This is a genomic window from Streptomyces fuscigenes (assembly GCF_021556455.1).
Lineage (GTDB): Bacteria > Actinomycetota > Actinomycetes > Streptomycetales > Streptomycetaceae > Streptomyces > Streptomyces fuscigenes.
In genome coordinates this window covers 1-43,028 of the sequence record NZ_JAKGCV010000010.1, presented here as the reverse complement: position 1 = coordinate 43,028, position 43,028 = coordinate 1, and the positions used below count along the sequence as shown (strand labels likewise).

42 protein-coding genes and 2 tRNA genes are annotated in these 43,028 nt (G+C 72.7%); 41 read left to right on the top strand and 3 right to left on the bottom strand.

What is annotated here, in order from left to right:
* The 29 genes from L1885_RS02835 to L1885_RS02695 all read left to right on the top strand — a co-directional run.
* Nucleotides 1-1,350, top strand: a 1,350-nt coding sequence (locus L1885_RS02835) for a major capsid protein (protein ID WP_235795341.1), incomplete at its 5' end; no start/stop codon positions are given.
* Between the two features lie 77 nt (nucleotides 1,351-1,427).
* Nucleotides 1,428-2,267 carry a cupin gene (locus tag L1885_RS02830; RefSeq protein ID WP_235795340.1) on the top strand — a complete coding sequence of 280 codons (840 nt, stop codon included), beginning with the start codon at nucleotides 1,428-1,430 and terminating at the stop codon, nucleotides 2,265-2,267.
* A complete protein-coding gene (locus tag L1885_RS02825) occupies nucleotides 2,264-3,010 on the top strand; it encodes a C2H2-type zinc finger protein (RefSeq protein ID WP_235795339.1) in 747 nt (248 codons plus the stop codon). The genes L1885_RS02830 and L1885_RS02825 overlap by 4 nt, the downstream gene beginning before the upstream one ends.
* 115 nt (nucleotides 3,011-3,125) lie before the next feature.
* Nucleotides 3,126-3,566, top strand: coding sequence for a hypothetical protein (locus L1885_RS02820; protein ID WP_235795338.1), 441 nt, complete (start codon nucleotides 3,126-3,128; stop codon nucleotides 3,564-3,566).
* 125 nt (nucleotides 3,567-3,691) lie between these two features.
* Nucleotides 3,692-4,426, top strand: a complete 735-nt coding sequence (locus tag L1885_RS02815) for a hypothetical protein (protein WP_235795337.1) — start codon at nucleotides 3,692-3,694, stop codon at nucleotides 4,424-4,426.
* Between the two features lie 17 nt (nucleotides 4,427-4,443).
* The gene (locus L1885_RS02810) at nucleotides 4,444-4,890 is read left to right on the top strand and encodes a hypothetical protein (protein ID WP_235795336.1); all 447 of its coding nucleotides are present in this window, start codon (nucleotides 4,444-4,446) and stop codon (nucleotides 4,888-4,890) included.
* Nucleotides 4,891-5,008: 118 nt separating this feature from the next.
* A complete protein-coding gene (locus L1885_RS02805; protein WP_235795335.1) occupies nucleotides 5,009-10,744 on the top strand; it encodes a hypothetical protein in 5,736 nt (1,911 codons plus the stop codon).
* A 70-nt stretch (nucleotides 10,745-10,814) separates the two neighbouring features.
* A complete protein-coding gene (locus L1885_RS02800; RefSeq protein WP_235795334.1) occupies nucleotides 10,815-11,282 on the top strand; it encodes a hypothetical protein in 468 nt (155 codons plus the stop codon).
* Nucleotides 11,283-11,284: 2 nt separating this feature from the next.
* A complete protein-coding gene (locus L1885_RS02795; RefSeq protein ID WP_235795333.1) occupies nucleotides 11,285-11,599 on the top strand; it encodes a hypothetical protein in 315 nt (104 codons plus the stop codon).
* Between the two features lie 122 nt (nucleotides 11,600-11,721).
* Complete coding sequence (locus L1885_RS02790) at nucleotides 11,722-12,423, top strand: hypothetical protein (protein ID WP_235795332.1); 702 nt, start codon at nucleotides 11,722-11,724, stop codon at nucleotides 12,421-12,423.
* Nucleotides 12,423-13,133, top strand: coding sequence for a hypothetical protein (locus L1885_RS02785; protein WP_235795331.1), 711 nt, complete (start codon nucleotides 12,423-12,425; stop codon nucleotides 13,131-13,133). Before L1885_RS02790 ends, L1885_RS02785 begins: the two co-directional genes overlap by 1 nt.
* Nucleotides 13,130-13,948 carry a hypothetical protein gene (locus tag L1885_RS02780; protein WP_235795330.1) on the top strand — a complete coding sequence of 273 codons (819 nt, stop codon included), beginning with the start codon at nucleotides 13,130-13,132 and terminating at the stop codon, nucleotides 13,946-13,948. Before L1885_RS02785 ends, L1885_RS02780 begins: the two co-directional genes overlap by 4 nt.
* Before the next feature lie 10 nt (nucleotides 13,949-13,958).
* On the top strand, nucleotides 13,959-14,564 hold the full coding sequence (locus tag L1885_RS02775; protein ID WP_235795329.1) for a hypothetical protein: 606 nt from the start codon (nucleotides 13,959-13,961) through the stop codon (nucleotides 14,562-14,564).
* Complete coding sequence (locus L1885_RS02770) at nucleotides 14,561-14,938, top strand: hypothetical protein (RefSeq protein ID WP_235795328.1); 378 nt, start codon at nucleotides 14,561-14,563, stop codon at nucleotides 14,936-14,938. Before L1885_RS02775 ends, L1885_RS02770 begins: the two co-directional genes overlap by 4 nt.
* 225 nt (nucleotides 14,939-15,163) lie before the next feature.
* Nucleotides 15,164-15,694, top strand: a complete 531-nt coding sequence (locus tag L1885_RS02765; RefSeq protein WP_235795327.1) for a hypothetical protein — start codon at nucleotides 15,164-15,166, stop codon at nucleotides 15,692-15,694.
* A gap of 26 nt (nucleotides 15,695-15,720) precedes the next feature.
* Entirely contained in the window at nucleotides 15,721-15,984 is a 264-nt protein-coding gene (locus L1885_RS02760; protein WP_235795326.1) for a hypothetical protein, read from the top strand.
* Nucleotides 15,985-16,095: 111 nt separating this feature from the next.
* On the top strand, nucleotides 16,096-20,493 hold the full coding sequence (locus L1885_RS02755) for a hypothetical protein (protein WP_235795325.1): 4,398 nt from the start codon (nucleotides 16,096-16,098) through the stop codon (nucleotides 20,491-20,493).
* Nucleotides 20,493-21,809 (top strand): hypothetical protein, encoded by a 1,317-nt coding sequence (locus L1885_RS02750; protein WP_235795324.1) that lies wholly within the window; start codon nucleotides 20,493-20,495, stop codon nucleotides 21,807-21,809. The genes L1885_RS02755 and L1885_RS02750 overlap by 1 nt, the downstream gene beginning before the upstream one ends.
* A 1-nt stretch (nucleotide 21,810) precedes the next feature.
* Nucleotides 21,811-22,857: a hypothetical protein gene (locus tag L1885_RS02745; protein WP_235795323.1), complete on the top strand. Its 1,047-nt coding sequence runs from the start codon at nucleotides 21,811-21,813 to the stop codon at nucleotides 22,855-22,857.
* Between the two features lies 1 nt (nucleotide 22,858).
* The gene (locus L1885_RS02740; RefSeq protein WP_235795322.1) at nucleotides 22,859-23,320 is read left to right on the top strand and encodes a hypothetical protein; all 462 of its coding nucleotides are present in this window, start codon (nucleotides 22,859-22,861) and stop codon (nucleotides 23,318-23,320) included.
* An 84-nt stretch (nucleotides 23,321-23,404) separates the two neighbouring features.
* On the top strand, nucleotides 23,405-24,112 hold the full coding sequence (locus tag L1885_RS02735) for a glycine-rich domain-containing protein (RefSeq protein ID WP_235795321.1): 708 nt from the start codon (nucleotides 23,405-23,407) through the stop codon (nucleotides 24,110-24,112).
* Between the two features lie 92 nt (nucleotides 24,113-24,204).
* Nucleotides 24,205-25,038 carry a hypothetical protein gene (locus L1885_RS02730; protein ID WP_235795320.1) on the top strand — a complete coding sequence of 278 codons (834 nt, stop codon included), beginning with the start codon at nucleotides 24,205-24,207 and terminating at the stop codon, nucleotides 25,036-25,038.
* An 8-nt stretch (nucleotides 25,039-25,046) separates the two neighbouring features.
* Nucleotides 25,047-25,397: a hypothetical protein gene (locus tag L1885_RS02725; RefSeq protein ID WP_235795319.1), complete on the top strand. Its 351-nt coding sequence runs from the start codon at nucleotides 25,047-25,049 to the stop codon at nucleotides 25,395-25,397.
* Nucleotides 25,398-25,480: 83 nt separating this feature from the next.
* Complete coding sequence (locus tag L1885_RS02720; protein ID WP_235795318.1) at nucleotides 25,481-27,253, top strand: hypothetical protein; 1,773 nt, start codon at nucleotides 25,481-25,483, stop codon at nucleotides 27,251-27,253.
* Nucleotides 27,254-27,265: 12 nt separating this feature from the next.
* The gene (locus L1885_RS02715) at nucleotides 27,266-27,436 is read left to right on the top strand and encodes a hypothetical protein (RefSeq protein WP_235795317.1); all 171 of its coding nucleotides are present in this window, start codon (nucleotides 27,266-27,268) and stop codon (nucleotides 27,434-27,436) included.
* Nucleotides 27,433-28,362 (top strand): peptidoglycan-binding protein, encoded by a 930-nt coding sequence (locus tag L1885_RS29075; RefSeq protein ID WP_235795316.1) that lies wholly within the window; start codon nucleotides 27,433-27,435, stop codon nucleotides 28,360-28,362. Before L1885_RS02715 ends, L1885_RS29075 begins: the two co-directional genes overlap by 4 nt.
* Nucleotides 28,363-28,373: 11 nt before the next feature.
* Nucleotides 28,374-28,637: a hypothetical protein gene (locus tag L1885_RS02705; protein ID WP_235795315.1), complete on the top strand. Its 264-nt coding sequence runs from the start codon at nucleotides 28,374-28,376 to the stop codon at nucleotides 28,635-28,637.
* A gap of 5 nt (nucleotides 28,638-28,642) precedes the next feature.
* Entirely contained in the window at nucleotides 28,643-29,173 is a 531-nt protein-coding gene (locus L1885_RS02700) for a hypothetical protein (protein WP_235795314.1), read from the top strand.
* Between the two features lie 367 nt (nucleotides 29,174-29,540).
* Entirely contained in the window at nucleotides 29,541-30,053 is a 513-nt protein-coding gene (locus L1885_RS02695; RefSeq protein ID WP_235795313.1) for a DUF402 domain-containing protein, read from the top strand.
* 184 nt (nucleotides 30,054-30,237) lie between these two features.
* Here the strand turns inward: L1885_RS02695 and L1885_RS02690 are convergent, their stop codons facing one another.
* Nucleotides 30,238-30,795 (bottom strand): GNAT family N-acetyltransferase, encoded by a 558-nt coding sequence (locus tag L1885_RS02690; protein WP_235795312.1) that lies wholly within the window; start codon nucleotides 30,793-30,795, stop codon nucleotides 30,238-30,240.
* Nucleotides 30,792-32,072 carry an NsdA family TPR-like regulatory protein gene (locus L1885_RS02685; protein ID WP_235795311.1) on the bottom strand — a complete coding sequence of 427 codons (1,281 nt, stop codon included), beginning with the start codon at nucleotides 32,070-32,072 and terminating at the stop codon, nucleotides 30,792-30,794. Before L1885_RS02685 ends, L1885_RS02690 begins: the two co-directional genes overlap by 4 nt.
* 280 nt (nucleotides 32,073-32,352) lie before the next feature.
* On the opposite strand from L1885_RS02685, the gene L1885_RS02680 reads away from it, so the two are divergent.
* The 3 genes from L1885_RS02680 (at nucleotide 32,353) to L1885_RS02670 (ending at nucleotide 34,105) form a co-directional block, all read left to right on the top strand.
* On the top strand, nucleotides 32,353-32,859 hold the full coding sequence (locus L1885_RS02680) for a hypothetical protein (protein WP_235795310.1): 507 nt from the start codon (nucleotides 32,353-32,355) through the stop codon (nucleotides 32,857-32,859).
* Between the two features lie 215 nt (nucleotides 32,860-33,074).
* The gene (locus L1885_RS02675) at nucleotides 33,075-33,764 is read left to right on the top strand and encodes a hypothetical protein (protein ID WP_235795309.1); all 690 of its coding nucleotides are present in this window, start codon (nucleotides 33,075-33,077) and stop codon (nucleotides 33,762-33,764) included.
* Between the two features lie 38 nt (nucleotides 33,765-33,802).
* Nucleotides 33,803-34,105 (top strand): hypothetical protein, encoded by a 303-nt coding sequence (locus L1885_RS02670; protein ID WP_235795308.1) that lies wholly within the window; start codon nucleotides 33,803-33,805, stop codon nucleotides 34,103-34,105.
* Between the two features lie 158 nt (nucleotides 34,106-34,263).
* On the opposite strand, the gene L1885_RS02665 is transcribed toward L1885_RS02670, so the two are convergent.
* Nucleotides 34,264-34,533 (bottom strand): MerR family transcriptional regulator, encoded by a 270-nt coding sequence (locus L1885_RS02665; protein WP_235795307.1) that lies wholly within the window; start codon nucleotides 34,531-34,533, stop codon nucleotides 34,264-34,266.
* 92 nt (nucleotides 34,534-34,625) lie between these two features.
* Here L1885_RS02665 and L1885_RS02660 point away from each other — a divergent pair, with 92 nt between their 5' ends.
* From L1885_RS02660 to L1885_RS02620, 9 genes are all read left to right on the top strand, one after another.
* Complete coding sequence (locus tag L1885_RS02660; RefSeq protein ID WP_235795306.1) at nucleotides 34,626-35,216, top strand: helix-turn-helix domain-containing protein; 591 nt, start codon at nucleotides 34,626-34,628, stop codon at nucleotides 35,214-35,216.
* Between the two features lie 12 nt (nucleotides 35,217-35,228).
* Nucleotides 35,229-36,761: a site-specific integrase gene (locus tag L1885_RS02655; RefSeq protein WP_235795305.1), complete on the top strand. Its 1,533-nt coding sequence runs from the start codon at nucleotides 35,229-35,231 to the stop codon at nucleotides 36,759-36,761.
* 309 nt (nucleotides 36,762-37,070) lie between these two features.
* A tRNA-Lys gene (locus L1885_RS02650) sits at nucleotides 37,071-37,143 on the top strand.
* Nucleotides 37,144-37,635: 492 nt separating this feature from the next.
* Nucleotides 37,636-38,640: a metal ABC transporter solute-binding protein, Zn/Mn family gene (locus tag L1885_RS02645; RefSeq protein WP_235795304.1), complete on the top strand. Its 1,005-nt coding sequence runs from the start codon at nucleotides 37,636-37,638 to the stop codon at nucleotides 38,638-38,640.
* Nucleotides 38,637-39,638 (top strand): metal ABC transporter ATP-binding protein, encoded by a 1,002-nt coding sequence (locus L1885_RS02640; protein WP_235795303.1) that lies wholly within the window; start codon nucleotides 38,637-38,639, stop codon nucleotides 39,636-39,638. The genes L1885_RS02645 and L1885_RS02640 overlap by 4 nt, the downstream gene beginning before the upstream one ends.
* Nucleotides 39,625-40,569: a metal ABC transporter permease gene (locus L1885_RS02635; protein WP_235795302.1), complete on the top strand. Its 945-nt coding sequence runs from the start codon at nucleotides 39,625-39,627 to the stop codon at nucleotides 40,567-40,569. Before L1885_RS02640 ends, L1885_RS02635 begins: the two co-directional genes overlap by 14 nt.
* Nucleotides 40,566-41,513 carry a metal ABC transporter permease gene (locus L1885_RS02630; protein ID WP_235795301.1) on the top strand — a complete coding sequence of 316 codons (948 nt, stop codon included), beginning with the start codon at nucleotides 40,566-40,568 and terminating at the stop codon, nucleotides 41,511-41,513. The genes L1885_RS02635 and L1885_RS02630 overlap by 4 nt, the downstream gene beginning before the upstream one ends.
* A 134-nt stretch (nucleotides 41,514-41,647) precedes the next feature.
* Nucleotides 41,648-42,508: a Sco1979 family transcriptional regulator gene (locus L1885_RS02625; protein ID WP_235795300.1), complete on the top strand. Its 861-nt coding sequence runs from the start codon at nucleotides 41,648-41,650 to the stop codon at nucleotides 42,506-42,508.
* Nucleotides 42,509-42,813: 305 nt separating this feature from the next.
* Nucleotides 42,814-42,887 (top strand) — tRNA-Lys (locus L1885_RS02620).
* Nucleotides 42,888-43,028 lie beyond the last annotated feature (141 nt).

Below are 43,028 nucleotides of genomic sequence, written 5' to 3'. Positions count from 1 at the left end.
GCCCCGGCGGCGCCTGCCGCGCCGGCGGCTCCGGCGCCCACGGCGACCGCCGCAGCGATCACCCGCCCCGCGCTGAACCTGAGTGCCGTGCGCCGAGGGCAGCCGCGCGTCCTCCCGGAGCCCCCGGCGCCGACCACCCGCATCACCGCGGCCGTGGACGTCCCCGGCTACACCCCGGGCACGGCGCTGGACTTCAACGACATCACGGCCGGGATCATCTCCCGCGCCAACGCTTTGAAGACGGCGGGCGGGGGCGTGGGCCAGGTCATCTCCTACCGGCACCCGTACCCGCAGGAGCTCATCGTCACGGACTCCTCCTCCGCCCCGGAGGGCACCACGGTGTCCCTCCAGGCGTCGAGTCAGCGGCGCCTCCCGGAGGGGGAGCTCGTCGCGTCGGGTGGCTGGTGCGCGCCGTCGGAGACGATCTACGAGCTCACGGACACCGCGTGCCCGGACCTCCTCTGGGACGCCCCGGAGATCCAGCTCGCCCGTGGCGGCCTGCGTTACTACAAGCCGCTCAGCCTGGACGTGGCCGCGATGACGTGGGTCCACACGGAGGCCGACGACATCAACGGCTCCGAGAAGCCGTGCTTCCGCATCCCGTGCCCGGACCCCGTGGAGGTCCGCTGCGACGCCATCGGCGTGTGCCTGGAGGCGGGCATCCTGACGCAGCGCCACTTCCCGGAGCTCGTCTCCTGGTACCTCCGCAACGCGATGGTGGCGCACGAGATCCGCGTCAAGCAGTACCTCTTCCAGCAGGCCCTGAACGCGGCGACCCCGGTCACCATGGACCCGACGTTCGGTGCGCTCTCCGCGACGTTCGCCGCGGTTGCCCTCCAGGCCGCCGACATGATCGAGCGTCACAGCCTCTGCGAGACCACCGCCCTGGAGGTGGTGTTCCCGTACTGGTCGCGTCAGCTCTTCCTCGCGGACCTCGCCCGCCAGAACGGCTCCAACATCTGTGACCTGGACCCGAACTGCATTCAGAGCACGTTCGCGAAGCTCGGCGTTCGCGTCCAGTTCGCCCGCGGCCTCAACCCGGCCGTGCCCAACGAGATCGGCGGCACGGTCCCGGCCACCGCGTTCCCGGGCGCCGTGAAGTTCCTGATGTACCCCTCCGGCTCCCTGGTCATCGGCCGGGGCGAGGAGGTCAACCTCGGCGTGGTCCACGACTCCACGAAGTTCCGCTTCAACGACTACACGGCGCTCTTCGCGGAGGAGTGCACCGCCCTGGTGGACCGCTCCGTGGACACCCGCCTGGTCACCGTCCCCGTCTGCCCGGACGGCTCGACCGGCGCGCAGCTGGAGATGGTCTGCACCGCCGGCGAGTCCGGCGGGGACGCGAGCTGACACACCCCCGGCCCGTGGCGGGCCCTGGTACCTGAGCCTGGGCCCGCCACGCCCCCACCCGCCCACGGAGGTGTGGCATGCCCGCAGGGATGCGGAAACTCGTCCAGCCGATCCCCGGCACCCCGCTGCCCCACGGCATCCTGAACACCTGCGCCACCGTGGAGGACGTCCAGGACGTCCACGAGCTCATGGGCGTGGAGTGGATGGCCCTCGGCTGCTGCCCCGTCCAGGAGTGGCAAGACCCGTGCCTCACGGACGAGTCCGCGGGGGAGGAGTCCCCCGGGGAGCGGCCGGAAAAGCAGTTCTGCCGGCCGAGCGTGGAGCACGCCTCCCCCATCACCCTCTATGCCGGCGCGGAGTGCTCCTCCATCGGCTGGTCCTACGAGGAGGCCGTGGCGCACGCCACGGCCACGATGGAGCTCGGGGAGCAGCACGGGTTGGAGGCCGCGTTCTGGTCCCGGCTCACCGCGGACGCCGTGGACCTCACCCCGCCCGCCGGGCCGGTGTCCGTCGCGCAGGGCGTGGCCGCGCTGGAGGGCGCCCTCGCCGAGGGGTACGGCGGCGTGGGCGTCCTCCACGTCCCGGCCGGCCTGGCCGCGCTCCTGGGCTGCTGCCGCATCCTCACCGAGGACCCCAGCACCGGCGCGCTCCTCACCCTGGCCGGGAACTGCGCGATCATCGGCGCCGGCTACTCGACGCTCAACACGGGGCCGGGCGGCATCCCCGCGGACCCCGGCACGGCGTGGATGTACGTCACCGGCCCCGTGCACATCCGGCGCGGCCCGATGGACGTCATCCCGGACCGCTCCGCGTCCCTGAACATCCGCACCAACGACCGGCGCGTACTCGTGGAGCGGACGTACGTCGTCGGCACCACGTGCACCGTGGCCGCGATCAACGTGGAGGCCTGCGCGTGATCGACATCATCCGTGTCCAGCCGGCGCGTGCACTGCGCCGGGACTTCGCCCGGTGGGCGGTCGCGCAGGAGCCGAAGGTCCGCACCGTGTCCGAGTCGGCGTTCGGCGTCCCGCCGCGCCTCTTCACGGACATGCCCGAGGCCCTGCTCCGCGGCTCCCTGGTCGACGGCCGCGCCTACGTGGCGGTTGAGGACGAGCCGGCCGCCCCGCACGACGCTCCGGAGCTCCTGGGCGTCGACCGGCCCGACGCGCCCCGGCTCCTGGAGTGCGGGCTCTGCTACGAGGAGAACGGGCAGGAGGTCCACCCGCATCCCGAGTGCCCCCGCCGGACCCTGGAGGCGACGCCCGGCGACGTCCTCCCGGCGGTCCCGGCGTCCGCGTACGGGCCCGGCGCGGTGCCGCTGGAGCCTCCCGTCTTCGCGCCGCTGGACGACGCCCCGCCGGAGCGCGAGGACTTCGTCATGGTCGGAGAGGACGGCCCGGAGACCGTTGTCCCCCTCGGGGACACCAGCGGGGACACGGGTGGCCCCCGGCTCCCGGACGAGGAGACCGCCGCCGGGGCGGCGCCCCCGGTGACCAGCGGGGACATCCCCGGGGACGAGGGGGACACCGGCGGGGACACGGCGGGGGACAGCGACTCAATCGACCCGGCCTCCCGGCATGCGTGCCCGGAGTGTCCCCGCTCCTTCGGATCCGGCCGAGGCCTGGACGTCCACCTCCGGCGCGCCCACCGGGAGGCATGACGTGCCCGTGCAACCGCTCCCGTGTACCGCGGGAGGAGGCAGCACCCCCGGAGGGGAGGCGTGCTGCTCACCCTCCACCACGTCCACCCCGGTATGCCTCGCGGACGGCACCCCCGTGCTCCTCCTCGTCGCCACCCCGTGCGCCTGCGACGGAGCCCCGCCCGGCGAACCCGGCGTCGTCGGCTGGCTCAACCCGACCACCGGAACGTTCACGCCCGGCCCGCTCCCCGCCGGCGCCGGACCGTGCCCGGACACCGCCGACTGCCCGCCGGTCCCCATGTGCCCCCAGCTCCTCGGCCTCACCGGCCCGGAGACCTGGAGCGTCCCGGACCGCACGGAGTCCGTGTCCGTGACCGTGGCGTGCGGCCCGGTCACCGTCACCGACTGCGCGGGCAACGCCACGGCCATCAACGAATGCGGGGTCGGATTCTCCTGGTCCGCTCCCGGCACGCCGTGCGCGCCCGGCGTGCTCTGCGGCTCCCTCGCGGTCGACGTGCCGGAGGGCTCAGCCGCGTACGTCCAGTGGTCCGCCCCGTGCGGAGGTGAGGAATCGTGACCGGCCCCTCCAGCCAGCGCGGTCCGGTACGAGCCCACGACCCCCTGACGGCCCACCAGGCCGCCCACTGGCGTGCCCGGCCCGGCACACGCTCGCACACCCCTTGAAGACGAGGAGACACCCCCATGGCCGGTAAGAGCTGCTGCGGCGGCGGTGGCGCATCCACCGTGACGGTGCAGATGCCCGCAGACAACGAGGTCGCCGTCCTCTGCGACGCGGCGCCGGACGGCACCAGCATTCCGTTCCTGCGCCGATACAGCGTGGCTGCTGACGGCACAGTCACGACGACGGACACCGCCCTGGACGGCACCACCGCCTACGCGACGGCCGGCACGGTCACCACGTGCGGACCGGGAGGCTCTGAGGAGTCCCCCGGCGCCACGCCGTCCGGCAAGACCGTCATCGAGCGGTGTGGCTGCGACGACACAGACGGCGACGGCACCGGGGACGTTCAGTACACGGAGCTTTGGGCGGTCGACCCGGACGGCGTGGACGCCCCGGCGCTCCTGGGCGCCTACCAGGACGGGGACCTGACGCAGCCCTACACGCCGGTCGCTCCCGTTGAGTGCACCAGCGACGGCGACGTGAGCACGCCGACCACCCCGGTCACCATCCACACGGGCGGCGCGAACCTCGACGCCTCGGCGTCAGCGACGCTTCCGGCGGGCCTCCAGTCCCTGACCGTGATCACGCTCACCGGGAACACCGTCGTGACCACGGACGCGGGGCCGGTCACCATCCCGGCCGGGGCCTCGCTCACCTGGTCCGTTACCCGCGGCCAGGACCAGGCCCTCACCGTCACGTCCGTCACCACGGGGCCGGCCGCCACCGCCCTCGTGGCCTGGACCTACGCCGCCTGAGACTCGGGGAGAGAGACATGAGCGGAACCAGCGGCGCCTACACCGTCCCCCGGACGTACGACAGCGGGACGTTGGCGGATGAGTTCAACCTGCTGCCGATCGCGGCCAACACCTGGAGCGGCGTGGGTCTCAACATCACGTTGCCCGGCGCGGGCGTATACCGCGTGGAGGCCGAGGTCCGCGCCTCGGTCGCCGGCGGCGGCTTCGTGTCCGCGCGCCTGTTCAACACCACGGACTCGGTGATCATCGCCCAGACGAACCGGCTCGTGAACCAGCTGAGCGGCGCCACTGCGAACCAGGGCCAGAACACCACCGCACCCGCCACGGCGCGCGTCGCCGTGGACGGGCCGACCGTAATTCGGCTGGAAGCCATGCGCGGGGACCAGGCCGGCGTACAGACCGGCGCCAGCATCGTCAGCAACCCCGGCGGCCAGACCTGGCTCAGCTACGAGCGCATCGCCTGACCGGTCCCCCCGCCCCCTCACGTCCAACCCGCCAACACCGCTGTACCGCAAGGAGATTGACGTGCCAGTCGGAGGAAACTTCAGCTGTGGGTGTGGCGGCGGTGCGGACTGCCCGTCCTTGACCACGCCCATCGCGACCACGGGACTCTGTCTCCCGGACGGGACCCCACTGGCGGTCATCCTCGAACGGGACTGCTCCGGGAACACCCAGCAGACCGGATGGATGAACCTCTCCACCGGGGCGTTCACCACCGGCGTGCCTCCGGCCGGCGCCGCCGCGTGCGGCGACTCCCGCTCCATCCAGGTGTCCGGCGTGTTCTGCGACGTCACCCCGGACGGCACGGTCCACGGCCTGGTCCTCGTGGAGTACCACTACGACGACGCAGGGGCCATCGACTCCGTCCGCCTGGTCGACGCGGCCACCGGCGCCACCTACGCCCTCACCGGCGCGCTCACCGTCTGCCAGGCCGGGGACGACGAGTCCCCCGGAGAGCCGGCACCGGCGCGCCAGATCGTGGAGCGCTGCGGCTGCGATGACACCACCGGGGACGGCGTCGGAGACGTCCAGTACGTGGAGCTCTGGTCCGTCGACACCAGCGGCGCCACCGCCCCCCTCCTCGTGGGCACCTACCGTGACGGCGACTTCGACCAGCCGTACATCCCGGCCGCGCCCGTCGACTGCACCCCCACCTCCGGGGATGAGTCCCCCGGCGAGCCGGAGCGGGTGTGCGCGCCCCAGATCGTGGAGCGCTGCGGCTGTGACGACCCGGACGGGGACGGCCTCGGGGAGGTCCCGTACACGGAGCTCTGGGCCATCGACCCGTGCATTCCGGGCGCTGCTCCGGTCCTCCTCGGCACGTGGGCGGAGGGTGACTTCGACCAGCCGTACACGCCCGTGGCCCCGGCGGCCGTGTGCGCGGGGGAGCTCTCCGACGAGTCGCCCGGCGAGCCCGCCCACGCGCTCGAGGTGGCGCCCGTCCCGCTATGTGTGATCGATGACGCCAGCGGCCACACGCTCCAGAACGTGTTGGCGGAGGTGGTGTACGACCAGGCCACCGGTGAGCGCGCCGGCGTGCGCTACGTGGACGCCGTGGACGGGTCACCGGTCGCGGTGCCGGGCGGCGCGCACCTGGCCGTGTGCCCGCCGCCGGACTCGTGCCGGGACTGTTCCACGGTCGTGCTGTGCGACACCGACGTGAACCCGCCGGCCACGATCACCGGTACCGCGGCGTCGGGCCGGTTGGCGAACGGCGTGAGCTGGGCCGTCACCGCTCCTTCCGCGTTCGCGCCGACCCGCCAGTCCGGCGGTGACGCGTGGTGGGGTCTGGCGCTGTTCCCGAACCCGTCGGTGCCGCTGACGACCTACACCTTCGACCAGCCCGTCACGGCGGAGTTCAGTGTCGGGCTCAGCTACTCCACCGACACGACCCCAGGGCAGAACACGGTCCAGCTTCCCGCCGGGGCGGTGCCGCTCCAGCTCCCGGCCGGATACACCTACGACCGGGCCACGTCGGTGCTGTCGGTGGACTCCACGGTCACGGGCTGCCCGCCGGTCACCGCGCCCACCCGCGAGAGCACCGCCCGGTTCCGCGTGAGCGGGGTGTCCAGCTTCGGTCTGAAGTACTTGGGCACCAAGGTCCTCATGACCGCCTGCAAGGTCTTCGGGAGCTGGATCTTCGGCGCGGTCGACGTCACGCTCGGCGGGCCGTTCCTGCGCACCGTGTGCCGCGACTGCGACGGCGCGGTGATCTCGACGGCGGACACGCTGCTGAACGGCTCGGGCCCGTACACGCCGGTCGGGCTGGTCGAGGTGTGCCAGCCTGCCGCGCCCGAACCCTCAGGAACGGGCTCGACGGTCGAACTGTGCGACACCGCCACGGACGGCACGGTCACCCCGTTCCTGAGGCACGTCACGTACACCGCTGACGGCGCGCCCGACACGGTCACCGACACCGGCATGGACGGAACCAGCACGTACGTCCCGTCCGGCGACGTCGGCACGTGCACCGGGGCGCCGTGCGCCGCGTCCACGACGGTCGAGCTGTGCGACTCCGCTCCGGTCGACTCCGGCGCTTTGGTGGCGCGGGCAGCGACGGACCCCACGCCGTACTTCCAGACCGGTGACGGCGTGAACAAGCTGGTCGTCCTCGCGGACCCGGCGCCGTTTTGGGCGGGCGGGTCGCTGACCGTGGACGGCCCGGCCGGCGGCGAGACGACGGCGGACCCGACGCACCGCTACACCGCGGCGGTCCTGTCGCTTCCTGCGGACGCGGAACCGCCGTGCGGCCAGTGGCCCGACACGCTGACGCTGACCGTGGGCGTCACGCTCACGAACAACGGCCCTGCGGCCGGGAACGGTGTCGACGGGCGCCTGGCTCTGTGGAACGGCACTACGAGTTTGGCGACGGCACAGAGCACCGAGACCCCGGTCGGCACGACCAAGACCCTCGCCGTGTCCGCGCCCGTGTCCCGGGATGACCTGGTGGCCGGGCTCGTCGCGGTCGAAATGGATCTGGAGACCAAGCACACCGGGCTCAAGGCGTGGCTCGCGTCCGACCTGACGATCTCCCTCGAAGGCGACACAGACGGGTGCGGCACCCGCTTCCTGCGGACGATCCGCCGGGACTGCGCCACGGGCGAGCTGGTGGACGTGCTGGACACCGACTACGACGGCCAGCCCTACACGCCGACCGAACCGGTCGGCCCGTGCCCGGCCACGGCGGCCGCGGGCGACATGCCCGGCTGCGCGGCCACGGTCGAAGTGGTGCGGCTGTGCGACATGAACCCGGACGTTCCGGCGGACGACGACGGCAAGCGGTGCGCGACGCCGTTCCTGCGGTCCATCGTGTTCGACTGCACGGGCGCGGTCGTGTCGACGCGGGACACCACCATGGACGGCGTCACCCCGTACACGGCCGTCACCCCGGTCGACTGCGCCGGCGGGGTCCCGGCGCTGACTGAGGTGCCGTGGAACGTCACGTCGATCGTCCCGGACCCGGACAACCCGACCAAGGGCCTGATCTACAGCCTGTCGCCGAACGACGACCCGACGATCACCGGCACGGTCAAGGTCGCGGTCACGAACCCGCTGAACGCGACGTGCCCGAACACCCCGCCGAACTACTCCGTCAGCAACGCGTCGAACTACCTCTTCACCCCGGACGACGTGCTCAAGGAGCACGCGACCTACCTGCGGATCGACCTGCTCGACTTCGATGCGTTCGAGCCGGTCGTGAACCTTTCGCCGCGCCCGGACCGGCTCGGCGGCACCGCGTACTTCTCCGGGTCGACGATCCTGCCGACCGCGTCCAACGGCACCGGGGAGATGTACTACGACGGGCCGCCGGACCAGATCGCCTACCGGGTGAACAACACCGGCGGAGGGGTCTCGTGCTCGACGCTCAGTTTCGCCGCGGTGTCCCTCAAGCCCGAAGGGTGCTGCGGGTGCGCCGGCGGCGACGCGGGCAGCGGCGAGGGCGGGCCGACCGTGCAGCAGCTGTGCGTCGCGCCGACCTCGGACCCGACTGCGCTCCAGGAGTGGACGCGGATCATCCAGCCCGACGGCACCACGATCTACTACCTCGACCCGACCGGCACCCGCTACGACAACACCCTCCCGGCCGGCTTCACGATCGTGCCGTGCGACTCGGCCACGCCGTGCCGGGACGCGGCCACGTTCCTGCTGTGCGACGTCGACCCGGATTGCACGTCCGGCGGGACCGCGACCGCGACCGACACGGACGTGCTGCCGTACAACAACTGGGGCAACGGGCCGACGCCGCCGAACTGGTGCTTCAACACCACCGCGGGCCAAGGCGCGCCGCTGTGGGCCGGCGGGTCGCTGGTCCTGGGGCCGGACCCGGCCTGTGACCACGGGTCGAACTCTCACCGGGCGGTCGCGGCCACGCTCGCGGCAGGGGCGGCCGGCGCGACCGGCACCGTGAATTTGACGGCGTCGGTGCACGTCCACCTGGACGGGCCCGTGGCCGGGGTGAACGGAGACGGCCGGCTCGGGCTATGGGACGCCACGACGGGCACCCGCCTCGCGTACGTGTCGGTGGTGTCGTCCGCGCCGGTCGGCTACGACAAGATCCTGACGGTCACGGCGCCGGTCGACGCCGCGGCGCTCGCGGCAGGCCAGATCGTCGTGTCGCTGGACTTGGAGACGTACCACGGCGGTAGCAAGTCGTGGACGGTCGACAGCTTCGAGTGGTCGGCGGACGTCCCGGCGTCGCAGTGCGGCCAGCAGTTCCTTCGGAAGATCACCACGGACTGCACCACCGGCGCGGTGACGTCGGTCGTGGACACGCTGCTCGACGGGACGCCGTACACGGCCGCTGGGGACGTCGGCGAGTGCCAGACCGTCACCACTGACCCGGGCACGCCCGCGGCGCCGTGTGGGCCCGTCCAGGCGCTTGAGCTGTGCGACGTGACGCCGGACGGGGTGGTGCCGTTCGTGCGGCACCTGGCGTACGACTGTGACGGCCTGGTGGCCATGGTCACCGATACCGGGCTCGACGGGTCGACGCCGTACACGACCGCCGGGAACGTCGTGTCGTGCGAGTTGGCTGCGGCAGACGCGGAAGGCTCGTCGGGGACGCCGGAGGTGTGCACGTACACGCTGCCGGACACGCCGACCGGCTTCGACATGGCGAACGCCTCCTACCCGGGTTGCTGGGTCGGTGACGCGCTGAACCCGAGCTACGCGTACGGGGACCGGGTCACGTCGTGGGAAGGGACGTACCACACCGACGCGTCGACCGTGTCGAACCTGTCGTTCGACAGCCCGACGCTGGGCGGTCTCCTCGACTTCGGGGCGTTCACGCCGACCGTGCCGGGCGACCCCACGATGTCCGCGCACGGGTACGTCGGCACGGCGACGATCAACGGCATCGACATCACGCTCACCGACACGGGCGGCATCGGACTGTCGCACCAGGCGGGCAACACCCTCGCGGTCCGGCTGCACCAGAACACCGGGTTCCGGCTGGAGTTCTCCGAGCCGGTCGAGCTGACGCTCACGACGGACCACTTCGCCGACCCGGCGTCCGACAAGGAACGGCTGTGCGCGGTCACCGCGGTCACCGTGCCGTGGGACGCGACCAAGCAGCCGGACGGCACGGTGGTCGACACGGCGACGGGCCAGCCCGTCCCGGACGACGCGACCGTGACGTGCATCCCGGGCACCCCGGGCGACACCCAGTGCTGCCCGACGGGCGAGACGCTGGCGCTGTGCGACATCGCGGCGGACGGGACGACCGTCCCGTTCCTGCGGCGGCTGACGTACACCCCGGGCACGCTCGCGCCCACCGTGGCAGACACCGCGCTGGACGGCATCACCGCGTACGTGGTGACCGGGACGGTCGGCGTGTGCGACGGGCCCGGTGAGCCGGACTGCGTGCGGATCGTGCTCTCCGCGTGCCGGTGCGATGACACGGACGGGGACGGCGTCGCGGACGCCGGGTACGTGGAGCTCCTGGCGGTGGACTGCGAGGGCGTCCTCACCGCCGTGGGCACCTACACGGAGGACCTGGCGGCCCCGTACACGCCCGTGGCGCCGGTCGCGTGCGACACGGTCGGCGCGGAGCCGGTGGTCTCCGTCCAGGCGCACCGCATTGAGCTCGCCGCCGGGGAGTCGTGGGACGCCTCCACGGTGGCCGGCCTCCGCTCCGTCACGCTCTCCGCGCACACCGGGGACGGACTGGTCACCACGGCGGACGGTGCCTCCACCCTCTTCGAAGGAGAGTCGGTGTCCTGGTCCGTCACCAAGGAGGCGGACGCCGCGCTCACCGGGCCGCTCACCGTGGACGCGGTGGACGGCGTGATCACCGTGGCGTGGACCCGCACCGGCTGACCGCCCCGCGGATGCCGGGCCCGCCACCACGGCGGGCCCGGCCCCCCTTTTTTTGAGCTGAGGAGTCCTCATGTCCGGTACCACCGCGTCCGTGGCCGTCCCGTCGACAGACGCGGAGTACGAGGTCCTATGCGATGACGCAGGGCAGTTCCTTCGCCGCTACGCCTCCGGCCGGAGCGGCGCGCCGGCCGTCACGGACACCGCCCTGGACGGCGTCACGCCGTACACGCCGACCGGCGCCGTGGTGCGGTGCGGCGCCCCCGTCTCCAGTCCGGAGATCGCCTCCACGGTTCAGCGGCAGACCGGAGCCGGCACGCTCACCATCCCGGCCGGGGCCCGGTCCGTGACCGTGGCCGTCTACGCGGGGGAGCCGACCCTCACCATCGGCGCGGGGACGCCGGTCGCGCTCCTGCCGGGGACGTCGCTCTCCTGGGGCGTTCACCGCGGCGGGGACCTCGCGGAGACCCTGGCCGACGCCTTCACGTTCACCGCCGCGGACGGCGACGACCTGATCGTCTCCAGCACCCGGGAGGCGTAGCCGTGACGGCGGGGACCAGCGGCGCCTACACCCCGCCCGTCCGGGGGGTCGTGGAGCGCGCGACCGGCGTCACGGACGGCTCGGGGAACGTGACGTTCACCTGGCCGCCCGGTCGGTTCACCGCCCCGCCGGTGGTCACCGTAGGGCTCCAGGGCACTGCCGGCTTCCGGTCGTACGCCATCACGGCGAACACCACGGCGGCCACCACGGTGAACGTCCAGGCCTCGGCCGGTATCACCCTCCTCGGGCTCGGGGTCCTGGCCGTGGGCGCGGCGGCCCCGGGCGTCACCGTCCATGCCCACGCAACAGCCGCTTGACGCCGGGGCCGCCCGGCTAGACTCCTGGTAGCTGCTGGTTCTGGGCCGGGCTGAGACGCACAGCGTCCCCCCTTGCTGCTGGTTATGGGCCGAGCCGTCCAACTCCCTGTTGGAGGGCCACCATGGCAGCTCCCCTCATTTCCAACGCGGCCACCGTCCGGCTCACGCGCGTGGACGGCTGCGGCCGCCCCGTCTGCGGCGACGATGCCTCCTACGTCACCGACTGCTTCGCCTCCGTGGAGATGGAGGCCAACACCGACGACGGCACGGACGTCACGTTCACCGCCGCCAACGGGCGCCAGTGCGGGTTCAAGAAGGGCTGCCCGACGCTCAACGGGTACGACCTCACGTTCACGTTCTTCCAGGCCTCGCCCGAGATGATCGAGATCATGACCGGGAGCCCGGTCTACTTCGGCTACGACAACAAGCCGATCGGCTTCGACTCCTGCTCCATCCCGTGCAACACCGGCTTCGCGCTGGAGGTCTGGACGGACGTCCTCGGGGACGACGTGTGTGACGACCCGAACGCGCAGGGCGCGTGGGTGTACTTCCTCCTGCCGTGGGTCACCGGCGGCCTCCTGGGAGACCTGGAGCTCGCCAACGAGGCCGTCAACCTGGAGCTCACCGGCTCCACGAAGGCGGGCGGAAAGTGGGGCGTCGGCCCCTACGACGTCCAGGCCGTGGACGCCGCCGGCACGCCGGGACAGATGCTCACCCCGCTCGGTTCCACCTGCCACCGCCGGACGTTCATCACCTCCATCGCTCCGCCGGAGCCGGACACCACGTACATCCCGGTGGCCGGCGAGTTCTGCATGGCCTCCTGATGTCCGAGGTCGACATCGTCTGTCCGGTGCGGGAGGGGACCGCCAACGAGGCGTTGCGCTACGCGCTGCGCTCCTGGGCGGCGAACCTCCCGCACCGGCGGGTGTGGCTGGTGGGGTATCGGCCGCCGTGGGCCGGCGGTACGGAGTTCATCCCGACGCACCAGGCCGGGCAGACGAAGTACCGGAACACCACGGCGGCCATGCGCGCGGTGTGCGAGCACCCCGACGTGTCGGACACCTTCCTCTGGGCGAACGATGACTTCTTCGTCATGCGGCCGGTGGAGGGCGGCATGCCGGTGTATCACCGGGGGCCGGTGCGGGAGGTGGAGGCGTACTACGCCACCCGCGGCAACGGCGCATATCTCCGTGGGCTCCGCGAGACGCGGGACCTCCTGGTGGAGCTCGGCCACAAAGAACCCCTCTCCTACGAGCTCCACGTGCCGCTCCCCGTGACGAAACGGGGGATGCTCGCCGTCCTGGAGATCGGCCGGCACCTCGACGTGCTCCACAAGCGCACCGCGTACGGGATGCTCGCCGGGATCGGCGGGACGCGCATGCGGGACGTCAAGATCCTCCACCGCCGCCCCGTGCCCACCAGCGGGACGTTCCTGTCCACGATGCCGGATAGCTTCCGCAACGGGCACGTGGGCCAGTTCATCCGCAGCTCCTTCCGGCAGCCCGGGCCGTACGAGACCAGGAGGCGGGCGTGAGCCTCCAGGTGGGCCCGTGCGAGCCCTGGCCGGTAGAGCTCTGCTGCGAGACGGGGGAGCAGGACCCGGCGGACGTGGAGCGCTGGACGCGCGTGGCGTCCACGATCCTCTGGCACATGTCCGGCATGCGGTACGGGCCGTGCCCGGTGACCGTACGGCCCTGCTCCCGCGCGTGCCTGGACACCGCCGGGCCGATCTCCTTCCAGGCCGTCACGGGCGCGCCCACGGGCGGCTGGGTGCCGTACATCGACGCCGGCGGGGTGTGGCGCAACGCCTCGCTGTGCGGGTGCCGGCGGAGCTCCTGCTCCTGCTCCGAGCTCTCCGAGCTGCATCTCCCCGGCCCGGTGTACGACGTCCAGGAGGTCAACGAGAGTGGCCACGTCCTGGCGCCGGGCCTGGAGTACCGGGTGGACGCGCCGGGCCGCCTGGTGCGGCTGGGCGGGGAGCAGTGGCCGCGGTGCCAGGAGATGTCCGAGCCGGCTGGTGCGCCCGGCACGCTGACCGTGACCTACCGGTGGGGCCTGGACCTCGACGCCGCCGCCATCGCCGCAGTCTCCGAGCTCGCCTGTCACTTCCTCAAGGGCTGCTCCGGCGGCGGCTCCTGCGGCTGCCGGGCGAACCGCAACGTGACCAGGGTCCAGCGCCAGGGCGTGGAGATGGAGCGCCAGGACGTGACGCTCCTCTACGCCGCCGGCCTCACCGGCCTGCCCGTCGTGGACACCTGGCTCATGGCCGTGAACCCGCACCGGCTCCGTTCCTCATCCCGCGTGTACTCGCCGGACCTCCCGCGACCGCGGGTCACTACATGGCCGTAGGAGGCCTCCCATGCCGCTCACGCCGTACTCCGTCCACGACCTGGCGGAGGCCGTCCTCGGGTGCGTGTGTGCCGCGCTGGACGCCGCCGAGGCGGAAGGCGTGGAGGGCGCCCTCGGGTGCCCGTGCCGCGCGTGCGTGATCCCGGGCGCCGTCGCGTGGGACGGCTGCGACGCCGCCGAGGGATGCGGCCAGGGCGGCGGGCCGCCCGGTCAGCTCACCGTGTCCGTGGCGCGGATCTACCCGGCCGGGGACCGCTTCCCGCTCGCGGACTCCACCGTCCAGGGCCTCCGCGGCTGCACGCCGCCCCCGCTCACCGCGGCGGAGCTCATCATCACCCTCCTGCGGTGCGCGCCCGTGGTGGATGAGGGCGGCTGCCCGCCCACGTGCGAGGAGCTGAACGAGGCGGCCCGGGCCGTGCACGTGGATGCGGCCACGGTGTACTCCGCCCTGTGGTGCTGCCTGCCCGGCATCGGCCCGAACCCGCGCCGGCCACGCCGGTTCGTGATGGGGCAACAGACCGTGATCGGGCCGCAAGGCGGTTGCGTGGGGGTGGAGCAGCGCGTCACGGTGGCGTTGCCGGGCTGCGGGCGCTGCCCCGGGGAGGGTCTGCCGTGAGCGTTCAGGTGAGGGTGGACCCCGGCGTGATCTCGCGCCTCCTCCGGCTCCGCAACGGCCCCGTGGAGCGGCGCCTCCGCGAGCGCACGCGGAAGGTCGCGGACATTGCGGCCCGGGAGGCGCCGGGCACCATGGGCTCCTACGTGGAGTGGGACGTGGAGGCCGGGCCGCGCGGCCTCCAGAGCGTCATCACGTGCAACCACCCGGCCGTGCGGTTCGTCCTCGACGGCACCCGCCCGCACATCATCCGGCCGCGCCGCGCGTCCGCCCTCCGGTTCGAGGTAGGCGGCGAGGTCGTGTTCTCCCGGCTGGTGCGCCACCCGGGCACCCGGGCGAACAACTTCATGGCCCGGGCGCTCCGCCTCGGCCGGTAGTTGACCCCCGGCGGGTGGCGTGTCAGCCTGCCGGGAGCTGATCAGTGCAGCGGCGGAGGCCGCTCCCCTTCACCCCGGGGTTACCCTCGGGGGCCCCTCATGCCGGGAGGGCGGGGAGCGGCCTCCGTGCCGTCCCGGCACCCGCCGCGCGCGACTACCCTGCACTACGCGTACGCCGCTGGTTGTGGGCCGGGCGATGGCGCGGCGGGAGCAAAGGACCCACCAGTGGGCGAGCGCAAGACATTCACGCTGAACACGTCCCCCCACGTCGCGGAGCTCGGCGAAGGCCTGGAGCTCCACTTCGTCCCCGAGGTGATGGGGGACGAGTTCCTGGAGGGCTACGTCCAGCTCCAGGAGGCCACCCGCGGCATCGGCGGCACCGGCCCGGACGGCACCGGCGGGATGGACATGGAGAAGGCGGTGGCGGTCATCCGCGACCTACGCGGGTTCCTCTTCAAGCTCCTCATGCCGGAGTCGCAGGAGGTGTTCTCCCGCTTCGTCGTCGTCAAGGGCGGCCGCGAGGTCAGCGCCCACGTGCAGGAGGACGAGGCGGAGGCCGCCGCGGCGGGCCTCAAAGCGGCCACGGTCCGGGACGAGTCCCTGAAACTCCCGATGCGGGTCCTCATGGAGCTCATGGAGTGGGTCGCCCAGATCTACGGCGGCGGGGCCCGCCCTACTGGGTCGTCCACCGCCTCCTCCTCTCCATTGCCGAGGGGTACGAGGCGTGGGACGGCCACCTCAGCCTCCAAGGGGTAGACCTCCACTCCTGGACCCTGGAGCGCATGCTCAACGCGGCGGAGGCCTCGATCGACGCGTCGGCCGAGGATGACGGGGAGCGGACCCGCAACCGCGCGAAGCTCTACGCGCCTCCCGCCGGCGCCGTCCGGCGCGGCACTCAACGTGCCGGCGTCACCAGGCCGGCCACGGGCGCCTCCAGGCCGAGCGCACCGCCGGGTCAGGGCGGCATGTCCAGGAGCCACGCACAGGCCCTCATGGCGCAACTGGCGGCGGAAGACGCCCGCCTGGCAGGCCCGCGTAACGGCTAGTCTGGAGCCATTCCGCCCCTGGTGGGGCGGGCTGCCGACTGGTTTTGGGCCGGGCACCGCGCTGTCTGGTTATGGGCCGGGCGACCATCACGCACTCCGTGAGGTCCCCCGGTGGCCGAAGACGAGGTCGATTACGGCACGGCCCGTATCCGCATCGAGCTGGACGACAGCACGGCGGAGCGGGACGGCCGCGAGGCCGGGGCCCGCCTGGAGCGGGCGCTCGACCGCTCCACCCGCAACATCGGGCGGACGATCGCCCGGAACATCCAGCGCGGCCTACGTGAGGTCTCCGCCTCCGTCGTCGTAGAGCCGGACCTCTCCCGGTTCGAGCGGACGCTCCGCGCGCAACTCCGGGCCCTGCCCGACGTGCCGGTGAGCGTCGCCCCGGACGTCACCCGCTTCGCCGCGTCGCTGCGCGCCCAGCTCCGCGACCTCCCGGACGCCGCGGTCCGCGTCGCCCCCGACGTGACCCGGTTCGCCGCGTCGCTGCGCGCGCAGCTCCGGGACCTCCCGGACGTCACGGTCCGCGTGGCGCCTGACGTCGCCCGGTTCGAGGCGACGCTCCGGACGCAGCTTCGCGGCCTGGCTGACGTCCCGGTCCGCGTCGCCCCCGACGTCGCCCGGTTCGCCGCCTCACTCCGCGCCCAGCTCCGCGGCCTGGCGGACGTCCCGGTCCGGGTAGCGCCGGACGTCGCCCGGTTCGAGGCGACGCTCCGGACGCAACTCCGGAGCCTGGCGGACGTCCCGGTCCGGATCGAGCCGGACGCCGGCCGGTTCGAGGCTACGCTCCGCGCGCAACTCCGGAGCCTGGCGGACATCCCCGTCCGCGTCATCCCCGACGCCGGCCGGTTCGAGGCCACGCTCCGCGCCCAGGTGCGCCGCCTCGCGGACATCCCGGCCCGCGTCGTCCCCGACGCGAGCCGATTCGACGCAAGCCTGCGCACGCAGGTCCGCCGCCTGGCCGACGTTGCGGCCCGCGTCGTCCCGGACCTCTCCCGGTTCGAGACCCGGCTCCGTGCGGCACTACGCCGGCTGGAGGTCCAGGTCCGCGTCATCCCGGACCTCTCCCGGTTCGACCGCGGCCTCCTACGCGGTCTGCGGGACCTGGACGGGATCAACATCCCGGTGAACCCCGACCTCTCGGAGTTCGAGGCCCGGCTCATTGCCGGCCTCTCCCATATCGACGCGATCAACATCCCCGTACACCCGGACCTCTCCGGGTTCGACGCGTTGATCCGTGCGCACCACGTGCCCACGGTCACCGTGCCGGTGAACGCGGACGTGGACGCCAACCGGTTCACGCGCGCGCTCTCCGGGCTCGGGAAGGTCGCCGGGAAGGCCGGCAAGGGCCTCACCAGCCTCCTGAAGTTCGGCGCCATCGGCATCGCCGCGGCGTCCTCCGCGCAGGGAATCGGCGCGCTCCTGGCCGCGCTCGCCCCAGCGGCCGGCATCATCGCGGCCCTCCCCGCCGGCATCCTCGGCTTCGAAGCCGCCCTCGGCGCCTTGAAGCTCGCCCTGATGGGCGTCTCCGACGCCTTCTCAGCGGCGCTCACCGGGGACGCCGACGAGTTCGAAAAGAGCCTGGAGAACCTTTCCCCGGCCGCGACGAAGGCGGCCCAGGAGGTCCGCGCCCTCAAGCCGGCGTTCGACGAGCTCCGCAACTCGGTGCAGGGCGCGTTCTTCCAGCAGATCGAGGGACAGATCACCTCCACGGCGAAGGCCCTGGACGGCCCACTCCGCAAGGGGTTGTCCAGCATCGCCGGGGAGTGGGGCCGGGCCCTCTCCGCGGCCCTCGGGTACATCCGCGGGGCACAGGGCGTATCGAACGTCAAGAGCATCCTCACGGGGGCACAGCAGGCCGTTGGGGGTCTCGGCGACACCACGAACAAGCTCACCGCGGGCGTCCTCCAGATGGCGGCCGCCATCTCCGACGCGTTCGGCGCGAAGCTCTCCTCCGCCATCAGCAACGCCGGTGAACGGTTCGGGACGTTCCTCCAGCAGTCCGCGAAGAGCGGGGAGGCCGTCCAGTGGGTGGACACCGCCCTGACCGTCTTTGCGCAGCTCGGTGGCGTCCTCCAGAACCTCGGCCGGATCATCGCCGGAGTCTTCGACGCCGCGGACAACGCCGGCGCCGGATTCCTCGCCAACCTCCAGACCATCACGGCCAGCTTCGCCGCGTTCGTCAACTCCGCCCAGGGACAGGAGGCACTGGGCAACGTCTTCGCGACGGTCGGGAAGATCGCGGCTCAGCTCGGGCCGATCCTGTCCGCGCTGGTCCAGCAGATCGGCGCCATCGCCCCCGCGCTCGCCCCCGCGTTCGTCGCGATCGGCCCGGCCATCACCGGCCTGATCAACGCGCTCGGGCCGGCCCTCGCCCAGATCGCGCCCGTGGTCCAGGAGGTGGCCAGGGGACTGGCCAACGCCTTCGCTGCGATCGGCCCGTCACTTACCCCGCTGGGCGGCGCCATCGCCGCTGTGGTCTCGGCGCTGGTCCCGCTCCTGCCGCTCGCCGGGCGCCTGGTGGCCGTCCTCGCCCAATCGCTCGCGCCAGTCCTCTCCACGCTGGCCGGCCTCTTCGCTCCGATCATTGAGGAGCTGGTGGGCGCGCTCATGCCCGCCCTGCCGCCGCTCGCGGCAGCCTTCGTGACGCTGGTTCAGGCCATGGTGCCGCTGGCGTCCGGGATCGGTGACGCGATCGCCACCCTCCTTGCAGGGCTCGCGCCGGTGCTGGGCAGCCTCGCGGGCGCCCTGGCCCAGGTAGCGGTGGCCCTCGACCCGGTCATCGCAGCGATGGCGAGCGCGCTCCTCCCGATCCTTCCGCCCCTGGTCGAGGCGTTCAACGAGATCCTTCAAGCGCTCATCCCGATCCTGCCGCCGATCGTGGATCTCATCGCCGCCCTGGCCCCGCTGGCGGTGCTCCTGGTCCAGCTCACGGCGCCGGTCCTACGGATCGCGGCCGCCTTCGACGGCTGGGTCATCATCCACACGGTGGTCCCGCTGGTGTCGGGCCTGGTGAGCGCTATCGCCGGCCTGGTGGACGGGCTCACCTCGGCGGTCCAGTTCATCACCAGCCTGCCCGGCCGGATCTCTGGCGCGTTCGACACCGTCACCTCGGCGGTCGGCTCATTCTTCTCCGGCCTCTTCTCCGGCGCCTCCGCCGGCCTCTCCTCAGCCGGGGAGAGCGTGATCGGGTTCTTCACGGGTCTACCGGGCCAGATCGGCTCCGCGCTCTCCTCCGCCGGCGCCTCCGTGGCCGGGTTCTTCGCCGGACTCTGGGACCAGGTCACCAGCGCCCTATCCACCGGCCTGGCCTCCGTGGTGGCGTTTTTCACCGCTCTACCCGGTCAGATCGTGGCGGGCCTGGCCGCGCTCCCCGGGCTCCTCCTGGACGCGTTCACCTCCGCCGTCGCCTACGTGATCATCGGGCTCCTGACGGTCTTCGCCGGGCTGATCTACACGTTCACCGTCCTCCCGGGGCAGATCGCTACCGCCCTGGCGAGTCTGGGCACATACCTGCTCGCGGCGTTCGTGACCGGCTGGAGCCTGGTCACTACGTGGCTCGCTGCGGCGCTCACGGCGGTGGTCGATTTCTTCGTAGCGCTCCCTGGCCGTGTCGCGGCCGCCCTGGTGGGGTTTGGAGCGTTTGTCCTGGCCGCGCTCATCACCGGGTGGAGTGCCGTAACGACGTGGCTCGGCCAGGCGCTCACCGCGGTGGTCGATTTCTTCGTTGCTCTCCCGGGCCGCGTGTACGGCGCGCTGTCCTCCTTCGGAGCGTTCCTCCTGCGGGCGTTCACGAGCGGCTTCAACTCCACCACGGCGCACATCACTTCATGGATCGCGTCATCGGTGACGTTCTTCCAGGCGCTCCCCGGCCGGGTCTCAAGCGCCCTCTCGTCCTTCGGGCCGTTCCTCCTACGCACCTTCACCTCAGCGTTCGCCAGCGCGAACAGCCGGATCTCCTCATGGATCTCCTCGGCGGTCTCATTCTTCAAGGCGCTCCCGGGCCGGGCCGCGTCCGCGCTCTCCGGCCTCGGATCCCGGATCGCCGGTGTCTTCTCCAGCGCGGCATCCCGGGCGAGGAGCGCGGTGGGCTCCCTAATCTCCGGCGTGGTGAGCCTCTTCAGCGGCCTCGGCGGCCGGATCGCGGGCGCTCTGGGGAACGTGGGCGGCCAGATCATGGCCAAGGTGAAGGCGGGCCTACCCTCCGCCGTCCGCAAGCTGCTCCCGTTCGCCAACGGCGGCATGGTCCTCGGCCCGACACACGCTCTGATCGGTGAGGCCGGGCCCGAGGTCGTCATCCCCCTGACGCGGCCCCAGCGGGCCCGGGAGCTCGCGGAGGAGTCCGGGCTCCTCAACATCCTCCGCGCCGAGGACCGGCCGCCACGCGGAGGCGCCGGCCAAGCGGGCTCCACGGTGAACCAGTACGTGACGATCCACGAGGTGGGAGACGCGTGGCTCACCGCGCACCGCGTCACCACCCGCCTCGCCCTGGCGGGAGGCCTCCTCTGATGCTGCTGGACTACTTCACGCTCGGCGGGGTGGAGGTCGCCAACCACAGCCGCCTGGCCACGTACCTGGAGACCGTCGGCTCCTCCCTCACGGAGGCCACGGTGTGTCGGTGCGAGACGTTCACCGCGGAGACCGTGGGGGACCTCCCGTACACGACGCCGGCCGAGGACAGCGCGCCTTGGTACGACCCCGACGTGCCGGAGTCCGCGGAGTTCGCCGGGCTCCTGGTTCTCTCCATGGAGGGCCTGGACGCGTACCCGGTGAAGCGGTCCGTGACGAACGCGGTTCAGGGCGGCGGCAGCTTCGGTCCGGCCCGGGCGCTGCCGCTCACGGTCACCGTGACCGCGGTCCTCCTCGGCGCGTCCTGCTGCGGCGTGGAGTACGGCCTCCACTGGCTATCCGAGGTCCTGACGGGCTGCACCACCGGCCAGTGCGAAGGCGACTGCCTGACCATCTTCCAGTGCTGCCCGGGCGAGGAGGAGGACCCGAACACCTTCCAGGCGCGGCGCCGCCGGAGCCTGCGCCGCGTGGCCCTGGTCGACGGTCCCACGGTGACCGCGCGCCACGGCGACGGCTGCTCCGCCGGCACGTGCCAGAACGGCGCGGACATCATCACCGTGGAGTTCACGCTCACCGCGGCCACGCCCTGGCTCTACACCGACACCATGCCGGTGCTCGAGGTGGACCCGCCTCGGGATGACACGCCGGGCTGCGTGACCTGGTGCCTCCACGGCACGGAGGACGGATGCGGCGGGACGTGCCGCCTGGCCGCCTGCCAGGACCCCACCGCGGCGTGCTCGGATCCTCTGTGCCGGCCCTCCATGGCGCCGCCGTCCCTGGCGACGCTGGACACGTGTTACTGCCTGCCCCTGGCCGCCGTGCGGGAGTGCTGGGAAGTGGACCTCACCGGCCGGCCGAGTTGGTCCGTGGACGTCCCCGTGATCATCATCCGGGCCGGGGAGGGCGGAGACCTCCGCAACCTGACCCTGACCCTCTACCAGCGCACTCCGGGAGACGAGGCGTTGAGCTGCGAGGACATGGCCGACCTCCAGAGGTGCGACCCGCACTCCGTCTACACGGTGCGCTACCTCCCGGCCGGGGGCGCGCTCACGCTGGACGGGCAGATCAACCGGGCCATGGTGGAGTGCGGCGGCGTGTGCGAGACCAGCCCGGACGTGTACGGGCGAGACGGGCTCCCGCCCACCTGGCGCCCCCTGGACTGCGCCACGTATTGCCTCTGCATCGAGAGCGACGTGGCGAACCCGCCGCCGCCCGGGACCGTGATCCAGCTCGGCGTCTCCGGAAGGGGCTGGTGACGTGGCCTCCGCCGGCTGCGGCACTCACCAGGCCCGCATCGTGACCCGGAAGGGCGCGACCGTCGCGGAGGCGGACGTCCTCACGGAGGTGGACTGGGGCCGAGAGCTCAATGAGTTCTCCTCCGCCCGGGTCCTGATCAACCCCTCCGGGGACTGCTGCAACCACCTCGCCAACGTGCGCTCCTGGCTTCACGAGCTCCAGATCTTCCGCGACGACAAAGCCGTGTGGTGGGGGCCGATCCTCCAACCGCAGTGGTCCGTCAACGGCGTGGAGATCTTCGCCGCGGACCGCCTGGCCTGGCTGGACCGCCGCGTCCCCCACGAGTCCATCACCTTCGGGGACTCGGACCTCATGGACGTGGCGGCCTGGCTCATTGAGGACGGCTACGCGCCGGACGACCCCGGGCACTCCATCTACACCGTGGGCCGGGCTGGGGTGAGCGGCGGCCGGGCGTACACGAAGGACGTGGGCCAGACGCTGGACCACCTCCGGGACCTGGCAGAGACCGGCCTCGACTTCACCGCCGTCGGCAACACGATCATCCTCCTGCCCGACGCCTACTCAGCGAGCGTCGGCTCCCTCAGTGACGGAGACTTCCCGGAGGGTCTGGTGGTCGCGGAGGACGGCTCCAACCTGATCACCCGGTGGATCATCGCCGGGGACGAGGACTCCGGCGTCCTCGTGTCGGAGGGCGGCGCGGACGCGGAGTACGGCCTCCTGGAGCGGTATGAGGAGCAGACCTCCATCACCACCGCCGCGTCCGCGACCGCCGCGGCCCGCTCCAAGCTCCTCGGATCCGTGCCGGCGCCGATCTTCCTGGACACGCAGCAGGTGACGATCTCCCCGGAGGCCGCGGTGGACGTCGCCTCCCTGGTGCCCGGCTGGAGCCTGGACATTGCCTCCACGGCCACGTGCCGGACCGTGGCGCAGCGCCTCAAGATCGTGGGACTCAAGGTGTCCGAGACCGGCGGCGGGGAGGACGCCCCGGGATCCGAGAGCGTCCAAGTTCAGCTGGCAGTGACCGGCGCGGAAGTATCGGGAGCCTGACGTGGCGAGACGTGGAGGAGCGGCCCGGCTGGTGACCGGCAACCCGCTGGGCGGGATGCTCCGAGACCTGAACCGGCAGACGCGACGCACCACCAGGCGCAGCGGCGCGCCCCGACCCGTACCGCCCGAGGGAGGCGGCTCGGTGGCCGTCTCCGGGCCCGTGGTGCTCCCGCCGCTCCCCGGGGCCGCCCCGTACGCCGCGGTCGTCGTGACGGGCGAGGACGGCCGCGCCCGCTGGACCTACCCGGCGCCCCTCCCCGCGCCACCCGTCCTCACGGCGCTCCCGGTCGACCCGGACCCCGGGGATGAGGACACCGTGGTCACGGCGGTGCTCGAGGTGGCCACCGCCACGGAGGCGGTGGTGCGGGTGTGGAGGACCAGGCCGCGCCGCGGGGCGGGTGTGGCGGCGCCGGCCGGTGAGGGCGTCCACGTCCACCTGACGGCCGTCCCGCCCGGCCGGTGAGGGCGGTTACCCTGCTGGTCGCGCCGCTGGTTGTGGGCCGGGCCGCCGTCTCTCCCGAAGGGCCAGACCGTGGTTTCCGTGTGCGTGTGTGACGACTATTTCCAGGTGGGCGAGACCGGCGAGCTCTGCCTCATCCCGGGCCGTCAGGGCCTGCGCGATGTCGTGAAGTTCTCCCCGCCCGGGACGTACCAGTTCCGGAAGGCGGATTACCCCTGGCTGGCGCGCGTGCGCGTCCGCGTCCAGGCGGCGGGCGGCGGATCGGCCGGTGCGGCGGCCGGCGAGGGCCTATTCATGGGCCACCCTGGCGGCGCCGGCGGCGGCTACTCGGAATCCCTCCTCGACGTGTCCGCGCTCGGCCCGGTGGAGACCGTGGTGGTGGGCGCGGGCGGCACGGCCGGCGCGTTCAACTCGGACGGCGGGAACGGCGACAACTCCAGCTTCGGGGGCCTGGTCACCGCGAACGGCGGGGCGGGCGGACAGAACGTCATGCCGGCCGGGAACACGCCGATCTGCTTCTCCGGCACGAACGGGCCCCTGGCCGGCACCGGGCAGATCGCGATGGGCGGCGGCGCGGGAGGGGGAGCGTTCCGGATCAACGGTGATCAGGGCCAGTCCGGGGAGGGCGGGGAGTCCAAGCTCGGCCACGGCGGTAACCAGCGCACCACCAGCGGCTCCGGCGGCGCCGGACGCGGCTACGGCGGCGGCGCCGCGGGGAGCGTCGGCCGCGCCGGCAACAGCGTGCCGGGCACGCCGGGCATGGACGGCGTGGTGGTCGTGGAGCTCTACGGCTGACCCGGCGCCAGGTGGCCCGGCTCGTAGACTCGACGTGCGCCGCTGGTTGTGGGCCGGGCCCCGTGAACGATCCGTGAGGACGGTGGGCTCCCATGGCCCGATGCGGCTGCGGCGGCGGCCAGTGCGCATGCACCCTGACCGCTGGCGACAACATCCTGATCTCTGGCACCGGTAGTGCGGCGAACCCGTTCCGGGTGAGCGCGGACGTCCCGTGCGAGACCGTCCGGGCGTGCTTCACCGCCGGGCCCGGCATCGACCTGGACGAGGCCTCCGGCACGATCGCCGCGGACCTCTCCGGCCAGGCCGGGAACAACCTCACCATCGGCCCGGACGGCGGGCTCCTGGTCCCCACGGCCGGCGGGTCAGTCCTGACCGGGTGCGGCCTGACCGGGAACGGCTCCGCGAGCTCCCCGGTGAAGGCGGCCACCGGTACGTGGCCGTACGCGTGTAGCCCGGAGGAAGCCGGCACGGTCATTGCGTGCGGAACGGACGGCGTCCTGCGTGGGGAGCCGCGCGGCGTCGCGAGCTGGAGCACGTTCGGGGAGGAACGCAGCTTTCCCGACACCGCGATCGCCACGGGCAACGTGGTCATCGTGGACAACTACTCCGCCACGGTGACCAATCCATCCACGTGCAACCCGGCCATGGTGCTCGTGGAGGAGGAGGTGGACATGTGGATGGTGCTCCCCGCCGGCGCCGGCGCCGCGACCGGCTTCGACTCGGACGAGACGTTCTACATGCGCAACACCGGGACCAGCACGATGACCGGCGTCCACGCGCAGGCCACGAAGTTCCTCTCCCGCGGCATGCTCGCCCCGGGCGCCACCGTCGCCGTCGGGTTCGGCGCCTCCGCGGGCAAGGCCACCGGCGGCGCCTACTACTACCGAATCAACTACAACCTTCGCGTCTTCCTCCTGGCTCTGTGAGGCCCGCCATGACCGACACCACCCCCGAGCTCCCCGGCCCGCCGTGGCCCTGGCCGGGATGCGACCCGACGCCCGACCCCATCACCGCGTGGGTCCAGTACGAGGACGGCTCACTCGGCTCCATCACCGTGACGGGCGGTCAGCTCCCCGAGCTCGCGCGCCCGGGCCGGCTCATCACGCAAGCCGAGTTCGAGACGCTGAACGCGGCCATGTCGGCCGCCCACACCTCCCGTCTCCAGGACATGGCGGAGGAGGAGACGGCCCGTCAGACGCGCGAGTACCAGGATCTTCGGAAGGCCGGAATCCCGGAGGAGACCGCCCGCCGCCTGTCCGGCTACACAGGGTCCGCCACGGCCTAGACTCGTGGAAGCTGACTGGTTATGGGCCGGGCGCGTGTGCTGCTGGTTGTGGGCCGGGCGTTCCTCCTCCTCAGGAGTAACCCATGGCTCAGTTCGGCTGCTGCGGCCCCCGCTGCGCATGCCGCGTCACCGCCGGCCCGGGCGTCACCGTCTCCGGCAACGGCTCCAGCGGCGCCCCGTACGTCGTGGCCGCGGACGGCGCGACCGTCACGTGTGACCAGGTCCGCCCCTGCATCTCCGCGGGAGACGGCGCGGCCTACGACGACACCACCGGCGTGGTCTCCGCCCGCCCCTCCACCGACGCGGGCAACTCCCTCGACTTCGGCACGGACGGCGGGCTCCTGGTCCCGCCGCCCCCGGCCGCCGAGCCCACCGCGCTCCAGGCCGGTGACACGAACACCGTGGACACCACGGTGGCCGGGGCTGGCACGGCGGCGGACCCGTTCGTGGTCTCCGCCGCGGTGATCCTCGACCCGGCGCCACCGCAGGGCGGTACCAACCTGATCGGCACCGGGCCCGAGGGCCTGTTCCTGGAGTGCGCGGACGTCCGCGGGTGCATCTCCGCCGGGGATGGCGCCGCGTACGACCCGGACACCGGGGTGGTCTCCGCGCGGCCCTCCACGGACGCGGGCAACGCGCTCGCGTTCGGCACGGACGGAGGGCTCCTGGTGACGCCGGCCGAGGCCGGGGAGCCCACCGCGCTCCAGGCCGGAGACACCACGAGCGTGGACACCACCGTGGCCGGCACGGGTACGGCAGCGGACCCGTACGTGGTCTCCGCCGCGGTGATCCTCGACCCGACCCCACCAGCCGGCGGCGCAAACCTCCTGACGTCCGGCCCGAACGGCCTGTACCTGGAGTGCGCGGACGTCCGTGGGTGCATCTCCGCCGGGGACGGCGCGGCCTACGACGAGACCACGGGCGTGGTCTCCGCCCGCCCCTCCACGGACGCGGGGAACGCGCTCGCGTTCGGCACGGACGGCGGGCTCCTTGTGATGCCCACCGGCGGCGGTGAACCCACCGCCCTGCAGGCCGGTGACACGGGCACCGTGGACACCACCGTGTCCGGGGCCGGCACAGCGGCGGACCCGTACGTGGTCTCCGCGGACGTCATCGTGGCGCCGGAGGACAACGGGCTGGAGGCGACCGCCGACGGCCTCCTGGTGGCCCCCTCCGATGACGCGGGAAACCGCCTGGAGTTCGGGGCGGACGGGCGCCTCTTCGTCCCGCCGGTCCCGCCCCTGGAGACCGGGTGCGGCCTCCAGGGCGAGGGCACCACCGCCTCCCCACTGGCCGCGTTCCCGATCGCGGGCTCGCAGGCGTGGACGGACGACTGGGACTGTGACCCGGTCGCAAACAGCACGCTCAAGTGCGACCCCACCTCCGGCGCCCTCTGGACACCGCCGGAGCACTCCAGCGCGGCGGCCACCGTCCAGCAGTCCCACCCGGTGGCCGGGCTCGCCTTCACGAACACGGGCGGCGCCGTCCTCGTGTCCAACGACGCCTGGAGCGAGGGCACGTACACGGCGGACAGTCTCACGGATTGCCGAGGGATCTCCTTCTCCTGCCGGTTCACCGGCCACCTGGAGATCACCTGGACGGCGAACGCGACGTTCGACGTCGGGTACGCAATCCAGATCGACGGCGGCTCCCTGGCCGTGCGGCTCTGCCACAGCGTCCTGGCGGCCGGCTCGGCCTCGCACCAGCGCTGGAGCTTCGGGGTGTCGGAGGGCGCCGTGGTGGGCCCGCACACCGGCAAGTCGGTGCGCGTCTACCCGGCAATCCGGGTGACCGCCGGCACGGCCACGGTGAACCAGTGGATCACGGACACCGACCTCATCGCGATCACCCGGTAAGGAGCCCTGACCATGCGGTACTTCCTCAACGACACCACTGGGGCGTGGATGTCCCTCTCCGGCGACGCCGACGTGTTCGGCATCGTCCCGGACGGATACCGGGAGGTGACGGAGGCCGAGTTCAACGAGGCCGCCGGCATCATCACCCTGGAGCCCCCGCAGACGAGCGGAGGCGCCCGGTGAAGTTCATCCAGCGCGAGGACTGGGGCGCACCCGCCACCTCTCCGGCCGCCTACCTCGCCTCCGCCCACGGCGTGAAGATCCACTATCTCGGCGCGCCGTACAGCTCCCGGGCGCACGGCTCGTGCCCGGCCTACGTGCGCGGCATCCGCGCGGAGCACCTGGCGAACACGGTGGAGAACTACGTGGACATCGCGTACTCCGCCGTGGTGTGCGAGCACGGCTACGTGTACGAGGGCCGTGGCGCGCACAAGCGGACCGGCGCCAACGGGAACCAGGACCTGAACGTCCGGGACTACGCGGTGTGCGCGCTCCTGGGCGACTCCGGCCTGACGAAGCCGCCGGACGCGATGCTCTCCGGGCTCCGGGACGCGATCGAGTGGCTACGCCAGGACGGCGCCGCCGGCTCGTGGATCGGCGGGCACCGGGACGGATACGCCACCCTGTGCCCCGGAGACCCGCTGTACGCCTGGGTGGAGGACGGCGCGCCGCGCCCGGGCGGCGCCACGGAGCCGGCCGGGGGGACGTACACGGTGAGGGCTGGCGACACCCTGGCCGCGATCGCCCGGCGCCTCGATGTGTCCTGGCCGGACCTGGCGAGCGCCAACGGCATCCGGGCGCCGTACACGATCCATCCGGGGCAGGCGCTCAAGATCCCGGCGGGCGGCATCGGCGGCACGCCGCCGCCCTTCCCCGGGACCGGCGCGTTCGTCCTCGGCCGGAGCAACCCGGCCGTGACCGTCCTGGACGGCGGCCTCATCCGGCACGGCTTCACCCGCCACCACGACGGCAACGGCTACCAGCCCGGACCCGTGTTCACCACGTACACGCGGGACAACGTGGTCGATTTCCAGCGCTCCCGGCCGGAGCTCGCGGGCGACGCGGACGGCTACCCGGGCCCGCTCACCTGGCAACTCCTCCTCTCCTGAAAGGCACCACCATGTCCAGTGATCACCTCCCCCTCCCCGACGCGGAGACGGTCGTCAAGACCGGGGCGACGTTCGCCCGGGACCTCCTGGAGCGGGTCCTCACCACGTTCCTCCAGTCGTTCATCGGCGGCGTGGTCGTCACGCAGCCGCTCGACGGGTCGATGTGGTACGCCGCCGGGGCGGGCGGCGTCGGCGCGGTCCTGGCCCTCGGCAAGGGCCTCTTCGCTCGACTCCGCGGCGCCGTCAACTCCGCATCCCTGGCCAAGGGGGTCTAACCCTCGTGGACACCGAGACGGGCATCCCGGCCGTGGACGCACTCCTGGTGTGGGGCGGCGCGATATCCCTGGCCGGCGGCCTGGTCGCCGTCGCGTGGCGAGTCCTGCGCGGGACCGCCCGTCTCGGTCGCCGCGTGGATGAGTTCATTGACGACTGGCGGGGCGAGCCGTCTCGGCCGGGCGTACCGGCGCGGCCCGGCGTGATGGAGCGGATGGTGGGCCTGGAGTCCCGCATGGGAGGCGTGGAGGACGAGCTCGGGCGTATCAAGCACGAGCTCTACCCGAACAGCGGGGGGAGCCTCCGGGACGCTGTGGACCTGGCGAACCACCGTCTCTCCCGCCTGTGCGAGGAGCAGCCGGGGACGGCTGTCCCCGCCGAGGACATGAGCGGGGACACGGAGTCCGCCCCGGGGGACATCCCGCACACGGCGGGGGACACCAGCGAGGACGCGCCCACCGTGAGCGGGGAGGACACCGCCGAGGACGGACCCGGAGACACGGGGGACACCGGCCCCCCGGGGGTCCCCGCTGGCTGAGCCGGCCCTCTGAGACCGAGCGCCCGCCCTCCCTTCCGCCGGGGCGGGCGCTCCGCACATCCCGGTGCGCCGCAGACCGAACCTGATCATGAGTCAGGGCTACGCTGGCCGCTCCAGTGCTTGAGCGCTACTCGGGTACGGGCCTCACGCGTACGCCCCGCCGGTTGACTCCCCGGCGGGGCGTACGTGCGTCTGGCGTCAGGCCGTCGCCCACCTGGCAGGGCCGCACGCCGGGCAGTCGCGGCAGGCCTCCGCCCAAAGCTCCAGGAGCCGGGCGTGGGCCGCAGTACTGGCAAGGGTCAGCAGGGCGTCCCAGTGCTCTGACCGGGAAGGTTCACTGGGAAGCCTGCCAAGTAGTCTCCCGATCATGACCGCTGCCGAGGTTCTCGTTTCCGTGCGCAAGTTCGACGGCCACCTGCATTGGCACCATCCGATGGTCCGTCTTGGAGAGGACGAGCATGGTGTGTGGCTGGGTGCGCGGGTCGGTACGGTCTACAGCAAGGGCGGGGTGGGCCCGGTCTACGCGACCGAGGAGCCGCGAGTCATGCTCTTTCCACGCAATGCCTGGTGGACCGCACTTTTCCAGGCGGCCCCTGCGTATCTGGATGTCTACTGTGATGTGACCACGCCCTCCGAGTGGCCCAACTCGGCAGAGGTCACCATGATCGACCTGGATCTCGACGTGTGCCGGGTGCGAGCGACAGGTGCTGTTTTCGTCGATGACGAGGATGAGTTCGCCCGCCATCAGGTCCAGTACGGCTACCCGCCAGACGTTGCAGGGCAAGCCACCGCGGCAGCCGATTGGCTCAAGGCAGCTCTGCGAGACGGGGCAGAGCCTTTCAGTGGTCAGTACCACACGTGGCTGGACATGATCGGATAGCGGACTCGCGACTGTTTTTGCGTTTCCGTCAGGCCGCAGATGCCCTTCCTGATCCGTCAATCTGCTCACAGGACAGGCACAGCGACCACACCTCCAGCGATTGGACGGACGTCACCGCCCGTCCAATCGGTCTGACCAGCATCCTGGCGAACCCCCCCGGTCACAGCACTCGCGTCCGCGACGGTCAGGGGTTGGGGGCGTCTCCACCGCTGGTGCGGACCATCACCTCAAGGAGTGGGGAAGCGGGCGACGGCTGGCTGTGCCCGATGTCCTCGTACCCCCATGAGCGGTAGAGGGCATGGACCTTTCCGTCGCCGGCCGCCTTGTTGACCATGAGGGTCACGTACGGCTCCTTGGCGGAGAGAAGGAGCGCATCGTGGATGCGTCGAGCGGTGCCTGTCTTGCGCCAGGCCGGCCGAACGCCGATCTCCTTGATGGCCAGGGTGGGGCCTGCGGTGTACCTGGCCGGCGGCTCTGGGCTGGTTCGCTGCCAGTACCGGTCTCCGTGCTCGATGCGGTTGCCGTAGGCGTACCCAATCGGCTGTGCGTCGGCGTACGCCAGGACGGCTACGAAGCCGGGCTCGGTGCCGTGCCGGTCCAGTCGCTCACCGAACCCGGTGATGGCGTAGTTCGGTAGGTGAAGCAGGGGCGCCCGTACTTCGGCGTAGACGTCGATCAGGTCCTCACGGGCGCCGGTGAGTTCGGTGAAGCGGCGAAGTTCGATGACGGGTGCCGTGGTCATGCGCTGGCCCTCCAGGCGGCTGTGTGCTCGGTCCAGGTCTGCACGTTGATGCTGCCCGGCGCGGTCGCGCGCAGGGCTGCACCAAACTCGTTCAGCATCCGGGATACGCGGGCGTGTTGGGTAGCCGCAGCTGCGGGAACCTTCATCGCTACTGCCACGGCGGCCTCGGCCTCGCCCTGGGCGAGCTGGGCGTGTGCGAGCCGCGTTTGCGTGATGGTGCGGGACCTGGCCATGTGCGGGCGCAGCCCTGCCAGGCAGCGGTGCGCGTGGGCCTCTGCCGTCTGGTACTCGCCCAGTGCCAGGTATGCCGAGAGGGCGAGAGAGTCCAGTTCGGCCTGGTCGTAGAAGGCGACCAGCCAGACGGGGCGGGGCGCGTGCGGGTCGGCCCGATTCATGGCCTCTTGGGCCTGGTCGAAGGCGCGCTTGGTGCCGGTGCGTTCTTGGGCCGTGCCATGGATGGCGGCCTGCCGGGCCAGGCCGAGAGACGCGAACATGGGGTCGCGGCGCGTGATGTGCAGGCCGCGTGCGACGTCGTTTGCGGCGAAGGCGTCGGAGGGGCGTCCCAGGTGCCGGTACATGCTGCCGGCGTGGCTCCAGATGCGGAACTTGATGGCCTGGTCACCGGACATTTCGGCGAGGGCCTGCGCTTCCCGCATGTGGCGCTGGGCCTCGACGTAGCGGCGGCCGTCGATCGCTGCCCACATCGCGGAGGAGCGGAAGGCCGCCGCGGCGGCGTAGAGATTGCTGCGCACGCGCTGGGTGGCGCTGCCGGCCGCCTGGAGGTTCAGTGCCTCGTCGGCGAGCGCGGCGGCGCGCTGCTCGATGGTGAGCTGTCCGCCATGGCGGTGGTCGCTGGCGACGATCTCGGTGAATCGGGTTTGGAGTCGCTTGACGTCATTCATGCCGATTCGGCGCGGCGCGATCCCGGGAGCTGCGGCCGCTACAGCGGCGGTAGCAGCCAATCCGCCGATCAGGTTACGGCGATCCATGTCAGGGTCCTCCTGGTTCAAGCCGGGGTTAGACCTGGCCCTGCCCCGTGGAACGAACCCTAGATCGGAGGCGGGCAGGCCCGTCACGGCTTCAAGGCCCCGCCTACTGGCTGCGTTGGGCCACCGAATGCGACCGGACTTCCAGGCTCGGACCGATGAACCATCGTGGCCTCCGGGGCGTCCGGTAAGCCTCTCCATGGCCAGGTTTACGGCCTCCGCCAGGCTGGCCGAGCTGTGACCGTGCTCCTGCATCCACGCCACGAGCCGCACGTTTCGCGTGACCTCCATCACCGCACCGTAGCGCTGCGGCCCCGCTCCGTCAGGTAAACGAGAGGTCAAGTCCCCCTAGGGTGCGACGCCGGATACCCGGCCCAACTCCCTAAGTACACGGCGCTTGGCGGGAGTTACCTGGTCGGGTCGCCTCGATTCGGGGGGCGACTCGAAAGGGGCCCGGTCCTTCGCACCGCCAATGCGCCGCGCCCATCGACCCGTCTGGGAGTGCAGAGCAATGCCGAGCACACATGAACGAGACGACGGGGACTCCGGCCTCGGTCGTGCCCCCTCCGCCGTGACGACATGGGCTGAGCCGCAGCCCGCCGTCTCCCGCTGGCTCCTCCAGGCCGCCGAGGACCGGGCCCTGGCCCGGGAGCAGTGGCGGGAGGGCAACGGCGGAGTGGCGCTCCTGGCCTGCGGCGGCATCCTCTCCGCGATCCGCGCGCCGGCCGCCCTGGTCCACGCCGCGCTGGAGGCCGAGACCCCGAGGGACGTGGACGCCGCACTCCGTCGATGGTTCGACGGCGGCGCCGTGTTCATGGACCTCCACTCCCGGGCGTACTACTTCCTGGTGCCCGGCTCCACGGCCTGGCGGCGGACGGAGCGGGAGCTCCCCGGTGTGGAGTGCTGCGGGCAGGACCACTACCTGGGCGTACCGGCCATCCGCCTCACGGAGGCGCGCGGGCGGTCGTACTGGTGCCTGCCCCCGAGCGGCCCCGGGGAGCTCTGCGTCCTGGACGAGGTGGAGCAGTTGCTCATGCGCGGCCAGGCCGCCCGCCGGGACAGTGCCCGGGCGCAGTGAGCCCGGAGAGCCCGTCCGGCCAAGCCGTCTACGTCCTCATCCTCGCCGCGCTCCTGGCGGTCCTCGTGGCCGTCGCGCTCCGGTAGCCGGCGCTCTACCCCGCTCCGCGCCCGCGGTTCCTCCCGGACGCGGAGCGGCCCCGGCCCGGCGCACCAGCCCCCTCGTACTGGTGCGCCGGGCCACCAACCACCCCCCCCAGCACGAAAGGCCCTCCCGTGTTGCCTCCGGCCCCGCCCGGCGTGGTCCCGTACATCACGCAGCGCAGCGAAGAACGGCTCCTGCCCTATCAGCTCATCCGCCGGCCGGTGTGGCCCGGCATCGCGTACCCCGATGAGACTCCGTACGACCGGGACTCCTTCGGAACGCTGTGGCTACGCGCACGGCTCCTTCCGAAGAGTCGCCGCGGCGAGCCGGACCTCCGGCGGGTGCACGCCTACCGGCAGCGGCGGGCGATGCTGGACATGCTGTGCCAGGTCTGCGCCCGCCCGCCGGCCGACCCTGACGGCCCGCAACTCTTCCTCATGCGCAGCACGGGCGGCCCGATCCGGGACGGGGAGCGGACGACGAGCCCGCCCGTGTGCGTGCCGTGCGCCGCGATCACCGTGCAGCAGTGCCACGCACTCCGCGGAGACCAGTTCGTGGCCGCGTGGGTGAGGCACACGCCGGCATGGGGCGTGGCGGGCACCGTCCATGACCCGGTGACGCTGGAGCCCATCCCTGGCCGCTCCATGGAGGCCGTGGAGTACCGGGCCCCGGATTCCTTCTACGTCTTGGCCGCGCGGACCGTGGTGGAGCTCCAGGGCGTGGTGGCGGCGGATCTCGAACGTGAGTGGGCCGCGATGGGCGCGGACCGGCTTGAGGCCGAGTTCGCGCGCGTGGCGGCATCCATGCAGCTCGTCGCCTGACCTCACACCCTTCCGGCCGGTGAGCCCCGCCCTTCTCCGTGCCGCTCGCGACCGGCGGGACGGTGGCGGGCCTCCTCTTCCCGGAGGTCGACGCCGACGCGGCGCCGGACGTCGTGGGGGGCACGCGGACGCTCGGTGAGGCCGACTTCATGAGCGGTGCCACGGAGGACCGGTACCCGGACGTGTTTGAGGTGGCGGGCGGCGTGGACGGCGGCGGCCGGGCGAGCGCCCGGGCGGAGGTCGCCGCGCGCCTGGCCGTGCTCCCTCATCGCGCGGTCCGCCTCAGCCACGACGTCCCGGCCAGTGCCGCGGTGCTGGGCAAGGTCGCGGCCGCGATCTGACCGCGGAGAGCAGAGCAAAGGGCCCGGCCTCACGAGGAGGCCGGGCCCTTGTGCGCGACGCCGGTTCGGGGGGTAGGGCCGGCGCCGTGCCTACGGGGTGCGGGCCCGGCCCCGGAGGGGAGGAGAGGGCCGGACCCGCTGGGGGAGGCGGTGGTCTATCAGGCCGCCACGGTGGCAGCGGTCGACTCCGCTGCGGGCGCCCGGTGGCTGACGCCGAGGACGCGCCGGAGGTCCGCGGTCACGACGCGGAAGGACCGGCCGGCGCGCAGGACGGTACAGGGGAACGTACCGGAGCGAGCCAGGTTGTACCCGTGGCTCCGGGAGATCCCGAGGGCGCGGGAGGCGGTCTCCACGTCCACCACTGGGGGGAGCTCCAGGAGGTCCCGCACGGTGAGGGCCCGGACCGCCAGGGCAGATTCTTGGGTCATTACCGCGCAACTCCTCCATGCTCTTGGGTTGTTTCCGTGGACTGTAGAGGACGCGTTGATACAGCGCAATACCGGCTGTACTTTGAGTCGTCGTGGAGCAACCAATCGAGTGGCCGGCCGACGTGAGCGCGACGATCGCCCGGGAGCTACGCAGGCACCGCACCGAGCGGTCCATAAGCGCCCAGCAACTGGCCGACGCGTGCGCCCGCCTCGGCCACCCCGCCCTCCAGCGGACCGTCATCTCCAACATCGAGAACGGCCGCCGCCGGGACGTGTCCGTTGCGGACCTCCTGGTCCTCGCGGCGGCGCTCGAGGTGGCGCCAGCCGCGCTGGTCTTCCCGGCCGGGTACGCCGCGGAGACGGAGTACCTGCCCGGTCGGACGGCCACGCCCCTGGAGGCCGTGGACTGGTTCGCAGGCGTCGGGGCGCCGGAGGACTCCGCCCTGGCGCTCGCGCGCCGCCACCAGGAGCTGGAGCGCCGTATCCGCGGGGTCTATCGGCGGATTTGGGAGCAGGGGATCGCGGAGCAGCGGTACGTGGTGGAGCTGGAGGACGCGGAGGCGGAGGCCGGCCGCACGATGGCGCGCGAGCTCACGGACCAGCTCATGGAGCTCCGCGAGGAGATGACTCGGCGGGGCCTGGAAGTCCCGCCGCTACCGGGCCTTGAACGGCCCACGGGATGAGAGGGGGTCGCCATGCCAGGGTCACGCCGCGCGGGCGGCATCAGCAAGCGGTGCGAGTGCCGAGGGTCCAACGGGAAGAGATTAGCGGGGAGTTGCCCGGAGCTGGAGAAGCGGACGCACGGGCGCTACCGGGTGATCCAGGAGCTCCCGCCCGGGGAGGACGGGAAGCGGCGCCGCTTCGAGCGCACCGGCTACGCCACGTCCAAGGAAGCGCAGGGGGACCTGGACCGGATCCGAGCCATCCTCGACCTGGCCGGCCAGGAGGAGGACGAGCTCCGGAGAGTGGGAGACCTCCTGGCCGCGGTGCAGAAGGACCGGCAGGACATCCCGGACCCCATAGCCATCTCCCGGAAGCTCGGGGTGGGCGTCCCGCTGGACGGGAAGATGACGATGGGCCAGTGGCTGGAGGTCTGGCTCGATAGCAAGAAGAGCAGGCCGACCACCCTCTACGGGTACGCCTCCCACGTGCGCTACCACCTCACGCCGAGGATCGGCCACATCCGCCTGGACAAGCTGAACGTGGGGCACCTCGACACGCTGTTTGCGGAGATCGAGGAGGCGAATGAGGTGATCCTCGCGGAGAACCAGGCGCGCCGGGAGCAGGAGGCCCGGTGCACGCGGGGCCGTAGCGGCGTGCCGAAGGCGGACGAGCGGGCCGCGCTCGCCGCGGAGCGGGGCAAGCTCGCGGCCATGCCGCCGTTCCGGAAGGTCAACGGGCCGGCCACGCGGCAGGCGATCCGGCGCACGCTCCGTACGGCGCTGAACGCGGCGATCGCCCGGCAGTACATCACCTTCAACCCGGCCTCCTTCGTGGAGCTCGGGGCGGCTGCCCGGCCGAAACCGCTCCTGTGGACGCCGGAGCGGGTGGAGCGGTGGCAGGAGACGGGGGAGGTCCCCGGGTCCGTCATGGTCTGGACGCCGGCTCAGTTCGGCGAGTTCCTGGACGCGGCGGAGGGAGACCGGCTGTACCCGATCTTCCACCTCATGGGCTTCCGCGGACTCCGGCGTGGTGAGGCGGTGGGGCAGCAGTGGACGGACGTGAACCTGGAGGCCGGGCTCCTCTCCGTCACGATGGAGATCGTGGTGGTGGACGGCTGGACGACCGTGGAGACCGTCCCGAAAACGGAGGGCTCCGTCTCGACCATCTCCCTGGACGCCGGGACCGTGCAGGTGCTCCGGGAGCACCGGGCCGCGCAGCTACGGGAGCGGCTGGCGTGCGGCGACAAGTGGGAGGAGACCGGCAAAGTCTTCGCCACGGAGACGGGCGGGTGGCTCCACCCGGCCAGGGTCTCGCGCGCGTTCCGCGAGATCTACGACCGCACGAGCCTCCCGCCGATCAACCTCCGGGACCTCCGGCACGTGTGCGCCACGGTGCTCCACGCGGCCGGCGCGGACCTCCACACGATCAAGGAGACGCTGCGGCACTCCACGATCGTGCTCACCTCCAACACCTACACGTCGCTCATCCGCGAGGTGGACCAGACGGCGGCCGAGCGCGCCGCCGCGCTGGTGCCCCGGGCGCGGCGCCAGGTGGTGGAGAAGTGAGGTGGAGCTCCACCGTGGCGTCCTCGCGGGTGAGGCCGCGTTTCGCCGCTCCGCCGGCGTGCTCCACCCGGCCGCTCCGCCTGCTCCACCGGGCTGCTCCACCGCGCTCCACCTGCTCCACCGAAGTGCTCCACCTTGCTCCACCGGTGCTCCACCATCGGGCTCCACCGGGGCTCCACCAGACACCACGAAACGGTGTGGACGGAGGCGCACGGGGTGGACAAGATGGAAGCGCCACGCCCGTCCTGGCCAGTACTGGAGCGCACTCCATGGACGGGAACGCACAGGGCGCTATGGTGTGAACCGCTGGGGCCGTTAGCTCAATTGGCAGAGCCGCGGACTTTTAATCCGTTGGTTGTGGGTTCGAGTCCCACACGGCCCACCTTCCGGCCACCCGGCCGTGCTGTCCGGGCCGCCCCGCGCCCGGCCGCCCGGGCGCTCCCCGGGGCGGCGTCGCCGCCCGCCGGCCCCGTCCCTCAGATCCCCTGGTTCGCGCGTCCTGATCCCGCGCGCCGCCGCCCCGCACGTGCCGTGAGCGCCGCGCCGGCCGCGCACCAACCACCGGCCGCGTACAACCCCGCCCCGCCGTGAGCGCCGCGGTCGCCGGTCGTGCCACGCCACGCCTGCCAGAGCCCCGTGCGCCGCCGCGTGCCACCCTCCTCCAGGGCCGCGCCGCCGCGCCTCTCCCGCCCGCGGCCTTCCCGTCCGCACACGCCTCGCAGCCGCGTCGCACCCGTGCCGCCCGTCGCACCCGCACCGCTTTCCCCAGGCAGCCCGGCCCCCGAGCGGGCACGCATCACGAAACGGTAATGATTTTCATATCTGTGCAAACATGGCTTGGTATTGAAAGTCATTTCCATCTAGCGTGACGGCCATGAACGCCATCACCTCCCGGCTCGCCCTCGGCGGCGCTGCCGCGATAGCCGCCGTGTCCGTCGCCGCGTGCTCCACGTCCCCCAGCTCCCCGAGTGCGTCCGGGGACTCCTCGAAGGCCGGGGGCGGCACGTCGTCGTCCTCCGCGCAGGGCGCCGCCGAGGGCGGTTCCGCGAAGGCCGGAGGCGCGGCCGTCCAGGTGGTGGCGGCCGAGAACTTCTGGGGCAGCATCGCCTCCCAGCTGGGCGGCTCCCACGTGAAGGTCACGAGCATCATCGACAACCCCAGCGCGGACCCGCACGACTACGAGCCGACCGCCGCGGACGCCCGCACCGTCGCGGGCGCGCGCCTCGCGATCGTCAACGGGATCGGCTACGACTCCTGGGCCGGCAAGCTGCTGTCGGCGAACCCCGCGCAGGACCGCACCGACCTGGAGGTCGGCAAGCTGGCGGGCATACCCGCGAACGGGAACCCGCACCGCTGGTACTCGCCCGACAACGTCCACCAGGTCGTCGAGCAGATCACGGCCGACTACAAGAAGATCGACCCGGCCGACGCGGCCGACTTCGACCAGCTCAAGAACACCTTCGAGAACACCACCCTCGCCCCGTACACCAAGGAGATCGCCGACATCCGGGCGACGTACGCGGGCACCCCGGTGGGCGCCTCCGAGTCGATCTTCGCGCCGCTGGCGCAGGGCCTCGGGCTCGACCTCGTCACCCCCGAGTCGTTCCTCGACGCGATCAGCGAGGGCACCGACCCCACCGCGAAGGACAAGACCACGATCGACCGGCAGATCGCCGAGAAGAAGATCAAGGTGTACGTCTACAACAGCCAGAACGCGACGCCCGACGTCCAGGCACAGGTCAAGGCCGCGAAGGCGAAGGGCATCCCGGTCGCCACCGTCACCGAGACGCTCACGCCGGCCGGCGCCTCGTTCCAGGACTGGCAGGTGCGCCAGCTCAAGGGCATCCAGGCGGCCCTCGCGAAAGCCACCGGGAAATGACCGCGGCGCAGGCGCCTGCCCGCGCGGCCCTGACCGAGGACGGCGCGGCGGAGCCCGTGGTCTCGCTGCGGGGTGCGGCCGTCCGGGCCGGCGGGCGGACGCTGTGGTCCGGCGTCGACCTGGAGGTGGGCGCGGGGGAGTTCGTCGCGGTGCTCGGTCCCAACGGCGTCGGCAAGTCCACGCTCGTCAAGGTCCTGCTGGGGGTCCAGGCGCCCGCGGCCGGGGAGGTGCGGGTCCTCGGCGCCCGGCCGGGCCGGGCCGGGGCCCTGGTGGGCTACCTGCCGCAGCGCCGCAGCTTCGACGCGTCCCTGCGGCTGCGCGGCGAGGACGTCGTGCGGCTCGGCTGGGACGGCGACCGCTGGGGGCTGCCCCTGCCGTCCTTCCTGCCGGGCCGGCCCGGCGGCCGGGCGCGGGCGGCGGCGCGGCGGGTCGCGGAGGTGATCGGGCTCGTCGGCGCCGAGGCGTACGCGCACCGGCCCATCGGGCAGTGCTCCGGCGGGGAGCAGCAGCGGCTGCTCATCGCGCAGGCCCTCGTGCGCCGGCCGCGGCTGCTCCTCCTCGACGAGCCGCTGGACAGCCTCGATCTGCCGAACCAGGCGGCGATCGCCGCGCTGATCGGCCGGATCTGCCGGGAGGAGGGCGTGTCGGTGGTGATGGTGGCCCACGACGTCAACCCGATCCTCTCGCGCCTGGACCGGGTCGTGTACCTCGCGGAGGGCGGTGCGGTGGCGGGGCGCCCCGCCGAGGTCATCACCTCGGCGACGCTGTCGCGGCTGTACGCGACGTCCGTGGAGGTGCTGACCACGTCCGACGGGCGGCTCGTGGTGGTCGGCCAGCCGGAGGCCCCGGCCCGCCACGTCGACCGGCACGCGGACGGGCACGCCCCCGCGCACACCCCCGCGCGGCCCGCGTCGCCGGGGACCCCCTCCGCGCGGGCCGTCCCCGGGCCGCGCCCCTCCGGCGACCGACACGGGGAGGAGCGCCGTGCCGACGGCTGACACCTTCTCCCTGGCGGCCGGCGCGCTGCCCGCGTGGTCCTGGAACCCGGTCGCCGACCTGCGGGCCATGTGGGCGTACCCCTTCATGGTCAACGCCTTCCGCGCGGGCACGCTCGTGGCGGTCGCGGCCGGCGTCATGGGCTGGTTCATGGTGCTGCGCCGGCAGAGCTTCGCGGGGCACTCGATCGCCACCGTCGGCTTTCCCGGAGCCGCCTGCGCGGCCCTGGTCGGGGTGTCGGCGACGTACGGCTACTTCGCGTTCTGCCTGGCGGCGGCGGTGGTCGTCGCGGCCGTGCCGCGCACCGGCCGGGCGGCGGGCGGGCACGAGTCGGCGGTCACCGGCACGGTCCAGGCGTTCCTGCTCGCCTGCGGATTCCTGTTCACGACCCTCTACAAGGGCCTGCTCGGCGGGGTGACCTCGCTTCTCTTCGGCAGCTTCCTCGGCGTCACGCCGGGACAGGTGTGGCTGCTGCTCGGTGTCACCGCCGCGGTCCTGCTCGTGCTGGCCGCCGTCGGCCGGCCGCTGCTGTTCGCGTCCGTCGATCCGGACGTGGCGCGCGGCCGCGGCCTCCCGGTCCGGCTCCTGTCCGTGGTCTTCCTGGTCCTGCTGGGCGCCGCGACGGCGGGCGCCGCCCAGATCACCGGCACCCTCCTGGTGTTCGCGCTGCTCGTGATGCCCGGCGCCGCCGCGCAGGCGCTCACCTCGCGGCCCTCGCTCGGCCTCGCCCTGTCGGCGCTGATCGCGGTCGCCGTGACCTGGGCCGGGCTGATCGTCGCGTACTACTCGCCGTATCCGGTGGGGTTCTACGTGACCACGTTCGCGTTCGGGGTGTACGTGCTGGCGCGCGCCGTCCCGTACGCACGCGGCCGGGCGGGCCGCCGGGCCCGGGCCGGGGCGGAGCCGGCCCTGGCGGCGGGAGGCGCGGCATGAGCGCCGGCGCGGCGGCCGCGCTGCTGGCCGCGGGGGCGGGCACAGGACACGGCCCGCTCGCCGCCTTCACGCACCCGTTCTTCCTGCACGCGTTCCTCGCCGGCTCGGCCATCGCCCTGGCCGCCGGACTGACCGGCTACTTCCTGGTCCTGCGCGCCCAGATGTTCACCGGCGACGCGCTGAGCCACGTCGCGTTCACCGGCGCGCTCGCCGCGCTCGCCGGGGGCTACGACCTGCGGCTCGGACTGTTCGCCGGCACGATCGCGGTCGCCCTGCTGATCGGCGGCCTCGGCCGGCGGGGGCGGGCGGACGACGTGGCGATCGGCTCGGTGTTCGCATGGATCCTCGGGCTCGGGGCCTTCTTCCTCACCCTCTACACGACGTCCCGCAGCGCCGGGAACGGCGGCGCCGGGGTCAACGTCCTGTTCGGCTCCGTCTTCGGCCTCTCCGGCGGGCAGGCCCTGACCGCGGGCCTGGTGGCCGCCGGGATCTGCGTGGCCGTCCTGGCGATCGCCCGCCCGCTGCTGTTCGCGTCGGTGGACGAGGCGGTGGCGGCCGCGCGCGGGGTGCCGGTGCGCCTGCTCGGCCTGGCCTTCCTCGTCCTGGTCGGCGCGTGCGCCGCCGAGGCCACGCAGGCGGTCGGCTCGCTGCTGCTGCTCGGGCTGCTCGCGGCCCCTGCCGGAGCGGCGGTCCGCCTCACCGGGCGGCCCCTGCGCGGCCTCGCCCTGTCGGCGGCGCTCGGGCTCGGCGAGATGTGGGCGGGACTCGCCCTCAGCTACGCGGTGCCGGTGCTGCCGCCGAGCTTCTGCATCATGGCGGCGGCGACGGCCGTGTACGGGCTGACGTACCTGAAGGGACGCGCCCGGACGGGTGCGCGGCAGACGCCGCCCGCCCGGCCCGCACGACGAGTCGGAGGGTCCGTGACGGGCGGACGGTCGCTGTAGGACGGGCGAAGCGGGGCCCGGAGGGGGGCCCGGAGGGGGGTGCGGGGGGCGGGAAATCCGGACGAACGGCCCCCGTACTCACGTTCTGACCCTGTGGCAGACTGCGCCCATGCGTGCACTGGGGGCCGGCGGCCATGAGTGAACCGCGGTCCGCCCCGACGATAGGCCAGCTCGTCCTGAGCCGGCAGTTGCGCGGTCTGCGCGAGCGGGCCGGAGTGACCCGGGAACAGGCCGCCAAGCTGCTCCACGTCACGGTGGCGACGATCCGCCGGATGGAGGCGGCCGAGGTCGCGTTGAAGATCCCCTACCTCCAGGTGCTGCTGCCCGCGTACGGCATCGACGCGGCCGATGTCGCGGCGTTCCTGGAGATCACCGAGGAGGCCAACAAGCCCGGCTGGTGGCAGCGCTTCCACGACGTGCTGCCGGGCTGGTTCAGCGGATACGTCAGCCTGGAGGAGGCGGCGAAGACGATCCGCACGTACGAGCCCCACTTCGTGCCCGGGCTCCTCCAGACGGAGGAGTACACGCGCGAGATCCTGCGCACGGGCGCGGTGGGGCAGTTCGATCCCGACCGCGTCGAGCGCCATGTCGCGCTGCGCAAGCAGCGCCAGGCCCTGCTGACGCGCGAGAACGCGCCCACCTACTGGGCCGTGGTGGACGAGACGGTGCTGCTGCGGCCCGTCGGGTCGGCCTCGCTGATGCGGGACCAAGTCGCCCGCCTGCTGGAGATGTCCGAGCTGCCCAACGTGACGCTCCAGATGGCGGAGCTGTCGGCGGGTCACCACCCGGGCACGTACACGTCGTTCGTGCTGTTCCGCTTCGACGTGCCGGAGGTGCCGGACGTCGTCTACGTCGAGTACCTCACGGGCGCGCTCTACCTGGACGATCCGACCGAGGTGGGCGAGCACAAGGAGGCCATGGACCGCATGGTCGCCCACGCCGAGTCGGCGTCCCGGACCCGGGAGATCCTGACGGACCTCCACCGGCGGTTCTGACGCCTCCACCGGTCGTTCTGACCCGGGCGACGCGGACGGGAGGCGGCATTCGGGGCCCGGCCGGCGTGCGGTGCCGTACTTCCCGCGGTGGCGGCCACCCCGGCGAACGGCGGGGCCGGTCGCGGCCTCGGGCGCGTACCCGGCGGGAGCGGACCCCGGCCCGGGGCGTGTACGCGGCAGGAGCGGACCCCGGCCCGGGGCGCGTACGCGGCGGGAGCGGACCCCTGGCCTCGGGCGTGTACGCGGCGGGGCCGAGCACGGCCTCGGGCATGTCGGCCGCGGGGGCGGACTATGCTTCGCGGTGCGGGCCGTTAGCTCAATTGGTCAGAGCAGCGGACTTTTAATCCGTTGGTTGTGGGTTCAAGTCCCACACGGCCTACTCCTCCCGCTTCCCGCCCCCGTCCGGCCCCCGCCGCGGGGGCTTTTCGCTGCCGCGCGCGTGCGGCGGACGCCGGGGGCCCGGCCGAGGGGCCGGTGCACGTGCGGCCGGGTGACCGCCGGACCGGGCGGCCTCGCGGGC

What these genes read in the sequence shown, in the direction of transcription:
- L1885_RS02705 (WP_235795315.1), top strand. Translation starts at nt 28,374, where the DNA reads ATGTCCAGTGATCACCTCCCCCTCCCCGACGCGGAGACGGTCGTCAAG.
- L1885_RS02790 (WP_235795332.1), top strand. Translation starts at nt 11,722, where the DNA reads ATGGCAGCTCCCCTCATTTCCAACGCGGCCACCGTCCGGCTCACGCGC.
- L1885_RS02665 (WP_235795307.1), bottom strand. Translation starts at nt 34,533, where the DNA reads ATGACCCAAGAATCTGCCCTGGCGGTCCGGGCCCTCACCGTGCGGGAC.
- L1885_RS02690 (WP_235795312.1), bottom strand. Translation starts at nt 30,795, where the DNA reads ATGACCACGGCACCCGTCATCGAACTTCGCCGCTTCACCGAACTCACC.
- L1885_RS02640 (WP_235795303.1), top strand. Translation starts at nt 38,637, where the DNA reads ATGACCGCGGCGCAGGCGCCTGCCCGCGCGGCCCTGACCGAGGACGGC.
- L1885_RS02715 (WP_235795317.1), top strand. Translation starts at nt 27,266, where the DNA reads ATGCGGTACTTCCTCAACGACACCACTGGGGCGTGGATGTCCCTCTCC.
- L1885_RS02750 (WP_235795324.1), top strand. Translation starts at nt 20,493, where the DNA reads ATGCTGCTGGACTACTTCACGCTCGGCGGGGTGGAGGTCGCCAACCAC.
- L1885_RS02830 (WP_235795340.1), top strand. Translation starts at nt 1,428, where the DNA reads ATGCCCGCAGGGATGCGGAAACTCGTCCAGCCGATCCCCGGCACCCCG.
- L1885_RS02760 (WP_235795326.1), top strand. Translation starts at nt 15,721, where the DNA reads ATGCTCAACGCGGCGGAGGCCTCGATCGACGCGTCGGCCGAGGATGAC.
- L1885_RS02695 (WP_235795313.1), top strand. Translation starts at nt 29,541, where the DNA reads ATGACCGCTGCCGAGGTTCTCGTTTCCGTGCGCAAGTTCGACGGCCAC.
- L1885_RS02720 (WP_235795318.1), top strand. Translation starts at nt 25,481, where the DNA reads ATGGCTCAGTTCGGCTGCTGCGGCCCCCGCTGCGCATGCCGCGTCACC.
- L1885_RS02785 (WP_235795331.1), top strand. Translation starts at nt 12,423, where the DNA reads ATGTCCGAGGTCGACATCGTCTGTCCGGTGCGGGAGGGGACCGCCAAC.
- L1885_RS02630 (WP_235795301.1), top strand. Translation starts at nt 40,566, where the DNA reads ATGAGCGCCGGCGCGGCGGCCGCGCTGCTGGCCGCGGGGGCGGGCACA.
- L1885_RS02810 (WP_235795336.1), top strand. Translation starts at nt 4,444, where the DNA reads ATGAGCGGAACCAGCGGCGCCTACACCGTCCCCCGGACGTACGACAGC.
- L1885_RS02815 (WP_235795337.1), top strand. Translation starts at nt 3,692, where the DNA reads ATGGCCGGTAAGAGCTGCTGCGGCGGCGGTGGCGCATCCACCGTGACG.
- L1885_RS02645 (WP_235795304.1), top strand. Translation starts at nt 37,636, where the DNA reads ATGAACGCCATCACCTCCCGGCTCGCCCTCGGCGGCGCTGCCGCGATA.
- L1885_RS02775 (WP_235795329.1), top strand. Translation starts at nt 13,959, where the DNA reads ATGCCGCTCACGCCGTACTCCGTCCACGACCTGGCGGAGGCCGTCCTC.
- L1885_RS02800 (WP_235795334.1), top strand. Translation starts at nt 10,815, where the DNA reads ATGTCCGGTACCACCGCGTCCGTGGCCGTCCCGTCGACAGACGCGGAG.
- L1885_RS02685 (WP_235795311.1), bottom strand. Translation starts at nt 32,072, where the DNA reads ATGGAGGTCACGCGAAACGTGCGGCTCGTGGCGTGGATGCAGGAGCAC.
- L1885_RS02730 (WP_235795320.1), top strand. Translation starts at nt 24,205, where the DNA reads ATGGCCCGATGCGGCTGCGGCGGCGGCCAGTGCGCATGCACCCTGACC.
- L1885_RS02655 (WP_235795305.1), top strand. Translation starts at nt 35,229, where the DNA reads ATGCCAGGGTCACGCCGCGCGGGCGGCATCAGCAAGCGGTGCGAGTGC.
- L1885_RS02725 (WP_235795319.1), top strand. Translation starts at nt 25,047, where the DNA reads ATGACCGACACCACCCCCGAGCTCCCCGGCCCGCCGTGGCCCTGGCCG.
- L1885_RS02625 (WP_235795300.1), top strand. Translation starts at nt 41,648, where the DNA reads ATGAGTGAACCGCGGTCCGCCCCGACGATAGGCCAGCTCGTCCTGAGC.